The sequence below is a fragment of the Maribacter stanieri genome (assembly GCF_900112245.1).
Classification (GTDB): Bacteria; Bacteroidota; Bacteroidia; order Flavobacteriales; family Flavobacteriaceae; genus Maribacter; species Maribacter stanieri.
Map to the genome: position 1 here is coordinate 4,144 of NZ_FOYX01000006.1, position 57,671 is coordinate 61,814.

Here is a 57,671-nt window from a genome sequence, read left to right on the forward strand (position 1 = left end):
GGTTGCACTTGGCGTAACGGTAACCGATCCGTTCGTAGATGTTATGTTCTGTATTTCATTCGTGTCGCTTTTGTCGCCATCTGCTGTATCGGATGCGGCAATAGCTGTAGCCACTTCGGTATCAAGTGCGAAGGTTGCCAAGGAAACGTCCTGGTTATTTCCCCCTTCGATACCAATGGTAAGGACATCTCCCGTAAGAATCGATCCCGCAATATTTTGTTCATCAGTGTCAACCAATCCGCTTCCTGCAAGCTCATCGATAGCAGCTTGTGTTGTAATTGCAGCTAAACCAGAAGTGGTATTGTCGTAATCTACTTCACTTGCATTTTGGTCATCATCACCACCTCCTCCAGGTGGGAAATCTGCCCATTCTACATCTCCGGCAATGGTTGTGATTAAAACTTGGTCTTCGGTAAGTACTCCGGGTGCTGGCTCAATTTTTAAAGGGGTTACGGCTTCATCTTCAATGGCGAATTCACCAATATTATTCATGGTAACATCACCTCCTACAGCAACAGGTGTTGGTTCACTTGCGGCATTACCTACAAAGATAAATCCGTCAGCTAAGGTTGAAGTTGTTGTTATTGTACTTAAGTCAACATCATTGCCTCCTGTAATGGCTAAAGTGTTACCAGTTAACGAAAGGGTTTGATTATCTGTATTAACTGTTCCTGCAGGTATGTCTATCCATGCTACAACACCAGTTGTGCTTGTGGTTAAAATTTGAGTGTTAGCAGGTGCTACTGCGGCAGGTGCAATATCATCGGTTAAAATAGTCCCATCTAAAATGTCTGCCGTTCTTACGGCATTATTTGCAATTTTTGCAGTTGTTACGGAATTGTTGGCTAATTCAGCAGTGTCTATACCACCTGCTTCAACATCAATTGTGTACGGGTTAGCATCAGTGCCATCGCCATTTCGAACAAGAGTACCGTCTGTAGCATCTAAAATTTCGTTTCCTATTATTGCATCAACCTCTACAGCAGCTGCAGGCAAGGTTATGGTTCCACCATTTGTCAAACTTATTTCGTTTGTAGCCGGATTAATACTTATTTGCTGTAAATAGGTAGATAAATCATATGTATTGGGGTCATTTTCTATACTTAAAATATTACCTGTAAGGTTTAGTTGCTGGTCATCTGAACCAACTAAAGCAGCTAGGTCTATTGTAGATACACCTGCTGTGGTAGATCTAGAAATTGTTAAGGTGTTGTCTAGTTTATTAAAAGTAAGATCGTAAAGTTCATTAGAATCTTGCCATTGTACAATTCCGTTCTCGTCGGTAGTTAATACTTGTCCTGGTAAAAAGTTAGCAATATCGGCAGGTGCAATGCTACCATCTCTAATTTCTTCGGTTCCAACAGAATTTTGTCTAAGCTCACTAGAACCAACAGATTCTGCCGCTAATTTATCTTGGGTTAAAGAGTTATCTTGAATATCATCTGGTCCAATACCACCATCAATAATATTGTCTCCTAAAATACTGTTTTTGGCAACTTCTAAGTTATAACCGCCCGCAGATTCGGTAATTTCTATGGTACTTCTACCGTTAATAATAGGGTCGTTGGTAATGGTAAAGTTTACCGCATCACATAGGTTTATCCATTGGGTACCGTCATAGTAATTAATACACTCGGTGTCGGTATTGTAGACCATACCACCACGTTGTGGGGTGATAGCTTCCATTTCTAAAGTAGATACACGAGTAATGACCAAAACCTTAGAGGTACTTTCTAGCTCTAAAACCGAGGTAGGGTCTATATTTTGAGGGTTATCACCTATTTTAATTTGTCCGAATACGGTAGATACGGTTAGTATAGTAAAAAAAATAAATAAAATTATTGCTTTCATACTTAGTGTCTTATGACGAGAAAATAGTGATAAACAAAAATAGAATTATCTTCTTAATACCCTTTATTTATAAGTTGAAATAGTATGGTAATGGGTTAAAGAACATCAATCTTCGTTCAATGGGTTTAAAATTGGCGTCTAAATTAACCAAACGGTAGATGCATATTTTACTGTAGTCATTGAAGAAATTAACAAAAGTTTATTGGCGGGTTTTTTTTTATAAAGATTACAAATCTTTTCTTTATCTTTTGAATATCCTATGAACAGGGAATTTTCAGAATAAATACACACTAAATGACCAAAAAATTACTTTTTTTACTAGTATTATTTACAGCGGTATCAGGCTTTTCACAAGATGATACAAGACGACCTTTAAGCGGGTCGGTAATTTACATGAATATTGGCGTGCCCAATGAGAATGTAATTAATTCAACTTCTGAGCGAGCTACTATAACTAATGATCAAGGGCTATTTAGAATTAATGTAAAAGTTGGTGATGAACTTGTTTTTACAGCAGTTAACTATAATATTAAAGTTGTGACGGTTACTGAAGAAATTCTAGCTAATAATCGCCTAGTAGTAGAAGTAAACGAAAAGGTGACCGAGCTAGACGAGGTGGTAATTACCCCAGAACAACAAGAGCGTTTTTTAGCAATGAAGAACGAAGAATTTAAACAGCACGAATATGAAATTGATCGTAGTACTGAGGTAGAGAACATAGCCATGTCACAAACAGACAGGGGAATGCAAGACGGATTAAATTTCGTCAATATTTTTAGGGCTATTTTTAAATCTCAAGATGAAACTGTCGAAGAGGGACCAAAATTAAAGGTAAGTGAAGTGTTACGTCAAGTTTATGACGATTCCTTTTTTGTGGTAGATCTACAAATACCTCAAGATAAAATAAATGAGTTTCTATACTATTGTGATGCCAGAATGCCTGCACAAACGTTGCTTAGAAAAGAGAACGAATTTCAGTTGATAGACGCGTTGGTTAATCATAGTAAAACTTTTCTTAAAGAATTAAATGAGGAGTAGACTCCTTATATTTTTTCTCTTTTCCAGCGTCTATGTATTCGCACAGTTAGGTGAACCTAAAAGGTTAGAGGGTAAGGTGTATAGTGATGACGGAGACGTTGCCGCTACCCATGTTCTTAACCTAACTTCTCAAAGAGCAACCATTACAGATGAGAATGGTTTTTTTACCATACCTGTACAGATGCTGGATACCTTAGAGTTTTCTGCCATACAATACAAGAAGAAGATTGTAGTGGTCAGTACGGCAATTTTAGATAGCAAGTTTATATCTGTTGGGTTAGAAGATGCTTTAACGGAATTAGATGAAGTTACCGTAACACCCTATAGTCTTAGTGGTAATCTGTTAGCTGATCTTTCCACCTTAGATTTAGATCCAATTGTTACCGCATCTACTTTAGGTTTACCCAATGCATATGTAAAAATACCAACGAAAGCTGAGCGGGAGCTTAGTGCTGCAACAGCTAGCCCAGGTATGAGTTTTGATCCCTTAATAAATGCAATTACGGGGCGTACCAAAATGCTTAAAAAACGGGTAGAGCGAAATAAACTCTATGATAGAACAGAGCGTGTAAGAGAATTTTACGAGGATAGTGTTTATCTAAAACAGCTATTGATTCCCATAGATAAAATAGACGATTTTCTATATTATTGCGAAGTTGACCCCAGGTTTCAGCAAGTTGTAGATACCCATAGCGAATTGGAAATATGGGAATACCTCCGCCAAAAAAGCCTGCTATATAGAGAAAATAATTCTTTAGATTAGGGGCATTATCTTTGGCATATGGTTTGCAAAGACATTATAAAACAATACAAAATGAAGATTGTAAAATCGCTGTTCTTATTAATTATACTGCCACTATTTGCATTTGCTGGAGCACATAAATTTTACATTAGTGTTACCAATGTAGATTATTCGCAGAAAGATGAAGCTGTGCAGATTATTACGCGAGTATTTATAGATGATATGAATACGGTACTTAAAGAACGCTACGGATTTCCTGCTAAATTAGGCTCTGATCAGGAATCTGATTTGGATAAAGAATATCTAGAAAAGTATTTGAGAACCAAGTTTTTGGTAGAGATTAATGGTGAAACGGTAAAGTATGATTTTATAGGGAGCAAATATGACTCAGATATGGTTCTATGTTATCTAGAAGTTCCTAATATACCGCTTAAAGACCTAAAGCAGATTGCTATAGAAAATGAGGTGCTGACAGATATATATGATGATCAGCAAAATGTGGTTCATATGAATATAAATGGGAAGAAAAAGAGCCATGTTCTAGTAAAATCGCGTCCTAAAGGAATGTTAAATTTGTAACATATATTAAGATATCCCTATAAAAACTTTAATTTTCGCACACTAAATAACTAAGTAATGATAAGAGTAAAGTACGCATTTGCGTCTATTTTATTCCTTTTTGCCGCTGTAACTTTTGCACAAGAGCCGGTAACTAAAGAAAAGGAACCTGGGCATGAAAACCAGAGTAAGTTTAAACAATTATACGAAGAATTTGCAACCCCCAATACCTACAGGTCTGCATCTGGAGCACCGGGTCCTGATTATTATCAGCAGCAGGCAGATTATGTAATGGACATTCGTTTAGATGATAAGAATGCCAAGATATTTGGAGAAGAAACAATTACTTACACCAATAATTCACCAGATGACCTAGAGTATCTTTGGGTGCAATTAGATCAGAATATTAGAACCAAAGATTCAAAAGCAGCCTTAAAGAATGGTAGTGGTATTCCACTTGGTGATTCACCAGAGAAATTTGTTGGTAATTACATGACCGAGTCTTTCGATGGCGGTTTTAATATCGATTACGTAAAAGATAATTCAGGTAAAGCATTACCCTTTACAGTGAACTTCACCATGATGCGTGTAGATTTACCTACCCCGCTTAAAAGTGGAGATAAATTTTCTTTTGACATTAAATGGAACTACAACATTCCTGATCACACCGTAAACAGAGCTAGATCTGGTTATGAGTTTTTTGAGGAAGATGGAAACAGAGCTTATGTAATTGCTCAATTCTTTCCAAGAATGGCAGTTTATAATGATGTAGAAGGATGGCAGAACCACCAATTTTGGGGCAATGGAGAATTTGCACTTCCATTTGGTGACTATGAAGTGAACATAACTGTACCTGCAGATCATATTTTAGATGGTACAGGAGTACTTCAAAATAGAAAAGAAGTATATACAAAAGAAATGATGAGTCGTTATGAGCAGGCTAAAAAGTCTTATGACAAACCTGTTATCATTGTAACACAAGCGGAAGCTGAAGCGGCTGAAAAAGGATTTTCCGACAAGACAAAAACATGGAAGCTAAAGGCAGAAAATGTTCGTGATTTCGGATTTGCTACATCAAGAAAGTTCATTTGGGACATGCAAGCGGTTAAGTTAGGAAACAGAGATGTTATGGCTGTTTCTATGTACCCTAAAGAAGGTAACCCATTATGGGAAGAATATTCTACAAAAGCAGTAGCGCACACATTAAAGTCGTACTCGTCTCATACATTCGATTACCCTTATCCAAAGGCAATATCTGTACATGCTAAAAATCAGGGTATGGAATATCCTATGATTTGTTGGAACTACGGTAGACCAAATAAAGATGGTAGCTATTCTGATAGAACTAAATACGGAATGATCAGTGTAATTATTCACGAAGTAGGTCACAACTTTTTTCCAATGATCGTAAACTCAGATGAGCGTCAATGGGGATGGATGGATGAAGGTTTAGATACTTTTATGCAGTATATGGCAGAGCAAGAATTTGGAGAAGCATACCCAACTGCAATAGCACCAAATGATAAGTACCCGTCTAGAAGAGGTGATCCTGCGAAGATCGTACCTTACATGAGTGGTGATCAAAGTACTATTTCACCAATTATGTCCAATCCAGAAAATGTATTTCAGTTAGGACCAAATGCATACGGAAAACCAGCAACGGCATTGAATATTTTGAGAGAAACCGTTATGGGACGTGAGTTGTTTGATCATGCTTTTAAAACATATTCTCACCGTTGGAAGTTTAAACACCCGACACCAGAAGATTTCTTTAGAACTATGGAAGATGCCTCTGCCGTAGATTTAGATTGGTACTGGAGAGGTTGGTTCTATACCACTGACTATGTAGATTTGGCTGTAAAGGATATTAAAAAATACTATGTAAGCGATACCCCTAACAAAAAAATGAAAGCTTATTTGGCAGAACGTGGTATACCAGAGTCTAATTTAAGACCAATGGTTTATTTAGAGGAATATGACGATGCTGGTATGGTAGCTCCTGAACTAAAAGATAACTTACCATCAGAATCTTCTAAAACTTTAAAAGAATTTATGATGGATAACATGACTGCGGCAGAAAGAGCGGCGGTTAAAGAACCAAAGTATTTTTACGAAGTAACGTTTAATAGCCCAGGTGGTTTACCAATGCCGTTGATCGTAGAGTATACGTATGCAGATGGATCGGTTAAAAATGTAACCTATCCTCCAGAAATTTGGAGAAAGAACAGTAAAGAAGTAAGTATGGTTATTTCTTCTACTACTGAGCTAACGGGAGTTAATATTGATCCTAAAATGGAAACGGCAGATATTGATACCACAAACAATAGCTGGCCAAAGAAAGAGCAAGAGAGCGATTTCGATAAAATGAAAGAAGGAATTAAAGGAAAATAATTAACAAAATAATTATTTAAAAAAGCCTCGTAGTTATACGAGGCTTTTTTAATTTCGATACTAAACTTGTTTATATTTGTAGTATGATTGCTATGTATTCATTATTTATTAGTGGCGCAGAAATTTTCTTCATTATGTTTATCGTAGTGATGGTATTTGGTGCCGACAAAATTCCTGATATTGCCAAGGGATTGGGTAAAGGTATGCGTCAACTAAAAGATGCTACCGAAGATATTAAACAAGAAATTCAAAAGAGTGCCGATAAGCAGGGCATTGATACTAGTTTCGTTACCGATATAAAAAAAGATATCGATGATATGAAAAAGGACATTAGTTCTGGCTTAGGTAATGATGTTAAAAAGCAAATTAGCGACGTTAGTAAGAACATCAATGATGTAACCGGCAGTATCAAGAGAAAGTAATCTTCTATGTTAGATAAGATTTTACAATGGGATCGAGATGCCTTTGTCTATCTTAACAGTCTTGGTATAGAGCAATATGATACCTTTTGGTCAACGGTAACCAAATTTCCACCTTGGATTCCCTTATTTGCCCTTATCATAATTCTATTTTTTATTAAGTTTCCGAAACGAGAGGCAATAGCGATGATTTTGACCCTATTGGTCATGGTTTTTTTTGTGGGTACAGTAACAGATTTGACTAAAAATGTGGTTGCCAGGCTAAGACCAAATAATGATGAAGACTTAAATACTTTAATTCGTATTCTAAGAAGTCCGTCAGGGTTCAGCTTTTTCTCAGGTCACGCCTCCTCTTCCTTTTCGGTAATAACTTTAACGGTACTTTTTTTAAGACGTAAATTTAAATGGGTGTACTTATTTTATATCTGGCCAGTATTATTTGCAATGAGTAGAGTGTACGTGGGTGTACATTTTCCTATCGATTTAATTGTAGGTGCGTTGGTAGGTATAGTATCGGCTTGGCTATTTTATAGACTGTATGGGGTGCTTATTTCACCCTACTTAAAGTCAGTCCATCGCGTATAGGCAACAAAACTGTTTCTAATAAAGGGTGTTCACTTAGTTTTTTATTGTAGTCTAAGAGTACCTTTGTGGTAACATCTTTAGGGTCTAAGGGTTCTACCACTTTACCAGACCACAGCACATTATCGGAAAGTATTACGGAACCCGATTTTGTTTTGGGTAAAACAGCTTCTAAAAAATTATCGTACTGCTTTTTCTCTGCATCTATAAAAATAAGATCAAAAGTAATATCAAGCTTCGGTATAATATCTAAAGCGTTACCTACATGCTGTATAATTTGTGTACCATAATCGCTACGGTCAAAATAGGTACGTTGTATTTGGGCTAGTTCTGCATTTACATCAATTGTATGTAATTGTCCGTTTTTCTGTAAACCTTCCGCTAGGCATAAGGCAGAATAACCGGTATAGGTGCCAATTTCAAGAATATTAAGAGGATTGATCAATTTAGACAATAAACTTAATACACGCCCTTGAAAATGCCCGGTAAGCATTCGTGGCTGTATTACTTTTAAATGAGTTTCACGCGTAAGTTCTTGTAGTAACTTAGGTTCTTCTTGTGAGTGGTCTGCTAAATAGCTTTCTAAAAGTGGCGATAGAAAATGCATGCGTTTCTTTTTGCAAAAATAGGGTTTTAAGCCTTAATTTAATGGACTCAAAATAGGGAAGAGATGAAAACTGAAATAACGATTAGGGAAGCGGTAGATAGCGATTTGCCCGTCTTATTGAAATATGAGCAAGGCGTGGTCAAGGCAGAACGCCCTTTTGACCCTACCATTAAAGATGCTGATGTCACCTATTATGATTTAGGTGCACTAATGGAAAACCCTAGGGCCATTGTAATGGTTGCCTGTGATGGAGATAAAATAGTAGCTACGGGTTATGCCCTAGAAAAACCTGCCAGGCATTATTTAGATCATGAGACTTTTGCTTATTTAGGTTTTATGTATACAGATCCCGATTATAGGGGTATGGGCATAAATGGAAAAATTGTTAGTAGTTTAAAAGATTGGTGTACTGCGTCTGGATTAACGGAAATACGATTACATGTATACAGCGAAAACGAACCCGCAATAAGAGCCTATGAGAAAGTAGGGTTTAAAAGGCATATGATAGAAATGCGTTTAAGAATAGAATCTTAAATGTCAATTATTGTTTAGAGCTTATTAAATTATAGGCTTATGATTACTTTTATATAAAATTAGTTATGGAATTTAAAAATACGTTAGAGTTTGCACAGTCTTTAGATGCAAAGGACAACTTAAAAACATATAGAGATGAGTTTATTTTTCCTAAAATCAACGGGAAAGAAGTCATCTATTTTACGGGGAATTCTCTGGGATTGCAGCCAAAAAGAACCAAGTCATTTGTAGACGAGGTTATGAAAGACTGGGGAGAACTAGCCGTTGAGGGTCATTTTTATGCTGAAAAACCATGGTGGGATTATCATGAGCGTTTGGCAGAACCTTTAGCTAAAGTTGTAGGAGCCTTACCAGAAGAGGTTTCAGTGATGAATACCTTGACCGTGAATCTTCATTTATTGATGGTTTCCTTTTACAACCCAACAAAGAAGAGATTTAAGATTCTGTGTGAAGAAAAGGCTTTTCCCAGCGATCAGTATATGTTTCAAAGTCAGGTTCGCTTTCATGGGTTAGACCCAGAAGAAACCATTGTTGAGATTAAGAAACGTGATGGGGAACATCATTGGAGAACAGAAGATATACTTGCAAAAATAGAAGAGTTAGGTGATGAACTAGCGCTTGTATTAATTGGCGGTGTAAATTATTACAACGGTCAGGTAATGGATATGGAAGCTATAACCAAAGCGGGAAAAGCTGTTGGTGCCAACGTTGGATGGGATTTGGCACATGCTGTAGGTAATGTAGAATTGAAATTACATGATTGGGATGCAGATTTTGCCTCATGGTGTAGTTATAAGTACATGAACAGTGGTCCAGGAAATGCATCTGGTATTTACGTGAATAAAAAACACTTGAACAAAAAGGATATTCAACGATTTGAAGGTTGGTGGGGAACAAAAAAAGAAACTAGATTTCTTATGAAGCCAGAATTTGAACCTATGGAGAATGCAGATGCATGGCAAATAAGTAATGTTCCAATACTTTCTGTAGCACCTTATTTAGCATCGCTTACTATGTTTGAAGAAGTAGGTATGGCCAGGTTGATAGCAAAGCGAAATCAGATAGTCGCTTATTTAGAATATATTTTGCATGAAATAGATAAAGAGGTAGATAGTTCTTTTGAGATTATAACTCCTGAAGATAGAGGGTGTCAGTTATCTGTATTCTTACACGGACAAGGGAAATCTCTTTTTAATTATTTAATGGAAAATGGTGTAATAACTGATTGGCGCGAACCTAATGTAATTAGATTGGCACCAGCTCCGTTCTATTCTACCTATGAGGATATGTACCGTTTTGGGCAAATTTTAAAAGCTGGAGTTCTAGCAAATTAAATACTTTAATTTGCTAACCAACAATCATATGTAGATGAGATCATTACGTTTAATATTGGGTAATGCTAGGTATTTTGGTCCCTCTTGGGTATTTGCCAGTATTAACATACTTTTCGGCACATGGGCAATATATATACCAACGGTTAAAGATGCTTTAAACATCAGTAAATCCGAATTAGGAATTGCTATTTTCTTTTTGGCCTTAGGAGTTTTTACAATTTTTCCGTTTGCTTCAGCAATAATAAATAAGTTTGGTGTTGGAAAAACTACTTTTTACGGAGTATTGTTAAGTTGCATAACGGCAATGTTGCCGTTATTGGCACCTAACTATTATATTCTCATGGGAGCTTTATTTCTATTTGGGGCAACTAATGGTGTTACAGATATTTCTATGAATACCTTGGTGACCGAGATAGAGAAAAAGGACAAGGTGAAGTTCATGGCGGCATCACATGGTTTTTTCAGTCTTGGGGGAGTTTTGGCAGGTTTGGGTAGTTTCTTAATTGGTCCGTTATCAAATCCCGTATTACACATGTCTATTGCTGTTTTATTGGTTTTAGTTGTCAATTTTAGATTTAGAAGCCAGTATTTCTCTGAAATTGCGGAAGAAATTGAAAACGAACCTTTTAGTTTTGGTTTGCTAAAACCATTACTGCTTTTAGGACTTATATCTTTTGTAGCAATGGGTAGTGAGGGTGCCATTGTAGATTGGAGCGGACTTTATTTAAAGGAAATTACTTTGGCTCCAGAAGCTTTATGGGGATTAGGATTTTTAGGATTTCAAGTAACCATGACTTTAGGTAGATTTTTAGGAGATGGTATCAGTGACAAAATTGGATCTATTAAAATAGTAGCTATTGGTGCCATTTTAGCTATTATAGGATATTTTCTAGTTCTTACAGGAAATACCTATTTCAGCATACTAGGTTTTGCGTTAAATGGATTGGGTTTTTCTGTAATGGTGCCCGAAGTATTTAGAATAGGAGGGAACGTAAAGGGAATAGATTCTTCTAAAGGTATAGCGTTCATTGCAGGAGCAGGCTACACCGGTTTTTTATGTGCACCCCCCATACTGGGATTCTTGGCAGAAAATTACAGTCTTACCCGAAGTTTTGTAGTGCTGCTTGCATGCGGATTTCTTATTCTTTTATTTACACTTTTATTGAAGCGAAAAAAAGCTTAGGCCTTAGCCAGGTTACATTAGTTTTTAATATTACTTCTAACTTTAAACTCGTTGCTGGGGTCTTGTACTTTTTCAATAAAATCTAACATCTCATCTGTTAGTAATAGTTGGTTTTGAGCATTCCAATAACTTTGGTCGTAAGGGTAATTAATTTTAAATAAGTCCTTAGAAGTACTAACGTTTTTCTTAACATCAAAATCACCTTCGTTATCTGAAGTAGTTAAAATAAAAGATATATCGTAAAATGAGGTAAATGACTTTTCATCATCTGTCAATTCAACCTTCACATCGTATTTTGCTGAGGTTATATAGTATTTACTTGTGTTAGAGGATTTGGAGAGCGAAATTTCTTTGTCAAATGATACCGTCCTGAATTTTATTTTTTTACCACTTTCTTGAAAAGGCTTATTTTTTAACACAACGGACATTTTAAACTGTTCCATCGCATAGTTTTCTGTATTAATAATATAATGACCCGAAAAATCCTCATTTTCAATTGTTGGTTTAGATTGAAAATTTATATTAATTTTTTTACCATTATCAAAAGTAGATTCGGTTAAATCAAAATTATCTCCAGTAGCATTTACAGGTATTAGGTTCATAAATAAACTATGGAACGATTCAAAAATAAAGTAGACATCATTTTCGTCCTTAACTAAACCAACTTTACGCATATTGGTCAGTTCCACTTTGAAATCTTTTTTATCGGGGTCAATTTCATTTGTATACAAAAGTGTTCTTCTTTCCAGTTTACCCTGTATATCTTGAATACGGGTAATTTCGCCATTATATCTTAGAACACCTCTAAGCAAAAATATCTCTTTATATGGATAAATTGGGTAGTTAGACTTCACCGAATCTCCAACTTTTTGCCACAAGGTTTTTTCATTAGTTACGGTTACTTCGTTAAGCTCTAATACACTTTTGTTGAGGAAGATAGTATCTTTGATCTTTTTAAATGTTGTGTAAAGTTTATCATAACCAGCTCTGTAAAAAGTAATGGAATCTGAAGATGATGAAAACTGAAAGCGACCATCGGCATTGGTCATGGTGTGGTCTTTGCCATTGTAAATACCAACGAATTCTAAAGGAGAATTGTCTGCATTATCTAAAACAATTGCAGTTTTACTATTTTGAGAATACCCGAATAGAGAAAATAAGAATAGCGCAAATACTGGTAATTTCATATGTTGGTTGAAGTGGTAATATATACTTCAAAATCTATACCACACTATTTAACTTCAACTCCTGTAAAGTATAATGAGAAATCAGCATCAGGTCTTTTGTGCATCATGCCAATGTTTAAACCTTTCAGTTTTTTATAATCTTCCCAACTAGTAGTCATATTAGGTTCAGATTGATTCTCTTTTCTATATACCCATTCTTTAATAATAAAATCGTCACCAAAATAGTAGTCATAGGCATCGCCAGGGGTGTAACCTCCGTCATTATCGTATACCGTTGTTAATTTGTGCATAGTAGTTTTGCTGATAGGCGCTTCAACACCCTCGGTATGTTTATAGGTAAAACTTTTTTGATCCCAAACCAATTGGTAAGGAGCCAGTAACCAAAATTTATCATTTACAAACCCTCCGTCTGTTGCCACCATGGTGCTGTCAACAGATTTTCTGTTATATGAGATAGTATCTTGCCTGGTCATCATTGTAACGTCATTAGACTTTGTATTCCATAACCAAGTGCGTTCAAAATGCTCGGTATCTCTATCTACGTTGAAAGTGAACTTAATACTTTGCAAATCATTCCAATTATCAAAGCCATTTGCATTGGCTATTTTTTCAAGAACCGTCAATTCCTTATCTTCGGCAACAGAAATTTTAGGTTCTTTTTTGTCGGTTTTACAACCTGTAAATACACTTGAAATAAGAATAGAAAGAATAATTAATTTTTTCATTTTTAGCAGATTTTCAAGTAAATATATCAATTACAGTATCTTTAACCTACTTTTATTTTTTGTAAACAATATACCAAAGTGACATTTCTTAAAAAGCTATGTTTTATTATTATTGGAAACCAATTCAGTGAAAAATCGGTTTCTGATAGTGTACATGAAAAATACACTGATTTAGAATTAATAGAACAGATTGTTTCTAAGAATGATTCTATGCTCTTTGGTGTGCTATATGATAGATATTCTAAACTAGTTTATAATAAGTGCTTGGGGTTCGCAAAATCTAATAAAGAGGCAGAAGATTTAACCCAAGATATATTTCTAATGCTTTTCGTGAAACTGGGTTCTTTCAAAGGAACATCTAAGTTTTCTACTTGGCTTTATTCTTTTACGTATAACTTCTGTGTTAATTATGTAAATAGAAATAAGGAAAGAAAGATCAATGATAATTCAGTAAAATTTGACAATCAAGAAGATGTGCCAATAGATGTTACCGATAATTTGCTTTTACAGATGCAGGTGGATAAACTTAAAAAAGCTTTGGAGCTTTTAGACCCAGAAGATAAATCTATTTTGTTGTTAAAGTATCAAGACGGGGCATCGATTAAAGAGTTAGAAGATATATTAGATTTAAAATCTAGCGCTATAAAAATGAGGCTCAAAAGAGCAAAGGTAAAAGTTACGGAAATTTATAAAACCCTACCTTAAATGTTAGAACAGGACAAAAATCCATTTAAAAACTTACAAGGAGATCTTAAGGATGTTCCTCCAGAACTACGTAAAAAAGTTATGGAAGATGTTGCTACGGCTAAGTTAATTATGGAATTGACAGGTCTGTTTACAGGTAGTTTTGCCGCTATCATAGAAGGGATGTTAAAAACGAAATCGAAACCGAATAAAATTTAAAGTAGAAAAAGCTATATATGGAAACAGTTGATAAGTGGAAAGAACTCACCTTTGATTCATTAAGTAATATATTTAAGGATATTGCATCTGCATTACCTGGGATATTTGGAGCGTTTATCGTTATTATATTTGGTTGGATAATCATTAAGGTAACAACCTTTGTCTTAAAGAGAATTTTCAAAGCGATAAAATTAGATACCGTTTCTGAAAAAATCAATGAGGCTAAACTTTTTGGAGATGCCGATATCAAGATAGATTTACCCAAAATAATCATCACCTTTATTAAAGTACTTCTTTGGTTGGTATTTATAATCGTTGCTTCTGACATAATGGGACTAACCATTATATCTACCGAAATTGCAAATCTGTTGCGTTATTTGCCTGTATTGCTTTCTGCAATGGTGATTTTAATGCTAGGTCTATTTTTGGCTAAAACAATCAAGGAAGCTATTATTAAAGTATTTGGTTCAATTGGTCTTGGCGGTGGTAAGCTATTAGGTAATGTTTTATTTTACCTAATTATCATTTTTGTAAGTATTACAGCATTGAACCAAGCGGGTATAGATACTCAGATAATCACTAATAATTTCACTATTGTATTGGGGGCATTCTTACTGGCTATTGCATTGGCACTAGGTTTAGGGTCTAGAGAGATTGTGGGTGATTTATTAAGAACCTTTTATTCTAGAAAAATTTACGAAGTAGGGGATAAAGTTAAAATTGGAGATTTACAAGGTACGGTAATAGGTATTGATAATATTTCAATGATTTTAAAAACCAAATCTGGTAAAGTAGTGATACCTATAAAAAAGGTTGTAGAGAAAACAGTTACAGTAGAAGAACAATCCTAATACATAATTAACGTTGTTCATTTAATAGAAACAGGATTGACAATAATTCATAGCGTTAATGCAGCATCTGTTTATGAATTAATTCATTAATTTTGTTAGAGATAATTAAACTTAAAATATGAGTGCTAAAAAAGGAAAAATTCAGGAAGCCATAGATGAGAAAATGCTGGAGGAAAGAAAGGTGTTCCTATGGGGTATGGTTGATGACGATTCTGCAAAACATGTAATTGATAGGTTATTATATCTAGATATGCAGAATGATAAAGAAATTCAACTTTACATAAATAGTCCTGGTGGTTATGTTACTTCTGGTTTTGCTATGTATGATACTATAAAATCTTTGAAGAGTCCGGTTTCTACAATTTGTACCGGTTTGGCTGCATCAATGGGTTCTATCTTGTTATCTGTAGGTAAAAAGGGTAGAAGGTTTATACAACCACATGCTCAGGTAATGATTCACCAACCAAGTGGTGGGGCAAGAGGTCAGGCTTCAAATATTGAAATACAGGCTAGAGAAATTATAAAAACCAAAGAATTAAGTGCCCAGATATTAGCAGATAACTGTGGTCAAGATTTTGAAAAAGTTTTAAAAGATTTTGATAGAGATTACTGGATGAATGCAGAAGAATCTATTAAATATGGTATCGTTGACGGTATTATGGAATAGATTACTAATAGCAATAAAATTAAAAAGTCCTTTACGATAAAATGTAAAGGACTTTTTTTATGGTTGATTGATTATTTTACTTAGATGCTAGAACTCCTTTTTTAATTTGTAGAATTGGGAATTCTGTTCTTCTATTCAATTCTAATTCCTCTGGGGTACAATCTTCTTTACTTGTACATTTATTAATAGGTATACGTTTACCAAAACCTTTATAAGAAACAATTCTGTCTTTTGAAATGCCATTTTCAATAAGGTATTCATAAGTAGATTTTGCCCTTCTTTCAGAAAGGTCATCATTGTATGCGTGACTTCCTACCGGATCTGTATGTGCTTCAAGTTTAATAATCATATCTGGGTAGGTATTGTTCATTACACGAACAACCTTATCTAACTCTCTCGCTGCGTCTGGTCTAATATCACTTTTATTGAAATCGAAATATATTTTATTGAGTCCGGCTAATAATTTTAAGTCAAGAACAGGTTCAAGAACGATATCTTGACGCATTATCTTTTGAGCTTTAGGTGTAGCCGAGGTATTAAAAAATACGTTTTTATGTGGGTGTGTTTTTCTTACAGCCTCAATCATGTAGGCAGTTTTTCTATTAACAGGAAATCTATAATACCCATTTTCATCTGTAGTAGTCTGTGCTACTAAAGTATTTGTGACTTGATCGTATAATGTAACTTTAACACTGTCTAGCATTTGGTTGTTTATACCATCTACAACATAGCCTTCAACATCTAGCGCAGGAGTAAATTTAAATTTGTAGATATCATCACTACCCATACCACCTTCTCTGTTAGAGCTAACATAACCATCTAGTCCGTTAGGCAGACCATAATAAGCAAAATCGTCACTTGAACTATTTATAGGTGTCCCTAAATTAATGATGTCAATAACTTCACCATCTTCATTAGAAATAGTAGAGAACACATCTAATTGACCAAAACCAACATGCCCATCAGAACTAAAGAACAGTTTTCCTTCTTCGTTTATGAACGGAAACATTTCATTTCCTTCGGTATTTACAATTGGTCCGGCATTAATTGGTTCCTGTACACCACCACGTTCATGAATTTCAGCATAATAAATATCAGTACCACCATAACCGCCAGGGCGATCAGATGTAAAGTACAAGCGTGTTCTGGCTAAATTTACTGACGGATGCCCAGTAGAGTAGTAATCACTATTAATTCTAAGATTACTATTCTCTTCCCATTTATCATCCACCAGTTTAGCAGAATATATTTTTAAGTTTATTTCGTTAGAAGCGCCGTAACCTTCCTTTTTGTCATAGAAGTTATTACGGGTAAAGTACATGATAGTATCGTTTTTATAATCTGTAGAAAATGCTACCGAACTTTCATGAAATTTAGTATTGATATTACCTTTTACGCGTTTTGGTTCAGATAATGGGTTATCTTCTTGAACGGCAAAAAGGTCTAGCCAAGGTTCATCATTCCATCCATAACTTTCACCGGTTACGACATCTCTTCTAGAAGAGCCGAAGTACAAGTTTCCCATAAATCTATAAGTACCAAAATCACTATCGGTAGAATTGAAAGCTACGGGTTCAACTTCATATCGTTGTCTACTATTAAATACTACAGATGCAAGGTTGCCATCTTTTAGAAAGCGTTTTACACGAGAATCGTTCTTATTGTATTTTTTATATTTTTTCAACCAAATTTCAGACTCATCTAAATCTCCGTTGGCATATAAAGCCATGGCGTATTTAAAGTAATAATCTGTTGGTAGTGTAGCATTATTAATAACCGCACTAAAATGTGGAATAGATTTTTTATAGTCGCGTATAAGTAAATAACACTCCGCTAATTGCTGGTGAGCATACTCTGAGTTGAAATCGGTTTTAACCATTTTTTCATACTCTTCAATAGCTAATGAATATGAGAATTTGCTAAAATAATAATCAGCTTTTTTTTGCGATGCAATCTGTGCTATTGAAAATTGACCTACTAAAAAGAGTAGCATCAATAGCAGAAAATTTTTATAATTTTTCATCCTATAGATTTTAAATTATTAGAAATATCTAGGAGATTTAACAGGTCCTAACACCTTTTTTGTAAGTTCATATATTAATATAATTTCATGTGTACCACCTGTGTAAGGTCTTACGGCAGAGGTAGGTAAATCATAAGCATAACCAACTCTAAAATCCCTAGAAACTTGATAGTCCATCATTGCTCCAAAGTTAGAAGCGTCGTTCACTCGGTAAGAAGTACCTACCCAAAATTTATCGTTGAATAAAAAGTTAATAGTAAAGTCATATGTTGCCGGAGCACCATTGGTAAATTTTGTAATAATGGTAGGTTTGAAAATAGTAGTTTCAGATAAGTCAAAAACTAAACCACCAATAGCGTAGTAACTATTACGCTCTATAGCTTCAAATTCTCCATCGTTTAAATCTGTATTTAATATTCTTGGAGAAGAAAGACCTGCATACCATCTATTAGAACCAATGTAAAAACCTGCACCAAAATTTGGGTTTATACTATTGAAATTAGCATTGAAAAACTGATCGTTAGGATCAGGGTTTTCTAAGTTATAACTTGTGAAACCACCCTTTAAACCAAAGCGCATTTTAACTTGTTGGCTAACCGGAACGGTATATGAGAAATCTCCATAAAAGTAGTTGGTATTTTCAAAACCTAAACGGTCATTAATATATGAAACGCCTATACCTACTTTCTCGTTTTTTAAAGGTGAATGTATAGATAGTGTACTGGTTCTAGGATTACCTTCAAGACCTGCCCACTGATTTCTATGTAGAATAGTCGCGTTCAGCGTTTCTCTACTACCTGCATACGCTGGGTTTACCGAAATAGTGTTGTACATATATTGTGTAAACTGAGGTAACTGCTGTGCGCTTACAAAAGCACCTGTAAAAAATAGAATGGCTAAAAGTAGATTAGCTTTTTTCATGGTTGTGTTTGGGTTTAGCTTTTTGGGCTAGTATGTTAATGTATAAGTAGGTTATCTTATTATTTACAAACTTAATTGCTCTTTTGAAGGATATGAAAAATAACGGCTGACACCCCATATTATTCGTTCTGAAACAGCATTTTCGTTCAATTGATGTGTTTTTCGGACGAACTAAATTGAGAATCTAAAAGACTTGTGTATAGTAGTTTATGTCAAAAAAAATGCTGGTAGAGAAGAAAAAAAACCTCACCATATTTATGATGAGGCATTTTCAATTATATATTTCAATTTTAATTAGTACCTAGGTAGATATACCCATTAAATGGTTCTAAAATAGTACCTGTATTTTTATCGGTAGCAGTAATAATATAATAATATGTACCTGTTGGCAACATACCAGATTGTCCAAAAGAACCATCGGGAGATTCACCGCCCCAGTCATTTTGATAATCTTGAACCTCAGCAATTTTAGTACCCCAACGGTTAAAAATCATAACATCAAAACTAAAGGCACAATACTCTACACCTTTTATTTCAAAGAAATCATTAACACCATCGCCATTCGCTGTAACTGCTTTAGAGATAATAATATCACCTCTTCCGCATGGTACACATTCTGTATCTACAATTACGGTAAAGTCAACATAGTACTTACAAGTGCCTTCGGTAGAACTGTAGGCAATTTTATACTCGCCAGGCTCATGGTTCATAGGGTCAAAATAGTTTTGCTCTAATACTACATCGCCTTCAAGAATCATAAATGTACCATTGCGATCAAAATCGACAGGTAAATAATTTAACAAGTCAATTCGCTCTTCTTCAATACAAATATTAATAGTAATTTCTTGTAATTGTGGTTGAAGAACAAATATGATCTGTTCAAAAGAAGCTGTGTTTCCACAAGAGTCAGTTACGTTCCAAGACCTAATAATCATGTAATCATCAGAATCATCTGCTTGTTGTCTTTCTTCATTAAATACAACATCAAAATTACCACACCCACCTGTAAATAACATTTCTGGAACCTCAGGTATATCATCACCACAAATAATGGTAATCTCACTCTCGTAAGGCTGACTCATAATTGGTCCTGTAGGTTCTACAGTAATTACTTGTGTATGTTCTGTAGTATTACCGGCACAATCAGTAGCGGTCCATGTTCTGGTTACCGTATAACCAAGAGCGCAGTTTTCATCATTTGTAATTGTTTCTTCAAAAGTTACTTCAATATCCGGCTCACAAGAATCAGATGCCGTCAGTGTAGCAGCATCTGGCACCATATTACATTCTACCGTCATATCTTGTGGTAGCGCCTCTGTAAATGTCGGTGCAACTGTATCTTCTATGGTTATTACTTGAGTATGTGTACGTACATTACCAACACAATCAGTAATAGTCCATGTTCTAGTAATCGTATATTCTGTTGCACATTCATCATCTTGACCTTGAATCAATTCTTCTAAATCAACTGTAATGGCACAAGTGCTATCTGAAGTAATTACAAAAGCATCAGGAATTGAATCACAAGCCTCCATAGTTTCATCTATTGGCCAACCTTCATTACCATCATTATCGATAATGGTTACGGTAGCAATATTGTCTGATAAAATACCTACGATAGGACTTGATATGTTCTCAAGAATTACATTGAACGTTTCTGAATCTTCAATAATAATATCATCAATAATCGGAATAACGATTGTCTGAGTATTAGAATTTGTGCCGCCAAACGTCAAGGTTTGTGTATTACGAGGAACACCAGTGTAATCGCTCCCTTCTATTGTAGAGCCATCTATAGTATAGTATTCTACAGTAAATTCATCTTGAACTTGAGCATTTAGTACCACATTAAGAGTAACGGTACCAGCGTCTTCATTTACCTCGATCGAAGTAGTATCAAACTGCACACCATATAATGACGGGTCACTATCGTTATCAATAATGTTTACCGTTGCCGTATCATTTGCAAGAATACCAACAATAGGAGTAGAGATGTTCTCCAAAATTACTTGGAAATCTTCTGTGTACTCAATTAATACATCATCGATAATCGGAATAACGATTGTCTGTGTATTGGAATTTGTTCCACCAAATGTCAAAGTCTGCGTATTTTGAGGAACACCGGTATAATCACTACCTTCTATGGTAGTACCGTCAACCGTATAATATTCTACCGTAAACTCATCTTGAACTTGCGCATTAAGAACAACATCAAGAGAAACTGTACCCGAATCTTCGTTTACATCAATTGAAGTAAAATCAAATTGTACTCCGTAAAGTGATGGATCGCTATCATTATCAATAATGTTTACCGTTGCCGTATCATTTGCAAGAATACCAACAATAGGAGAAGAAATATTTTCCAAAATTACTTGGAAGTTCTCTGTATACTCAATTAACACATCATCTATAATAGGAATAACTATTGTCTGCGTATTGGAATTTGTTCCACCAAATGTCAAAGTCTGCGTATTTTGAAGAATACCGGTATAATCACTACCTTCTAAAGTAGTTACATCAACCGTATAATATTCTACCGTAAACTCATCTTGAACTTGCGCGTTAAGGACAACATCAAGAGAAACCGTACCTGCATCTTCGTTTACATCAACTGAAGTAACATCAAAAGCAACACCGTAAACCGATGGGTCAGCATCGTTATCGATAATGTTTACCGTTGCCGTATCATTGGCAAGAATACCAACAATAGGAGAAGAAATATTTTCAAGAATTACTTCAAAATTCTCGGTAAATTCAATCAAGACATCATCAATAATTGGAATAACTATAGTTTGTGTATTGGAATTTGTTCCGCCAAATGTCAAAGTCTGTGTGTTTTGAGGAACACCGGTATAGTCACTACCTTCTATAGTAGTACCATCAACGGTATAATATTCTACCGTAAACTCATCTTGAACTTGCGCATTTAGAACTACATCAAGAGAAACAGTACCTGCATCTTCATTAACGTCAACAGAAGTAACATCAAACTGAACACCATACAGTGATGGGTCACTATCGTTATCTGTAATATTAATTACCCCTTGATTGTCATTAATGGCAATTAAAGTAGTAGACAGGTTAGAAAGATCCACAAATAGACTTTCAGTAAATTCTATTAGAGAATCATCAATTATACTTATCGTAATAGGGTGTATTTCACCATCTGTACCGGCAAATGTTAACTGACCTGAATTAGTGGAATAATCACCAGGTGCTATTGCAGAATCATTAGTAGTCGTATAATCTAAAGTGAATCCGCCTTGTACGTTTCCGGTCAATAAAACATTGATAGTTGCCGTACCCGCAGCTTCATCAACAGTAATATCATCATTTTCAAATGAAATACCAGTAACACCAGGTATGTTATCATTATCTGTGATATTGATATTACCTTGGTTATCGTTTATGGCAATTAACGTGGTAGACAGGTTAGATAGGTCTACAAACAATCTTTCCGTTGCTTCAATAACATTATCATCTATGATTGTAACTGTAACGGGATGAATTTCCCCATCTGTACCAGCAAAAGTCAGTTGACCTGCATCGGTAGTATAATCGCTAGGTTGAACAGCAGTATCATCATTGGTGGTATAGTCTAAAGTGAATCCGCCTTGAACATTACCAGTTAATAATACATTTATTGTAGCTGTACCTGCAGCTTCATCAACGGTTATATCATCATTTTCGAATGAAATACCGGAAACACCAGGTATGTTATCATTATCCGTGATATTGATATTACCTTGATTATCGTTAATACCTATTAATGTGGTAGATAAATTTGATAAGTTAACCAAAAGCGCTTCAGTCGCTTCGATAAAATTATCATCGATAATGGTAACCGTAATAGGTTGCAATTCTCCATCGGTTCCAGCGAAGGTCAATTGACCTGAGTTGCCAGTATAATCGCCTGGAGCTATTGCAGAACCATCTGCTGTAGCAAAATCTACAGTAAATCCGCCAGGTACATTACCGGTTAATTGAACATTAATAGTTGCTGTACCCGCAGCTTCATCAACAGTTATATTATCATTTTCAAACGCTATACCTGTTGTGCCAGGTATATTGTCATTATCTGTGATATTGATATTACCTTGATTATCATTAATGGCAATCAATGTTGTAGACAAGTTAGAAAGATCTATAAATAGTCGTTCTGTTGTTTCAATTAAATTATCATCAATAATACTTACCGTAATTGGATGAATTTCACCATCTGTACCATTAAATGTTAACTGACCTATACTTGTGGTGTAATCTCCTGGTTGTACAGCAGTATCATCAGTAGAAGTATAATCAAGGGTAAATCCGCTTTGAACATTTCCGGTTAGTAAAACATTTATTGTGGCCGTACCTGCAGCTTCATCTACAATGATATTATCATTTTCAAATGAAATTCCGGTTGTACCAGGTATGTTGTCATTATCGGTAATATTGATATTACCTTGATTGTCGTTTATCGCTATTAACGTAGTCGACAAGTTTGATAAATCTATAAATAGTCTTTCAGTAGCTTCAATACTATTATCATCTATAATGGATACGGTTATAGGTTGTAATTCTCCATCTGTACCAGCGAAAGTCAGTTGCCCTATATTGGTGGTATAATCACCTGGTTGAACCGCAGAATCATCAGTTGTCGTATAATCTAAGGTGAACCCACCTTGAACGTTTCCGGTTAGCAATACATTAATAGTTGCAGTACCCGCTGCCTCATCAACAGTGATGTCATCATTTTGGAATGAGATACCTGTTGTACCCGGTATGTTATCATTATCGGTGATATTGATATTGCCTTGGTTATCGTTGATAACGATTAAGGTTGTAGATAGGTTAGAGATGTCTATAAATAAACGCTCGGTAGCTTCAATACTATTATCATCTATAATTGTAACGGTGATAGGTTGTAGCTCACCATCATTACCATTGAAAGTTAATTGTCCGCTAATAGGCGTGTAATCCCCAGGATGTACCGCTGTATCATCACTAGTAGTATAATCTAAAGTGAATCCACCAGGAACATTACCAGTTAATTGAACATTGATAGTTGCTGTGCCTGCTGCTTCGTCTACCGTAATATTATCATTTTCGAAAGCAATACCCGTTGTGCCCGGTATGTTATCGTTATCGGTGATATTAACGTTTGCTTGATTATCGTTTATGCTAATCAATGTGGTTGAAAGGTTAGAAAGATTTACGAATAATCTCTCTATAGTCTCAATTGCGCTATCGTCAATAATTGTGACGGTAATAGGTTGTAATTCACCATCTGTACCAGCAAAAGTCAATTGACCTGCACTAGTTGTATAATCACTTGGTTGAAGAGCTGTATCATCACTAGTAGTATAATCTAAGGTGAAACCACCTTGTACATCACCGGTCAATAATACATTAACCGTTACAGTCCCCGCTGCCTCATCTACGGTAATATCATCATTTTGGAAAGTTATACCCGTACCTGCAACATTATCATTATCTGTAATATTGATGTTCCCTTGAGTGTCATTAATGGCAATCAAAGTAGTTGATAGGTTAGATAGATTAACAAACAACCTTTCCGTAGCTTCAATAACAGAATCATCAATTATTAATACGGTCACAGGGTGAATTTCTCCATCATTTCCAGCGAAAGTCAATTGACCAGACGTTGAGGTATAATCCCCAGGCTGTATAGCAGTATCGTCATCAGTAGCATAATCTAACGTAAATCCGCCTTGTACGTTCCCAGTCAGTAATACATTGATAGTGGCCGTACCTGCTGCTTCATCTACTGTAATATCATCATTTTCAAATGAAATACCTGTTGTACCTGGTATATTATCATTATCGTTGATGTTGATGTTTCCTTGATTGTCGTTAATGGTAATCAATGAAGTGGATAGGTTAGAAAGATTTACAAATAATCTTTCTGTAGCCTCTATAATGGTATCATCATTAATAGTAACGGTTACAGGTTGTACTTCGCCATCAGTACCTGCGAAAGTTAATTGACCGGTATTACTAATATAATCACCAGGTTCAATTGCAGAATCGTCTGCTGTAGCGTAGTCTAATGTGAATCCGCCTTGAACATTTCCAGTTAGTAGAACATTTATAGTAGCTGTACCATCTGCTTCATTAATGGTAATATCATCGTTTTGGAAAGAGATACCTGTACCCGCCAAGCTATCATTATCTGTGATATTGATATTCCCTTGATTGTCGTTAATAGCAATCAAAATAGTTGATAGATTAGAAAGGTCAACAAATAAACCTTCGGTTACCTCAATAATACTATCATCTATAATTGAAACAGTTATAGGGAGTATTTCTCCGTCAGTACCTACAAAGGTTAATTGACCATTGTTTGAAGTATAATCATCTGGTTGAATTGCAGTATTGTCAGAAGTTGCAAAGTCTAAAGTGAATCCGCCTTGAACATTACCGGTTAGCAAAACATTTATTGTAGCTGTACCTTCTGCCTCGTCAATAGTAATATTATCATTTTGGAACGATATACCAGTTGTTCCCGGTATGTTATCATTGTCATTAATAGTACCTGTAGCAGTATTTGTTGGTTGCGCATCAAAGAAACCAACGTTTATATTAGACTGTATATTAGACAAGGTAATAGTAAAATCTTCTACTGGTTCAATTATATTATCATCAATAATTGGCACATCTATGTTTACAGAATTGGTAGTGCTGTCGAAAGTTACTGTACCTGTAAAAGTAGTATAATCTCCAGGTTCAATTGCAGTGCCATTAGCCGTTGCATAGTCTACGGTTACCGTTTCTCCTGGTGCAATGTTACCGGTGAACGTAGCTACAAATCTAGCGTAGGTATCAGTACCTTCGGTAACAATAACATTATCGTCAGCAAAAGATACACCCGTACTACCTGAAACATTATCGTTATCGGTAATAGTCGCTACTCCCTCATTGTCATTAATGGAAGGAGTATTGGTTCCACTTGATAATTGTACTAATAACTGCTCTGTAGTTTCTATTAAGTTATCATCATTAATAGTTATAGTAACTAGTCTGATTTCATTATTTGTTCCTGAAAAAGAAACAGTGTTTGAAGTAGAAACGTAATCGCCTGGTTGTATAGCCGTATCATCTGCAGTAGTATAATTTAAGGTAAAACCACCAGAAACAGAACCTGTATGGGTTATTTCAAGAACGGCAGTGCCAGCGTCTTCATTAACAGTAACATCATTGATACTAATACCAATTGGATTGCCATTTTCACTTACATAAATATACTGAGTATGGCTTGTGCTATTACCTGCGCAATCATTCGTTGTCCAATTTCTAACTATAGTATATGAAGTACTTGTATTATCACCAATATATGTTTCGTTGAAAATAACTGTTGAATTAGAATCACAATTATCATTTGCAGAAAGTATTGGCGCTACAGGAATATTATCATGAGCTGCATATGAATCTTGCGGTAGAGACTCATTAAAAGTTGGCGCTTTATCATCTTCTATAGTGATTACTTGAGTGAAAGTAGAACTTACCCTACCACAAGCATCTGTAAATGTCCAAGTATTGGTATATGTACCCTCTGTAGTACAAGCTCCAGATTGTACAAAGCTACCAGCTGTTTTATTCAATGTGAAATTACAAGAAGCCGATGCAGGAACTAAAGAATTTGCATTATTTAGCCCAGCGATATCATCACAAGAAATTGTTCTATCTAAGGCATTTGGTGCAGTAGACCAATTTACCTGTGGTGGTTGCTGCACATCAATTACCGTTGGTGTATGTGTACCGATACCACAAGAATCTGTAGAGGAAGAGCTATTGGTAGTAATAGTATCTCCATTGGTAACACCACTATAAGTTGCAGTCGCTTGTAATTCAAAACTTGCTGTACAAGCTGTCTCTAAAAAATAACATGCCTCAATAATTTCTATATCAAAATCAATATCATAATTTTCACCCATATTGGTAAAACCATCTTGAGCTGTAAAGGTTAAGGTTCTAGTAGTTGGGTCATATGAATGTGTTACACCAGAAGGTAATGTTCCAACCCCAGAGAAATCAGCTTCAATTGGTAAAATAGTAGTTATTTCAAGGTCTTGAATATCATCGTTACCAGTATTGGAAACATTTAAAGTTAATGGTACAATATCACCAGCATTAAAAGGACCAGTAGTATTTGCATTTAAACTTAAGGCACCTAAACTTGGGTAGTAGACATCAACGCTCATACCCATTAAATAAAGACCGTAAGATTCTTGATCCGTTGTAATTTTAAAACGGGCAAAAGTTTGATCGTTATCTATATATCTATTAGCTGTATTTGCTAAAGGAAACACAGTAGCATCAAAACCTAAGGTATTGGTACTGGCAGCATTTCTATCCACATAATTTAATCCATCTATGGTAATTCGGCTATTGAAGAAGTTATCTTCATCCCTTAATGTAGTAGAAAGTTTAGACCAATTGTTGCTAGCGTCGTAAATTAATAGCTGATCACCAGTAAGGTCGCGGTCACCTTCTAAAGCACCTAACATTACATTAGCATTAATATTCCCGTTTGGTATAGTCTCGAAACCGCTAAAGTTAAACTCGGTTTCACCAGCACCATCAGAAGCAAAAGTATGTACATACCCATCGTATAATGTAATGTTCTTAGGGTCTAATGAAACATTTTCATAGACAAAAACAATTTGCCATCCACCGGAAGTACCAGTTACATTTGCAATACCATGAGAGCGTAAATCTCTCTCAGTAGCTTTTACGTTACCAACTTGGTAAGAACCAAAAGGAGTTGAAAGCGCATTGATATCATCAGTAATATCTTTAATACAAACGTATGGGTCATTTTGGAAATGATCATTACGACCTCTATAGATAACCTCATCTGCAGAAACTGTTGTGTATGAAGATTGACCAGGCAACATCAATTTTACTTGATTATAGTTCCAAGTCGGCTCTGTAGCACCACCACCTGTTGTGCCGTCATATTCCTTATCAGCGGCTGCCCAATATAAATATGCTTTCTTAATATTTAAACAACTTAAAGAAGGCTCTGGGTTGGCTAAATTTGAATTGGTAGAGTTGAACGTAGTTGGATCGGAATCAATATCAACAAACACATTGTTATTGAAATCATGGTTACCAGCTTCACCGTTATAATTACCCGTTGCGTTTCTAGAAAGTACATTGTTGGCAATCATGGTGAAATCTCCATTGATACTACCAGAATAACGAATTTCAAAATCCTTTTTAAGGTTAGTATCATTTACAAAGATGTTTACAACAGCTTCGTCTTCAGAACCATTGGAATCAACTATTTTATATCTAAACGAGTCGTTTCCGTTGAATGAAGGACTAGGTTGATATTCAAAATAATCATCTGTAGCATCAGTAGGAGTTCCATTATTTCTAAGAGTTACCGTACCGTTTATTGGGTTGTTAACTATCTGTAAAGGATTAGTCGATGCTGGTCCGTCAAAACCATAATCATCGTTTGCAAGAACAGTAATATTTGCAGAAGCCTGATTTTGGAATACTACAAAAGAGTCATCTACAGCTGTTGGTAGGTGATTAATATCGGTAATATTTCCTAATGCAGTTGGGTTAGATGCCGTAATTAAATTTGGAGAAATTGAAGTTATGGTAATACGTAATGATTCATTTCCTTCAATTATAGCATCTTGAATAATATTTACAGGAACCTGTAATACTTCTCCTGTTGTACCTGAAAAGTTTAGAGTACCAGTTTGAGATGCAACTGAGTAATCGCTACCCGCTGTTGTGGTATTATCTGTAATTTCATATGAAGCTGTAAATCCGCCATTTATAGGATTACCGGTATAGGTAGCTTCAAAATTTGCAGTAACATTAAATTCATCTTCTGTAAAACCTGTAACAGCAATACTACCAGAATCATCATTGGTTATAATTCCAATAGCATCGGTATTCGTAATGTTTATTTCAGGAATGGAAGGGTTGGCAATTACAATGCTTAAATTCTCATTATTTTCAATGAAATCATCACCAATAATATTTATTTGCACTGAACGTACTTCGTTATCTACACCTGTAAAATTCAATACTCCAGTAGCAGAAGCTACCGTGTAATCGATACCTTCAGAAGTTGTAATATCTACAATTGAATAGTCCACCGTAAAACCACCAGTTACCCTATCACCGCTATAAGTAACATCAAAATTAATTGCATTGGTTTGCTCTACAATAGTAAATCCGGTAACAGAAAGAGAACCGCCATCATCATCTGTAATGATTCCAGTTGCTTGGTTGTTCAATAAGTTGATGCCTACAGAAGAACGTATGGCCACAAGATTTACAAAGAAATCTTCTTCATTTTCAATGGTGTTGTCACTAATAATAGGAACAACAATATTTCCTGTCTTAATAGCATTGGTAAAAGTCAATGTTTGTACAGTTGGGCTAGGTGTAAAATCTGTTGCATTTGCAGCAGTACCATTATTTACAAAGTAATCTACCTCAATAGTTTCACCAGTGTCAATATCGCCATTAAATTCAACTACGAATGTTGCATTAACATTGTCCTCTGGATCTCCTTCACTTAAAGTAACAGTAGCGTTCTGAAAATCAATTCCGCTAGTTGGGGTGTTGTCATTATCGGTAATTGTACCAGTACCTGTTGGGTCTACTATATTTATTAGCGTAGTAGATAGGTTTGATAATTGAATATTTAAGTCTTCTGTTGCTTCAATAAAAGTATCTTCTAAAATATTAACGGAAACCGATTGCTGGCTACCATTTGTAGTACCAGCTGGAAAAGTTAATTGACCAGTTGACAAAGCAATATTGTAATCTTTGCCAGATGTGGCAGTACCATCTGTTATGCTATAATCTACAGTGAAACTAGACTGTACTTCATTTCCATTATAAGTGATTAAGAAATTTGTACTGCCAGCAGACTCATTTACAGAGAAGTCAGAAGCACTTAAACCTGTTGTAGCGGTTTTAATATCATTATCTGTAATAGTACCAATTGCGGTAGCATCAACTAGATTAATTAATGTTGTTGAAAGGTTGGATAATTGAAAGTTGAGATTTTCATTGCTTTCAATTATGCTATCATCCACTATATTAAGACTAACATTTTGCTGATCTCCAGTAGTAGTTCCGGCAGGAAAGGTTATTTGACCAGATAGGGTAGGAGCTCCGCTAAAATCTGTACTAGCATTTGCAGTACCATCAGTAATATTATAGTCTACCGTAAATGAGTTTTGTAAATCAGCACCATTATAGGTTATTACAAAATTAGTAGTACCAATAGCTTCATCAACTGTAAAATCAGCAACCGATAAACCTGTTGTAGCGGTTTTAGTATCATTATCTATAATAGTACCAATACCGTTAGGATCTACTAAGTTGATAAGTGTCGTTGAAAGATTGGATAATTCAATATTTAAGGTTTCACTACCTTCTATGATAAGGTCGTCAATGATGTCTACGTTTACCAATTGAGTGGCACCATTAGTAGTTCCGTTAGGAAATGTTACTTGTCCAGTAAGAACCGCATTATAATCAGTACCGGAGATTGCAGTTCCGTTAGTAATTGTATAGTCAACAGTAAAACCGGTTTTTACATTACCTCCATTATAGCTAATAATAAAATTAGACGACGCAGTAGATTCGTTGAAATTAATATCTGCAACAGATAGTCCTGTAGTAGGGCTAGTGTCATTATCTATTATTGTACCTGTGGCATCGGCATCTACAATACTTAAAAGACTATTTGAAATATTTGATATCTGCACTGTTAAGCTTTCATCACCTTCAATAACCGTATCATCTGTAATAGCCAATAATATAGGTCGTGTATCGCCATTTGCAGTACCTGCAGGGAAAGTTACCTGACCGGTAAGGTTTACATTATAATCTGAAGTTGAGGTAGTGGTAACATCAGTTATGATATAATCTACCGTAAAGGCATTTTGAACAGTAGGTCCTGTATACGTCAACACAAAATTTACCGTACCAATATTTTCGTTTACAGAAAAATCGGCAATGGATACTCCGTCACCTGCTGTAGGTAAATTTATATTTGTTATTGTACCTGTTGCTGTATCCGTTATGTTACCGGCATTGGTAGAACCATTGGTCATACCTAGGGTAAAAGTCTCATCTCCTTCAATAATAGAGTCGTCAAGTGCAGGTATTAAAATACTTGTGTTTAATGTATTACTTGGAACCGTAAAGCTAGATAAAGCTGTATAGTCAGTAGGTAGGGTAGTAATATCAGTATACAATAAATCAAAAGTTACCACCTCATTCACTGCATGTGAAAGTGTAACGGCAAAATCTAAGTCTGTTCCTTCTGCGGTAGATGCATCTGCAATTGCCACATTGGGTCTAATAAAAAGATCCACTTCGTTAGTATAAGTATATGGAGTACATAAGTTTTCACTATCAAATGCACCGAAACGATATTGGTTTCCACTATCTGTACTAGAAATAGTAGTCAAAACTAAAGCAGTAGTATTTGCACCTGAGTATATTCCTCCATTTGAAATAGCAGTCCAAGTAGTACCATTATCCGCACTAACTTCCCATTGGTAAGTAAGTCCAGTTCCATTAACGGCTGTTGTATATGTTACGGTGTCGCCTAAATTTGCAACTTTATCAGTTGGTTGTAATGTTATACTAACTGTTTGAAAAGCCGTAGTTACTTTACTATCTGTACCAGTATAGCCACCTTGACCAATAACTAGTCCAGTTGAATTAACAGATAAAGGAGAAGTGCCTAAGTATCCGTCATCATCTGGATCAGAATGACCAGCTTCTACAGCATCAGGACATCCATCGTTATCAGAATCGGAATCTAAACTATCTATGATTGTATCTCTGTCAGAATCTCCACTACCTTCGTTAATATCTGTAATTCCATCATTATCATCATCCTCATCTACTAAATCGTTAACTCCGTCAAAATCGGTATCTAAATCATCATCTGTAATGGTAATTTCCCCTTCATTAGCAACAAAAACAATGTTTTGAGGAACAAAGTTGGTCATTGCATTCGCATCTGGTGAGTAAGACGGCACCACCGTGAAATATTCAGTAGACTCAATAACGGTATCATCTATTATACTAAAATTACGTTGAAAATTTTGACCGTTAGAACCGTTGAAATTTAAGAATCCTGTATTAGAGTCATAATCTGAAGGTTGGGTTGCCGTATGGTCTGCAGTAGCATAATTAATTCTAAAATTGTCTTGAACCTCACCACTTAGAGTAAAAACTATTCTAGCATTACCTACCGATTCTAATTCTGTTGTATTACTTAAATTAATAGTAGCGACATCATTGTCGTGAATACGTAATGCAGAATTTTCAGTATTGATACTCACCCTAGATGGTGTAGCACCATATTTTGTAGTTTCTGCAGCATTTCTTGATTTAACGCCCCAAAATTCTTCAGATGGTTCAACTATAGTATTGTCAATAGTAGGTATAGGAATAATTATTTCTGTACCTGCAATAGAACCTGTCGGGAAAGTAACTGTGGTATTGAACGAATTAAAATCTGATCCATCACTAGCTGAACTTGTGGAACCAGGATTGGTTTCAATCGAAAAGTCTACATTATAGGCATCTTCAATACCAACATATTGTTGACCACCAGAATTAATACCATTAGACAAGGTTAAGGCATACTGTATTTCTCCACCTTCTGTAATATCATAATTGCTACCAATAACATAGGCAACATCGGTATCTATAACTGTACCTATACCCGTAGCATCTGAAAATGAATATGTACTAGATGGATCACTTAACGTAAGAGTAAACTCTTGTTGAGTTGCTTCTACCCAATCATCATTCAATGCTGCAACGGTAAAAGTAGAGGTTGTATTGAAAAAGAAATCGAGGGTTATCGAAGTAGCTCCAGAATAATCAGCAGCTATTGCAGTACCATCTGTATAGATTACGTCAAATGTATAGTTACCTAAAAGCGGACTGCTAGAAGTAACTGTAAATGTCATATTAGACCCTTCGTTCGCACTTGCGTCAGAAATAGAAAAGGTCTGTGCCAATACATCTGTAGATCCAAAAAAGAACCACATGACAAATAACAACATTGTCGATTTTATGAAAGTAGAATTCTTCATTATTGATTCTTTGTATTAGTTGAAAATGTACTGTTTGAAATATTTGAATATCGATTAACTATCTTCTGTTGAGAAAAGTCAATGTTGGCTGAAAACATGTTTTTTACAATAGTAGAGGTAAGGTCAATTTGGGAACCACTGTTTTCTTTCTTACACGGATTAATTATATGATTGATTCCAAAACAAAATGAGGATGTCTCATACAATCTATATATAGGATATGTAGCTTTTTGATTTCTGTATTGGGGGAGAATACTTTTAGAAGTGTAAATTGACTTCATATTAATGGTTAAGTTTAATTCTTTATTTTATTACTTAACCTTACTTAAAATGAATGCAATTTTTTGCAAAGCATTATCGATTAGCAGGTTAAGAAAAATTTTTTGAACAGATTTGGGATCTAATTCGAATACAAAATTAGCGCCTATCTGTCCAAAATCTAAATTTTATAGTCCACACGATGTTATTCGTCGATGAACATACAGTGGCAAAATAACGCTGATATATTTCGGATATTTAATTCTTGTTGTGAAGTAAGGTAAACCTGTGGTGGTTTCTTTGTAGTCCTTTTCTTAGGTTATTAATATCGTATTTATTGGATATAGTTAAAGTAAAATATAACTTATTGATTATCAGTTATATATAAATATATAGTTGTTAGTTTATTGCTATTGTAATTACAAATTATAGATTAAATACTTTTTCTGAAATTGTTGTAGACTGTTAAAATAGTTGTCAAAGAGGTGGAAATTAATGTAATTGCACTTTATCGGTAAAATCAGCGTATACAACGTATAACCGTGGTTTTATACAATAAATAAAGACACAATTCTCTTTCAATTGCTTGTAGAATTTGGGTGAAAATAAGAACATCTATTCTTTCCTACAAAAAGGTGTTTTAATAGATGAAAAATTTTATAAAATGTGCTGTTTATTTAAGTGAGTATAGAAAAGTTTTAATCACTTTTTTGCATTTAATTTTATTTACAAAATGTTTTAAAAAGCATCCAAATTTTCAATTATTGAGGCAGCTCTTTTTTGAATTTCTGCTAGTTTGTTTCCGTCCATTTTATTTAATAACGCCATCATCATATTCATGCGTTGATTGTCTTTAAAATGCTCTTTTTTATCTGCTAAAAAATTCCAATAAAGTGAATTAAAGGGACATGCGTTTTCACCAATTTTTTTAGTATGGCTATAATGACAATTACCGCAGTAGCTACTCATTTTATTAATATAATTTGCGCTACTAACATAGGGTTTTGTAGCAACGATTCCACCATCTGCAAATTGGCTCATTCCTCTTGTGTTGGTAATTTCTACCCATTCAATAGCATCAATGTATACACCTAAATACCATTTGTCTACTTCATCTGGGTCAATTTGTGTCAATAAAGCAAAATTACCAATGACCATAAGTCGCTGAATGTGGTGGGCATAGCTAGAATCTAAACTTTGACCAATTGCTTTTTGTAAACAATTCATTTTGGTTTCGCCTGTCCAAAAGAAATTTGGTAATTTATTTTTATTATTTAACTTATTTAAGTGTTGATAGTCAGGCATTTCTTTCCAGTAAATACCACGCATATATTCTCGCCAGCCCAAAATTTGCCGTACAAATCCTTCTACTTGCGATATTTCAATTTCTTTAGAATTTTCATAATAATGGTCTAAAACTGTATCTATTACTTCTTTGGGAGATATGATTTTGGTATTCATGGCAAATGATAATCGCGAGTGAAATAGGAATTTTTCATCGTCATGCATTGCATCTTGGTAATCGCCAAAATAAGGTAAGAGTTCATTACAGAAATAATCCAAAGTACTTATGCATTCTTTATTAGTTACTGGCCAGGCAAATGTTCTTGGATTAATAACCCCAATTGTTTCTACGTTACTTTTAGTAAGCTCTTGGATAATGTCTTCAACATTTTTAATAAATTCTTTTTCATGCGGAATACTAGGTTGACCTTTCCATTTGTTTCGGTTACTTTTATCATAATTCCATTTACCACCTTCAGGTTGATCACTATTCATCATTATTCCATGCTTTTTACGCATCATACGATAAAAGCTCTCCATAACCATTTGTTTTTTACCTTGGTAAAATTCTTTCAGTTCAAATCTTGTAGTATAAAAATGTTCCGTATCATAATGCGAAGATGTTACCTGTAGTGAACTACAAATTTGTTGAAGTTGCTGATCAAGCCTAAATTCATCTGGCAACTGATATTCAAAATTTTTAGCATTATTTTCTTCAATAACTTTTGAAATAATTTTGTCTAGCTGTTGTAGGTTATTTTTATCGTTGAGAGTATAGTATATAAATTGATGCCCTTTTGCAGACATGTCATCTTTAAAATTACGCATTGCTAAAAAGAACGCAACTACTTTTTGTATATGGTGTTTTACATAGTCGGTTTCTTGACGCATTTCTGCCATCAAGTATATAATTTCATCATCTACAGAGTTAAACCAAGAATGATTTTGATTTAATTGATCACCTAAAATTAAACGTACAGTTTTCATATGTTTTTACTATTATAGATTTAAAATAAGGTGTTTTGTAGCCACATACGTTGGTATGTTCCAGAGGCATCGTATCGTTCTGCTTGTAGTTTAATATTAAATTTTCTATCTCTGGGATCATTACCGACACCACTATTGTAAATCCAATTTCCCCAGTTACTATGTACATCATAATCAATCAACATACTTTCAAAATAGGCGGCTCCTATACGCCAATCTTGTTCAAGTTCTTTAGACCAGTAACTGGCAACATTTTGTCTACCTCTATTACTCATCCATCCCGTTTGTAAAAGCTCTCTCATATTGGCATTTACAAACGACTCTTTAGTTGTACCATTTATCCAATTGTTTCTATGTGATGAGTCTGTTTTCCAGGAGTATGATTTTTGTAATATACCGTCAATATGAAATATAGAATCTTGGTATTTTAGGGATACATATTTGAAATAATCACGCCAGATAAGCTCAAAAATCAACCAATAAGTATTTTGATTTTTGGTTATTTCCTTTTCAAATTTTTTCACTTCCCAGTAAATCGTTCTAGGTGATATACTACCGTTAGCTAACCAAGCAGATAGTTTAGAACTATAATCGGCACCAATTAATCCGTTTCTTGTTTTCTTATAAAAAGCTAGTTTTTTTGTTTCCCAAAAATAATCTTGAATACGCGCTAAAGCTTCTAGCTCTCCACCTTTAAAAGGGAATGCTGATTTTTGGTGAGGCAAAATTTCTTCAAAGCCTAAATCTTTTAATGTTGGCATGGTATTTTCAAAGCCTATGAGATTTTCTTGAGGCATTTTTGAAGAGATATTTTTTAAAGGTCTTACAGAACAATGTGCCTCGCATTTTTTTCGGAAATTTGTAAAAATATACGGTATAGAATTGAAGTCGTGATAGGGGATGTCGTTAGGATGAAATAGAAACTGGTCGTAAACTTCAGTGAATTTAATAGTAGATGATAATTTAGATTTTACATTATTGAGGATAACTTGTTCATCTCTGGTCCATTCTTTTTGTAAAAAAACAGTATCAATATTTTGAGTTTCAATGAGGTTTGGTAAAAAATCAGCTGATGTGCCGTAATATATGTATAATGGAATGTTGATTTTTGCTAGTTCTTCCTGTAACTGTGTAACAGTTTCTAGTAAAAATTTGGCTCTATATTTTTCGGTTCTTTTAAATCCGAATTCATCTCTTTCAAAAAACACAGACTCAAAACAATAAAATGCAATAGCTTTAGTACCTTTCATAGCTTCTACAATAGAAGAATTGTCTTGCACTCTTAAATCGTTTCTAAACCAAATTAAATTATTCATCAGTTTTATTTTTGAGTTTGTTGCGTCTACATTTTTCACCACAATATTTTACTTCGTCCCAATTACGCTCCCATTTTTTTCGCCATGCAAATGGTTTCTTGCAAGTAATGCATATTTTGGTAGCTATATTTACTTTTTTATGGGCCACTTACAATATAGTTTTAGTTGGTTCATTAGGCTTGGCATACCCAAATCTGCCTAAAAGAGCAGGTAATGCATAAGCGTCCAAACCATTAACCGCAACACCGCTTGTTTTGTCTAATTGTAACCAGCCATCTTCTTTAAGAATATTATCTGGCAAATAAATATGCTCAATGGCTCCAATAATAAGAAGACAGCCATTCTCTTTTATTTCATATTGATTAACATAGCTACACCCTAATTTAATAGCACTTTCCTTTACGTAAGGAGCTAGAAAGTTATCTAAATATGATTCTGTTAAATTGGTTTTAGAAAATTCTGAGATATCAACTTCGTAACTAGCGGATGTATGATGGGCATCTTCAATGATATCTTTATTAATTTGATTAACTGTGAAAAACCCTGTTTCCTTAAAATTGGAATAGGTGTTCCTTTTTACCGTTAAAGGTCTAAGGATAAAACCTAACATTGGCGGTGTACTACCTATATGAACAACAGAATTAAAAATGGCTAAATTAGAATTGCCTGTGTTCGATTTAGACCCTAAAAGATTTGCAGATTTGTAACCCGTACAACTATTAATTAAATGAGCTCTATACCTACTAGGCATATTATGTAGGTCCTCTATATTAAAATGTTTCAATTAAAATTATTTTTTGTCTAACAAAAATATTAAAAAATTAAACAAAAAATGAACTTCATTAAGAAAATGATTTGCTTAGTTTATAATAGTAATAACAGAAATTAGGGCATAATTTCATATTTTTAACGTTCACTTAATGTTGGCTTAAAGCCTTAAACATGACCCAAGAAAAAAAGAACATTGCCATAATTGGCTCAGGCTTGGTTGGATCCTTGCTTGCTATTTACTTGAAAAAATACGGACATCAAATAACGGTTTTCGATAGGCGACCCGATATTAGAAATATTGAATTCTCAGGTAGGTCAATTAATCTTGCGATGAGTAATAGAGGTTGGAATGCGCTAAGGGAAGTGGGTATAGAAGAAGAAATTAAAAAAATTGCCATACCGTTAGATAAACGTGCCATGCATGTTATAGGCAAGCCGGAATATCATCAAAAATATGGTAAGGATGGTGAGGCAATTTGGTCTATTTCTCGTGGTGTTCTAAATAAGCTCATGATAGATTTGGCAGAAAAGAACGGTGTAGAATTTCGTTTCGAGGAAAAAGTCTGGGATATTGATTTACCGGGAGCCAAGGTGTTTACAGGTGATAGTGAAAGAGGGGAGTGGACAGAATATCCGTTTGATTTAGTATTTGGATGTGATGGAGCTTTTTCAAGGGTAAGGCACAAAATGCAACGTCGTAGTAGGTTTGATTATTCTCAAGATTTTATTGATGTAGGTTATAAGGAATTAACAATACCGGCTAACGAAGATGGTTCTCATAAATTAGATAAACATTCTTTTCATATTTGGCCACGAGGTAAGTTTATGTTTATAGCTATGCCCAATTTAGATGGCAGTTTTACATGTACTTTATTTATGCCTTTTGAAGGTGATATTTCTTTTGAAAGTATTGATACTAAAAAAGATGCGGTTCATTTTTTCAATACTTACTTTCCAAATGTTAAGGATGAAATAGAAAATTTGACCGAAGACTTTTTTAAGAACCCTACAAGCGCCTTGGTAACGATGAAATGCTATCCATGGACATATTGGGATAAAGTTGCTCTTGTGGGCGATTCAGCACACGCGGTAGTACCTTTCTATGGGCAAGGAATGAATGCCGGGTTCGAAGATATTTTTGTGCTAGATGAAATAATAAAGAAATATGGTGATGATTGGGGACGTATTTTTTCAACTTATCAAGAAGTGCGTAAGCCAAACGCCGATGCAATTGCAGAATTAAGCTATCGCAATTTTATTGAAATGAGTAGTAAAACGGCAGATGCTAATTTTTTACTTCAAAAGAAAATAGAAAAACACTTTTCTGCTAAGTACCCAGAAAAATGGGTGCCAGCATATAGTAGGGTTACTTTTTCAAATAGACCTTATGCCGAAGCTCTAGCAGAAGGAGATGCTCAAGAAGAGATTATGAAAGAAGTTATGAAAATCCCAAATATAGCTGAGAAATGGGATAGTGAAGAAGTTGAAAAGATGATGCTTAAACTAATAGGTAACTAATTCTTCAACTTCATTTCGCTCATGCGCATTGGCATGTTATCAATACGGTTAAAAAGTGCTACTAAATTTATAGGATATGCTGCTTTTAACTTTATACCGCCATCCTTTCCAATTAATATGTAGCCATCATAAGAAATAGGTAATGCGTCTGGGGTTTTAAGATTGATGGAGTTATTAGAAGTGTTTACAAATTTTCCATTCACATAAATAAATACAATTATATCTCTTTCTTCAAATTCGATATTGCTTTGTTTGATTTCTTTTAGGGCAGAGTTCACTTCTTCAGAATTAATATTGTCGTTATAAAGAATAATGATTCTATTTTTCCAAGTGTAGTCGGCAATATCTTGTGCAGAAGAGTAGAAACCTTGCATCATAATTAATAGAAGAATAATTTTTAAAGAGTTCATCATTATCAATATAAACAAAAAAAGCCATCTTTTTAAAGATGGCTTTTTCTAATATATTCAATGTTTACTACTATAATTTAGAAAACATTTTTTGCATTTTTTCACTTTCTTCTTCAGCTAAAGTAGGATCAACTAAGATACGACCACTGTGCTCATCTGTAATAATCTTCTTTCTTGAAGCTATTTCAACCTGAACCTGAGGTGGAATAGTAAAGAAAGATCCACCAGAAGCACCTCTTTCAATTGGCACAACAGCTAAACCATTCTTAACATTGTTACGAATACGTGCATATGCCTTTACTAAACGCTCTTCAATTTTATCCTGAAATTTAATTGACTCTTCAAGTAAAGCTTTTTCCTCTTTTTCTGTTTCAGCAAGAATAGCGTTTAATTCACTTTTCTTATGCTTAAGGTGTGCTTCACGCTCAGACAAACGTTCTTTAGTTTCAGAAATAACAGCTTTCTTCTGATCAATTTGAGCTTTAAATTCTTTTATATTCTTTTCAGCCAATTGAATTTCTAATTCTTGAAACTCTAATTCTTTACTGATAGAATTGAATTCTCTACTGTTACGAACATTCTTTTGTTGCTCGCCGTATTTTTTAATTAAAGTCTTTGCTTCTTCAATAAGGTTTTTCTTAGCACCGATTTCAAAGTTTATATTCTCTAAATCAGATTTAAGTTTATCCATTCTCGTTTTTAGGCCAAGGACTTCATCTTCCAAATCTTCTACTTCTAAAGGTAGTTCACCACGAACATTCCTTATTTCATCAACCCTAGAATCAATTAATTGCAAATCATATAATGCTCTTAACTTTGCTTCTACAGATGAATCTTCTTTTTTTGCCATATTAAAAATAATTGATGGGATTTGTTATACTTTCCGATAAATGGATTGCAAAATTAGGAATTTTTTTCGTAAGATAATCAACTAAAAGGTTTTTTGTAAACTGCTCAGTTTCAAAGTGTCCAATATCTGCCAAAACTATTTGGTTTTCAGCCTCGTAAAACTGATGGTATTTAAGGTCTGCAGTAACAAAAACGTCTGCTCCGGCAGCTTTTGCCGCTCCAATGGCAAAAGACCCACTACCACCCAACACAGCTACCTTTTTAATAGGTTTATTTAAAAAATTAGAATGCCTTACTAGTTTAGCGTTCATTTTAAGCTTTAAACTGGTTAGAAATTCAGTTTCTGTAACTTTATTTTCTAATTCTCCAATCATACCAATACCAATATATGGGTTGGTATTTTCTATAGATTGAATATCGAAAGCGACCTCTTCATATGGATGTGAACTCTGTAATGATTTAATAATTGCAGATTCATTGTTCTTTCCAAAAACACATGTTAGCATTGTTTCCCTTTCTATATGGTTTGTTCCAATAGAACCTTTCGTAGGGTTTGCATTTTCATTTGCTCTGTAACTACCATTGCCTTCTACAGAAAAACTACATTCGGAATAGTTGCCTATTTCTCCTGCACCAGCTTTAAATAGCGCATTTTTAACATCTTCTAAACTATCTGTAGGCACGTAGGTTGTTAGTTTTTTTATAGTGCTTTTTTGCGGAATTAATATTTTGGTGTTTGTAAGACCAAGCATTTCACTAATTTTTGCATTTACCCCATGTCTAGCATTATCTAGAGCGGTATGGTTAGAGTAGATAGCAATATCATTTTTAATAGCTTTTATAACGACACGTTCCACATAATTTTTTCCTGTAATTTTTTTCAATCCGCCGAAAACAATCGGGTGAAAGCTTACAATTAAGTTGCAATTTTTAGCAATGGCTTCGTCAATGACATTTTCTAATGTGTCTAAGGTTACAAGTACGCCGCTAACCTTTGTATTGGCGTTACCAACTAGCAAACCTACATTGTCAAAATCTTCGGCAAAGGCTAAAGGAGCAAAGTCTTCTAAAATTTGGGTGATGTCTTTTACAGTCATTTTATTGGAATAATAAGATTTTCAAAGATAAATTATTATAATTTCGTTCTGATGCAGGTATTACGAAAACTTCTTTTTCCTATTTCATTAATCTACGGGTTAATAGTATATCTCAGAAATCGATTGTATGATTTAGGAATTTTTTCTTCAAAATCATTTTCAACGAAAACTATTTGTGTAGGTAATTTAAGTGTTGGAGGTACGGGTAAAACTCCAATGATAGAACTACTGGTAAAATCTCTTTCAGACACTTATAAAGTTGCTATTTTAAGTAGAGGTTATAAAAGAAAATCGGAAGGGTTTCTACTTTCAACATCATCTACAAGTGTTGAGGATATGGGTGATGAGCCTTTTCAGATGAAAAGTAAATTTCCTAAAGTTCATGTTGCCGTAGATGCTAATAGAAGAAATGGTATAACAGAACTTGAACAAAAAATTAAACCTGATGTTATTCTGTTAGATGATGCTTTTCAACATAGAAAAGTAAAACCAGATTTTACCATATTATTAACTGCATATGGAGAGTTATATATGGAAGATTGGTATTTGCCTACTGGTAACTTACGGGATACAAAAGGCGAAGCTAAAAGAGCTAATATTATTGTGGTGACTAAATGCCCTTCAGATATTTCTAAATTAGAGAGGGATAGCATTCGGGTTAAAATTAATCCGAAGTCTCATCAAAAAGTATTGTTTAGTTATTTGGCATATAATAAAGAATTAAAAGGCGCTGAAGCTTCGTTAGATTCTCTTAAAGGGAAAATGGTTACGCTGGTAACAGGTATAGCAAATCCTGCACCATTGGAGAAATTTTTACTTTCAGAAGGACTCAAATTTGAACATTTGAAATTTAAAGATCATCATTTTTTTACAGCGGAAGAACTTGAAGTTTTAAAAGAAAAAGAATGCATCCTTACCACTGAAAAAGATTATGTACGTTTAAAAGATAAGATTACAAAGTTGCACTATATTGAAGTGAAACATGAATTTTTAGAAGATGGGATGGAGCTGTTGAATACAGACTTGCAACAGTTTATGATAAAGGTTTCTTAGTTCTTTTGTCAAAAATATTTTCACCTATTTTTTGATAAAATACTTCTGGTTTAAATGGTTTAGTAACCACATCGTCACACCCAGCGGCATAAAAACTCTCTAAACTATCATCTAATGAAATTGCTGTTAATGCAATAATTGGAGTGTCTTGATTAAATTTTCTAATCTCAATAGTGGCTTCTTCACCGCTTATCCCTGGCATATGAATATCCATAAGAATTGCATCATATACATTCTCTTGGGCTAAGGTGATTGCTTCATGTCCGTTGTTGGCAATATCAGAGGTCATGTCTCTTTTAGAAAGCATCTTTTTGGTGATAACCTGATTAATCTTATTGTCTTCAACGATTAACAAGTGAAGATTTTTAAAATCATAATCTTTAGGTGTAATTTCAAAAGTAACATCTTCAGAAATATCCTCTAAACTCTTCATTTTAATTTCAAAGAAGAAAGAGCTACCTACATCTAAGTTACTTTCCAGTTCAATTTTACTATTGAACAATCCTAAAAGACTTTTTACAATGGTTAGTCCTAAGCCGGTTCCGCCATATTCCCTATTAATTTGAATAGAGCCTTGTTCAAAACCTTCAAAAATACTTTTCTGTTTTTCCTTAGAAATACCAATGCCATTGTCATTAACTTCAAAATAGATAGTTACCTCATCTTGAACTTTGTTCAATAATTTAGCAATAACTTTTACTTCTCCACCCTTGGTAAATTTGATAGAGTTACCTATTAAGTTCATGAAAACTTGAGAAAGTTTTAATGGATCGCTCAGTAAATGTCCAGGTATATCTGAATCATACTCTAAGGTTAATTTTGTGTTGTTAGACTTTGCACTTTGACTTAAAGAATTAATAACTTCATTGATAACCTTATTAAGGTTGAACTCCATATTAAGAGGTTCTAACTTATTGGCGTCAATTTTATTAATATGAAGAATATCGTTAATGAAATTAAGAAGGTAATCTCCAGAAAATTTCAAAGCTTTTAAATGCTCTTTTTGATGTTCCTCTGGATTTTCCTCTAATAAGAGGTGGGTAAGGCCAGTAACAGCATATAACGGAGTTCTAAGTTCGTGACTAACCGTTGAAAGAAAGTTTGTCTTTGCTTCCATAGCTTGTACGGCACCATCTCGCGCAATCTGTAATTCTTTATTTTTAGTCTGTAATAAGTCGTTTGTCTTTAACTTAATTTGATTGTTTCTGTATAAGGTAACAGCTAAAAGAGATATTATTATTAAAAATGCAGAAGTTAAAATGGCAGTAAGTTCAGACCTATTTTGAGACTCTGTCAGTTCTTCTATTTTCTTTTCTTGGCGTGCTATTTCTTCAGTTTTGTAATCATCTCTAATCTTGTCTGCCGTTTTAGCTTCAATTTTATTCTTATCGATATTAAAAATTGAATCTTTTAACTGAACTAAATTTTGACTGTTTACAAGAGATTTTTGATATAATCCTAGTCTTTCATATACAGAAGATAAAAGTGTATTAGAATTTTTGATGTCTTTTAAAAATCCGTTATCGGTGGCAAGGCTTAATGCATTCTCTCCATTTTTTGCAGCTTCAGGTAAATTGTCAATTTTTAAATTGAGTTCTGCTAATGTTAAGTATGCTTGTGTAGTAAGGTATTCCTTTTCGTAAAGATCGGTGTTTACAATAAGGGAATTTAAATTTTTTGTGGCGCTATCGTATTTTTCTAAGCTGAGGTATACTTTAGCCTCGGTCAATAATAAATTATTATAAAAATTACGATCGTTATTAAGTTGTTTTGCTTCGTTAAGCATAAACAATGACTGAAAATTTCTATTACTTCTGTGTAAAAGAATCGCTTCAATATACTTATGCATTCCGTCACCATAGGGGTAAGCAACATCTTTTAATAAAACACTTGCGCGATCCCAATAGAATTCGGTGTCACCTTCTTTGTCTATTTTTAAATAGACAAGGGCAAGTTCATGTAAGCTATCTATAAGTCCTTTTATGTCTTCACCCTTCTCAGCTTCATTCGCTGCCGTATTTAAGGTTTCTAATGCCAGATCTATTTTATCTTGATTTTTAAACTTTCTAGCTTGATCAAAATAAGGTTGAATGTCTGTTTGAGGAATTGGATCTTGTGAAAATACAGCGGTTGTAGTCGCCAAAATTACAATGGGGACTAGTAAGATTTTAAATACTTTATTTAAAAAAAAGATCTTCAAATATAATTTTTAATACTAATGAAGTTAATTAAATCTATAATTCTGCTGCTATATCCGGTTTCGTTATCGTACCAACCAATAATTTTAACCATTTTTCCTATGACTGAAGTCATTAATGAATCAAACGTACAAGAATAACAACTATTGTTTATATCTATAGAAACTATTGGGTCACTTGTATAATGAACAATATTTTTAAATTCGTTTTTTGATGCTTTTTCAAATGTAGAGTTTATTTCATCAATACTTGTAGCCCTTTTTACATTTAAGGTTATGTCTGTTAATGATCCATTAGGTACAGGTACACGTATACCACAACCTCCAATAGTATCTGCCAATTCTGGAAAAATTTTGGTAAGTGCTTTTGCGGCACCTGTGGTTGTAGGTACAATAGATTGCGATGCGGCACGGGCTCTTCTTAAGTCTCTATGCGGTTGGTCATGCAAGCTTTGATCCGTAGTATAGGAATGTATAGTTGTAATATAAGCTTGTTCAATACCGCAAAGATCATTGATAATCTTAATCATTGGAGCAGCATTGTTAGTGGTACAAGATGCGTTTGAAATGATATCATCAGATTTTGTCAACGTATTTTCATTGATGCCAAAAACAATCATTTTTATATCATCTTCTGCAGGTGGGACAGAAAGAATTACTTTTTTAGCTCCATTTTTGATATGAAAGGCCAAGGTTTCTTTGTCCTTGAATTTACCGGTACACTCCACAACCAAATCAACCGCTGCAGATCCCCATTTTATTTCAGAAGGATGAGATTCGTTAAATAATATAATAGGTGTATCATTAACAATAATATGCTTTTCATCGCAAGAAATGGTGTGAGGTGAAGTACCATGAATACTATCGTATTTTAATAAGTGAGATAGGGTTCTGGTATCTGCCAAATCATTTATGGCAACAACATTTAAATTTTCCTGTTCTTGCATTAGGCGAAATAGGGTTCTGCCTATTCTTCCAAAACCATTGATGCCTATGTTTAGTTTTTGCATTGGTTATAGTAGCATATAAATAATTATACTAATGGTTCTATGAAATTAAGAACTAGTAACCATTAGTGTTTAATTCAATAAAATAAGAGTGTTTTCTTGAAACTATAGAATGTGCTTGTGTGCTTTGTAAGAAGATCTAACTAGTGCACCACTTTCTACATGTCTAAAGCCCATTTCAAGACCTATATCCTCATATTTTTTAAATTGTTCTGGTGTTATGAACTCTTTAACCGGTAAATGCTTTTTAGATGGCTGTAAGTATTGACCAATAGTAACAACGTCAACATCAACCTTGCGAAGGTCTGCTAAAGTAGTTATTACTTCGTCTTCATGTTCTCCCAAACCTAGCATGATACCAGATTTAGTTCTATTGATACCTTGTTTTTTTAAGTAATTAAGAGCTTCTAAACTACGCTCATATTTTGCTTGAATACGAACCTCCCTAGTAAGTCTTTTTACAGTTTCCATGTTATGTGAAACAACTTCTGGTGAAACTGCTATAATTCTATCCAAATGCTTCTCTATACCTTGAAAATCTGGTATTAAGGTTTCCAAGGTTGTTGTAGGGTTCATTCTTCGAATAGCCTTAACGGTTTCTGCCCATATAATAGAGCCCATGTCTTTAAGGTCATCTCTGTCAACTGAAGTAACTACAGCATGCTTAATGCCCATAATTTTTATAGATCTTGCTACTTTTTCAGGTTCTGCCCAATCCACATTTTCTGGTCTGCCAGTTTTAACGCCGCAAAAACCACATGATCTGGTACATACATTACCTAATATCATAAATGTTGCGGTACCTTCTCCCCAGCATTCACCCATATTTGGACAACTACCACTGGTGCAAATAGTATGCAGGTCGTACTTGTCAACCAAGCCTCTAAGTTGAGTGTATTTTTTACCGGTAGGTAATTTTACCCTTAACCATTTCGGTTTACCTTTTGGTGGAGCTACATTTTCTTTTAAAACTGTTGACATGCTTTAATTTTAATACAAATATACAAACTAATAAAGTGAGGATAAAGCAGAATTACATACTGCACAAATGAGTTTGAATTATAAGATTTTTTAGTGTTGGGGAAGCTATTTATTTTCTAGCCTTAATAATTTCGGAAAGTAATTTTTTTGCCCTTAATAATTTAACCTTAACGCTGTTAATAGGTTCGTTTAAATTGGTAGCTATATCGGCATAGCTCAATTCATTAAAATACCTCAGATTAATAACAGCTTGGTAATGCGGTTTTAATTTTTTGATATCTCTAAGAAGATCTGCTAAGTTTTGCTCTTGAATTAATTGATCTTCCATAGAAGGGGAAACATCTAGCGCACTTGAAATGGCTTCAGAATTACTTCTGGAATCTAGTAGGCTTTTTTTACGTTTTCTAACTAAATCAATATGGATATTCTTAGAAATGGCAATTAACCAAGTTTTAAAAACATACGAATCATTGTAGGTGTGTATTTTATCAAATGCCTTTGAAAATGTCTGTATGGTTATATCTTCAGAATCATTTTCATTTTCAGTACGTTTTAGTTGAAAACCGTAAACATCGTTCCAGAACATATCTAATAAACGACTAAAGGCAATTTGGTTGCCCTCTTTCGCTTTTAAAATAGTTTCGTCTAAAGTGTCTGTGTTGTTCAAATACTGGTTTTGGTATGCGTTAGGTTAAGATAAAGAATTTTTATCTATTCTGTAATGGAATCTTTCTTGCAATCTTGTTCGCTAGGTAATTTACCGCACATTCCACATGCTTGTCCATCTTGATTTAAAAAAGGACTTTGACTAGCGCAAGTTCCCGCAAACTCTCCATCTTTTTTAGACCATATTTTTATGGCAATACCTGCAAAAGCCAATGCTAACAATCCAATGGTTAATAATACTAGTTTCATATTAAAAATTTATGCAAAGATAAAAAATAAAGCCCCAAAAATGGGGCTTTAAGAATACTTTATGTGTGAAAGCTTAGTAAGCTATATTCGCAACTATATTTTCTACACTTGGCGCATGATTGCCACCTTTTTGTTCTATTGTAATATAACCTACGGCATTTTCAGCATATGGTAATGCTAATAATTTTTGCTGATCACCAGCTTCTTCGATAATACCTAGGTTAATCATTTTACCATTAACTTCTGCCCACATTTGAAAACATTGACTTTCAGGAATGTGAGGTAATTTGCTAACGTTAATATAAGATAACTTCTTTACAGGGTTAATGTAAGCAACAGCTTTTAAATCTTTTGCCTTCTGGTTACCCTTAACATTATACTTTTTGGTTTGAGGATTGTTTAGAACGATAAACTGATTACGTACATCTTCTAATTGTTCTTTCATGTTTTCTTCTAGCAATTTTATTTTATTGCTAACAACACTGTTCTCTTCTTGTAAATTCTGATTTTGATTCCAGAAGAAAGTAGAGATGCCAATAAATAGTATAGCTGTGATACTGGCAGCAATGGCATAACTGTAAAATCTTTTTCTGCCTTTACGTTCTGCTTTTATTCTTGAGTTTATTTTATCCTTTAAACCTTGTGGAGCTTCAATAGCGTGTAATTTTGCAAATACCTCTAAATTGTCTTGCAATTCGGCATAAGTTTCTCTTACCTCAGGGTACATGGCAATGTAGCGTTCTACTTGCATGCTCTCCATATCTGTTGTAGTTCCTAGTAGGTACTGTTCCAATAAATCAGAATCAAGGAAAATTTTTATTTTGTCTTTCATAATACAACATTTAAAATCATGGCAATTAAGGCAGGACCATATATTTTGCCTAATTCGCGCAATCCAATCTTTAGTCTAGATTTAATAGTTCCTAAAGGTATATCCAACTCATCACTTGCCTCTTGTTGGGTCATTCCTTGAAAGAAAAGAGCTTCTAAAACAATTTGATATTTATCTTCAATTTTGTCTAGATGTTCTCTTACATCCATTAACTCTGGCCTTGTACTTTCTACGCCTAAAGTATATACGTCAGAAACATCTATTTGGATTTCTTTATCTGATTTTGTGTTAACACTTCTTAACTTATCTATAGCTGTGTTACGTGTAATTCTAAAGAGCCATGTAAAAAGTTTGGCTTTTTTTGGATCGTAAGTATCTGCTTTCTTCCAAATTTTTACAAAAGATTCTTGAACGACATCTTGGGCTAGTTCAGGATCACGTACGACTTTATTGGCGACACCCAGTAGGGTGTCGGCATAATTATCGTACAAAAGGGAAATCGCTTTTTCGTTTCGCTCTTGTAATAATTCAACAATATGATTTTCTAATAAAGTGCTCATAATTTAAAAGATGTACAATTTTTTATATAATGGACATCCAAATACTAAGATTGAACCGTATATGCTTAAACGCTAAATTATAAAATTGATTGTTAACGATGCGTTTTCTAAAAATATATATTGAATAAGTGGTCGGCTGGTAACTGCCCACTTTGTTTTTGGTTGGTTTGGTTTGGTAATAACCCTTGTGATTTATTTCACAGGGGTTATTTTATTAAGTTCACCTCCGGACTAATTTCAATATCAAAAGTCCTTTTAACCTCTTTGATGATTTTTGCGGCAAGGTCTAATATGTCTTTTCCAGTAGCCTTGTCATAATTAACAAGTACTAACGCTTGATTTTTGTGAACTCCGGCATCACCAAATCGTTTTCCTTTAAATCCACATTGCTCAATTAACCAGCCTGCCGGTATTTTATAAAAATCATCAGACATTTTATAAAAAGGGGCGTCAGGATTTTTAGCGATAAATGCCTCGAATATTTCAGTTGAAACTATAGGGTTCTTAAAAAAACTACCACTATTGCCTAATATTTTTGGATCAGGTAATTTGCTTTTGCGTATTGCAATAACAGCATTAGAAATATCTTTAATAGTAGGGTGTATAATCGATTCTTTTTCTAGCTGGTTTTCAATAGCGCCGTATCCCGAATTTATTTTGTGTACGTTTTTGGTAAATGAAAAAGTTACCGAGGTAATTACAAATTTATCTTTACCCTCATTTTTAAAGAAAGAATCTCTATAACCAAATTTGCATTCTTCTTTAGTAAGTGTAACCAAGTGTTGATCTATAATTCTAACAGCTTCACAACTTACAAAGCAATCTTTAAGCTCAACACCATAAGCACCTATGTTTTGAATAGGAGCGGTACCGGTATTGCCAGGAATAAGCGACATGTTTTCTAGTCCTCCAAAATTATTATCAATTGCCCACATAACCATTTCATGCCAGTTTTCACCAGCCATTACCTTAATCTGTACAGTATTAGGTGATTCTGAAATAATTTGCTTTCCTTTTAGGTTTACATGAATAAATAGAGCATCAATACTATCTGTAAGCAGCATATTACTACCGCCGCCAATAATTATTTTACGGGGATAATCTGGGTTGCTTAAAATTTGTTGTAATTCTTCAATAGTGGTAATTTCAACAAAGTATCTTGCTGTAGCATCAATACCGAAAGTATTGTATTTTTTTAATGAAAAGTATTCAAGAACAACCATTAACCCTTGTAGCTTTTTAGTGCCTCTTTTAAAATACGAACAGCTCTTTTTAAGCTTTTCTGATCAAGTACATAGGCAATTCTAATTTGGTTTTTACCTAAGCCTTCTGTTGCATAAAAACCTGCTGCAGGTGCAACCATAACAGTTTCATTGTCCATATTAAATTCTTCAAGTAGCCATTGTGCAAAATGGTCTGCATCCTTAATGGGTAATTCGGCAATACAATAGAATGCTCCTTGAGGTTTAGCAATTTTAATACCTTCAATTTTTTCTAACTCTGCTATTAGTATATTTCTTCTTGCTACATATTCAGTTTTTACATCGGCAAAATAGCTGTCTGGTGTTTCTAAAGCCGCCTCACTTGCTATCTGCGCATATGTTGGAGGAGAAAGTCTTGCCTGGGCAAATTTCATAGCCGTTGCAATAAAATCTTTGTTTTTAGAAACAAGGTAACCTATTCTAGCGCCACACATACTGTATCTTTTAGAGACAGAATCTATAACGATAGCATGTTCCTCTAATCCTTCTTCTTTTAAAATAGAAGTGTGGGTTTTATCATCATAGGTGAATTCTCTATACACTTCATCGGCAACTAGAAAAATATTGTGTTTTTTTACTAATGCCGCTAATTTTTCAATTTCTTCCTTACTATATAAATATCCCGTTGGGTTACCTGGGTTACATATTAAAATAGCCTTAGTTCTAGGTGTGATTAACTTTTCAAATTCCTCTATAGGAGGTAGCGCAAAATTATCTTCCAATTTTGAAACTACAGGTACAACAGTTACACCACAAGCAGTTGCAAATCCGTTATAATTTGCATAAAATGGTTCAGGTATAATAATTTCATCGTTAGTATCAGCAATAGTGTTCATTGCAAAAGATAATGCTTCAGATCCTCCTGTAGTTACAATAAGGTCTGTAGCACTAACACGTATATCATATTTTTCATAATACTTCGCAATTTTGGTTCTAAATTCTTCAGAACCTTCCGTACGGCTGTATTCTAAAACACTAAGGTTGTTATTCTTTACGGCATCTAACGCTTGTTGTGGCGTTTTTATATCTGGTTGTCCAATATTAAGGTGAATAACATTAATTCCTCTCTTTTTTGCATTTTCTGCGAAGGGAACTAATTTTCTTATAGGTGATTGGGGCATGGAAAGGCCCTTGTTTGAAACAGATGGCATATTAAATTTATTTTACACAAAAGTGATAAATGATAATGGTTCTTACAATATAATTAGGTTTTATTTGATTTTTCACAACAAGTTAAAATTAGGTATTGTATTCAATAATTATGTATCTTATAAGAGGTTAACTAATTCATACAGATTATGTTACGAAAATATACCTTTCTTTCTTTTCTTTTAGTGTGCTGTTTTTCCTTCTCGGGATTGGCGCAAACCTATAAGCTGCCTGCTGGCAAGAAATTTCATAAAGTGAAATTTCAGTTGATAAATAATTTAATTGTTATACCTATAGAAGTAAATGGGTCAGAATTGTCTTTTGTTCTTGATTCTGGTGTAGGGACCCCAATACTGTTCAATTTAGCCGATCAAGATTCTATTCAATTAAACAATGTAACGGAGATAACTATAAATGGATTAGGGGAAGGAGATCCCATAAATGCTCTTAAATCAACCGGTAATTTTGTTCAATTAGGGAATGCTAAGAACACTTCGCAAAACATTTATGTAGTAATGGATGCAGGTATTAATTTCTCGCCAAGTTTAGGCATTCCTGTTCATGGTATTATTGGTTATGATTTGTTTAGAGATTTTGTAGTGGATATTAACTACATAAATAAGACAATTAAATTTTATGACCCCAATCTTTATAGATATAGAACATCAAAGAATACAAGGGTAGTTGATATGTCGGTTATTAGAAGAAAGGCGTATTTAGATGCTTTTGTTATGATTAATAAAACGGATGAAATTCCTGTAAAAATGTTATTGGATACTGGCAGTAGTGATGCTGTTTGGCTGTTTGAAGATGAGAGAATACAATTACCCGAAAAACACTATGAAGATTTTTTAGGACAAGGTCTTGCTGGAAATATATATGGTAAGAGAACCAAAATAAATCATTTAAAAATTGCAGATTTTATATTAAGCGATGCAAAAGCGGCTTTTCCGGATATGGAAACATTTACTACTATTACAGATTTTGGAGGAAGAAACGGTAGTCTGGGTGGTGAGGTTATTAAGCGATTTAATATTGCATTTGATTATACCAATAAGAAATTAATACTGACGAAGAATTCTAATTTTGATAAACTGTTTCAATATAACATTAGCGGAATTGATTTGCAGCATGCGGGCATGAGATATGTTTCAGAAAGAATAGCCGATGCAAATGGAGTAGTCCATAAGGATGCAAAATCTTATGGTAATGTGCAAATAGTATTACAAGGGGCGACAAGGTTAAGCCTTGTGCCAGAGATAATAGTATCGGGTATTCGTCAAGGCAGTCCGGCACATTCGGCAGGTTTAAGAGAGGGCGATGTAATATTGGCAGTAAATGGAAAACGTATTCATAGATATAAATTGCAAGAAATTATGCATATGCTCAATTTTAAAAAGGATAAGAAAATAAAAGTATTAGTAGAGAGGTATGATAATGACTTGCTGTTCAGTTTTGTTTTAAAACCCTTGTTCGATTAACAATGAAATATAAAAAAAGCCCAACTTTTCAGTTGAGCTTTTTAATTTTATAAAGAGTTTTCTTTATTTGGTGCCAGTGGCAGCCTTAACTTCTCCTTTAATCTTTAAAACCTTTGTAGGAGTATCAGCGTTAGATATTACCGTAATTGCTTTACGAATAGGGCCAACTCTGTTTGTGTCATATTTAACTTGAATTTCACCTGTTTTACCTGGTAAAATTGGATCTTCTGGCTTTTTAGGAATTGTACAACCACAGCTAGAACTAACTTTGCTTATAATAAGTGGTGCGGTACCAGTGTTTGTAAATTCAAAAACTCTTACACCGTCTGATCCTTTAGCGATTTCGCCATAGTCAACAGTTTCTGATTTAAACTCTATTTTTGCAGCGGTATCTTGCGCTGTTAAGCTAAATCCAAGTAAGCCAATAAATAATACAAGTACTATTTTTTTCATCATTTTTAATTTTGGGTGGATTTCAAAATTAAATCTTTTCAGATCAACCTCAAAATCCTTTTGTTATACTCTAACGTTACTTATTTTTGTTTCGTATTTATATTTAGGTAAAATTCAGCTGAAATGACCGTTAGAATGTCAATTCGGCTTTATTTTTAAATAACCCAATTTATTATTATTCAAAAACTGTTCCAAATATGGAAATTCCATCAAAATATAATCCGCAGTCCACAGAATCTCATTGGTATGAGTATTGGATGAAAAACGGATATTTTCATTCTGTTCCCGATGAAAGGGAGCCTTATAGTATTGTAATACCACCGCCGAACGTAACGGGTATTCTGCATATGGGTCATATGTTAAACAATACTATACAAGATGTGTTGATAAGAAGAGCGCGTCTTTTAGGTAAAAATGCTTGTTGGGTACCTGGTACTGATCATGCATCAATTGCTACAGAAGCAAAAGTAGTAGCAAAACTTAAAGAGCAAGGTATCAACAAAAATGACCTTACTCGTGATGAATTCTTGAAGCATGCTTGGGATTGGACGCACGAATATGGCGGTATTATTTTAGAGCAATTAAAGAAGCTTGGTTGTTCATGTGATTGGGACCGTACTGCGTTCACCATGGATAAAGAAAGATATGACAGTGTAATTAAAGTCTTTATCGACTTATATAATAAAGGACTAATTTATCGTGGTTACCGCATGGTAAACTGGGATCCAGAGGCGCAAACTACCTTGTCAGATGAAGAAGTAATCTATGAGGAGAAACAAGGTCTTTTGTATTATTTGGCATATGCTATAGAAGGATCTGACGAAAAAGTCACTATTGCAACAACAAGACCTGAAACAATTTTAGGGGATACTGCTATTTGTATAAACCCAAATGATGAGCGTTTTGCACATTTAAAAGGTAAAAAAGTAATTGTACCTATTTGTAATAGAGTAATTCCAATTATCGAAGATGAGTATGTAGATATGGAATTTGGTACAGGTTGTCTAAAGGTGACACCTGCACATGACATAAATGACAAAGCTTTAGGTGAAAGACATAATTTAGAGACTATAGATATCTTTAATGATGATGCTAGCTTAAATAGTTTCGGTATGCATTATGAGGGTAAAGACCGCTTTGTGGTTAGAAAAGAAATATCAAAAGAATTAGAAGAAAAGGGTTTCTTGGTAAAAACAGAAACTCATATTAACAAAGTAGGTACTTCAGAGAGAACTAAGGCAGTTATAGAGCCAAAGTTATCAGACCAGTGGTTCCTTAAAATGGAAGACTTGGCTAAGCCAGCATTAGAAGCTGTTTTAGAAAGTGGAGATGTTAAGTTGCATCCAAAGAAATTTGATAATACATACCGTCATTGGATGGAGAATGTTCGTGATTGGAATATTTCTAGACAATTATGGTGGGGTCAACAAATACCGGCATTTTATTTTGGTGATGGTCAAGAAGATTTCGTTGTTGCGGCAAATTTGGTAGATGCATTAAAACTTGCTAAAGAGAAATCTGGAAATTCAAGCTTACAAGAAAGTGATCTAAGACAAGATGCAGATGTGTTAGATACATGGTTTTCATCATGGTTATGGCCAATGAGTGTTTTTGGTGGTATAATGGAACCAGATAATGAAGAGATAAATTATTATTATCCAACCAACGACTTGGTAACAGGTCCGGATATTCTTTTCTTTTGGGTTGCTAGAATGATTGTTGCTGGATATGAGTTTAGGGGAGAGAAACCTTTTGAAAATGTTTATTTCACCGGTTTGGTAAGAGATAAGCAGCGTAGAAAAATGTCTAAATCTTTAGGTAATTCACCAGATGCGTTGAAGCTTATTGAAGATTATGGCGCTGATGGGGTTCGTGTAGGTTTATTATTAAGTTCCGCTGCAGGTAATGATTTAATGTTTGATGAAGACTTATGTCAGCAAGGAAAGAACTTTGCCAATAAAATTTGGAATGGTTTCCGATTGATAAAAGGATGGGATATTGCTGATATTTCACAACCTGAAGCATCAAAACTTGGTTTGGAATGGTATGAATCTAAATTGAATAAAACGCTTTTAGAAATTGAAGATCACTTCGGTAAATTTAGAATTTCAGATGCGTTGATGTCTATTTATAAATTGGTTTGGGATGATTACAGTTCTTCATTATTAGAGATAATTAAACCAGCGTACCAACAACCGATAGATAAAACAACATTTGATAAAGTAATTCAGTTGTTTGAACAAAATTTAAAATTACTGCACCCTTTCATGCCATTTTTAACGGAAGAAGTATGGCAACATATTTCTGAAAGAAGTGACAGCGAGGCATTGGTGATTTCTAAATGGCCAACTGTTGGTAAAATAGATGAAGAGTTAATTGAACAATTCGATTTTGCAGCTGAGGTTATAGCGGGAGTTAGAACTATTAGGAAAAATAAAAATATTCCAATGAAAGAGTCCTTGGAATTGTCCGTATTAAATACCGAAAAAGCTAGTGACCGTTGGGATGTTGTAATTTCTAAGCTCACTAATATTTCTGAAATTAGTTATATTAAAGAGCAGTTAGAAGGAGCATTGACCTTTCGTGTAAAAAGTAACGAATATTTTGTGCCTATGGAAGGTGCAATTGATGTTGAGGCAGAGATTCTTAAAATCAACGAAGAGTTGAAGTATACTAAAGGGTTTTTAACATCTGTTCAAAAGAAACTCTCTAATGAAAGATTTGTTAGTAATGCACCTGAAAAAGTTATCGCTATAGAACGCCAAAAACTTGCAGATGCAGAAGCTAAAATTGAAACTTTAGAAAAGAGTTTGGCTAGTCTTAGCTAAAATTTTTAGTAAATATATTATATAAGCCTCATTCCTAATTTATTGGGAATGAGGCTTTTTGAGTTGTTAAAATTATTCTAGTGACTCAACGTTTTTTGTATTTTTAGAAAAGAACAAAAATTTCTAAGAAAATGAAATCACTAAGAAAAGAAGATATTAAACAAGAGGTGTTCGATTTATACGATGCTTATGCGCATAATAAACTAGAGCGAAGAGATTTTGTACAGAAGCTATCTATGTATGCCGTGGGCGGTATTACAGTACCTTCATTGATGAGTTTTTTGATGCCGGACTATGAAAGCACTTTTTTAGTAGATAAGAATAACCCAGATTTAGACTCAAGCTTTATAGCCTATAATTCTACTAAAGGTGGTGGTGAAATAAAAGCACTGTTGTCTAAACCTAAATCAGCAATTGATAAACTGCCTGGGATTGTGGTAGTTCATGAAAACAGAGGGTTGAACCCGTATGTTGAAGATACAGCGAGAAGGGCAGCTTTAGCAGGCTTCATTACTATCGCTCCAGATGCGTTGAGTCCTTTAGGCGGGTATCCTGGTAATGATGATAAAGGGCGAGAAATGCAACGTACTAGAGATCGAAATGAAATGTTAGAAGATTTCATTGCGGCATTTGAGTATTTAAAGTCGCACAAAGATTGCAATGGTAAAATAGGAGTAGTGGGATTTTGTTTTGGCGGATGGATATCTAACATGATGGCGGTAAAAGTACCAGACTTAGGGGCATCTGTACCTTTTTATGGAGGGCAGCCTACCGAGGGGATAGAAAAAATTAATGCTCCATTAATGTTGCAATATGCCGGTTTAGATGAACGTGTTAATGCAGGGTGGCCAGCTTATGAGAAAGCTTTGAATGCACTAGGTAAAGAAAACGTAGCTTATTTTTACCCGAATGTAAATCATGGTTTTCATAATACGTCAACACCAAGATATGATGAACCTGCCGCAGAATTGGCATGGTCACGGACTATTGAGTTTTTTAAAGAAAAATTGATTTAAGTTATTGACTATGAGTACCCATTAAGGGGTGTTTTTAAGATATGTTTCAGAATTTGAGCTAGTAATCCATTGATTTGAGTTAAGCTTAAAGGGGTGATTCTCTTAATTTTGGAATATAAACAATCTAAAAAACACACATTATGAGAAGTCTATTATGGTTAGTAGCAGTTATTTGTATAATTATATGGTTATTAGGAATGTTAGGAATTGTTCCTGGACTAGCAACCGGTAGTTTGGTACATATTTTATTGGTAATAGCGGTTATCGTTATTTTGTACAATATTATATCAGGAAAAAAGGTATTGTAAGTCGAAACTTCCAAACCATATTTTCAAAAAATATAGAACCCTTGATTGATTTCAAGGGTTTTTTTGTGCTTTAAAAATGAATTTATTAATAGTACCTTTAGTATTATGATTAGACCTTTTGTACTAGCGGAAACGAACTGGGAGCATTTAAAAGATGAGCAAATTGATTTAGCAATATTGCCATGGGGTGCAACTGAAGCTCATAACTATCATTTACCATATGGTACAGATAATTATCAAGCTCAACATATGGTTGAATCGGCAGCCGGTTTATCTTGGGAAAAAGGTAAAAAAGTAATGGTATTGCCAACAATACCTTATGGTGTTAATACGGGACAAAAAGATATCTATTTGGATATGAACTTAAACCCATCTACACAACTGGCTATTTTAAAGGATTTGGTAGAAGTATTAAATAGACAAGGTATTTATAAACTATTGTTATTCAATGGTCATGGAGGCAACAATTTTAAACCAATTGTTCGTGAGTTGGGTTTATTGTTTCCTAA

Annotated in this window: 43 protein-coding genes and 1 pseudogene (1 of these 44 running past the window's edge); 20 read left to right on the forward strand and 24 right to left on the reverse strand. The window is 34.3% G+C overall.

Annotated features, from left to right (window positions below; all coding sequences use genetic code 11):
- Window positions 1-1,851, reverse strand: a pseudogene (locus BM296_RS18670) (hypothetical protein); the annotation flags it as partial.
- A 294-nt stretch (window positions 1,852-2,145) separates the two neighbouring features.
- On the opposite strand from BM296_RS18670, the gene BM296_RS18675 reads away from it, so the two are divergent.
- From BM296_RS18675 to BM296_RS18700, 6 genes are all read left to right on the forward strand, one after another.
- Window positions 2,146-2,889 (forward strand): BamP family beta-assembly machinery protein, encoded by a 744-nt coding sequence (locus tag BM296_RS18675; RefSeq protein WP_091905616.1) that lies wholly within the window; start codon window positions 2,146-2,148, stop codon window positions 2,887-2,889.
- Window positions 2,879-3,652: a BamP family beta-assembly machinery protein gene (locus BM296_RS18680; RefSeq protein ID WP_245787054.1), complete on the forward strand. Its 774-nt coding sequence runs from the start codon at window positions 2,879-2,881 to the stop codon at window positions 3,650-3,652. Before BM296_RS18675 ends, BM296_RS18680 begins: the two co-directional genes overlap by 11 nt.
- Window positions 3,653-3,703: 51 nt before the next feature.
- The gene (locus BM296_RS18685) at window positions 3,704-4,210 is read left to right on the forward strand and encodes a DUF6702 family protein (RefSeq protein ID WP_091905619.1); all 507 of its coding nucleotides are present in this window, start codon (window positions 3,704-3,706) and stop codon (window positions 4,208-4,210) included.
- Between the two features lie 57 nt (window positions 4,211-4,267).
- Window positions 4,268-6,580, forward strand: a complete 2,313-nt coding sequence (locus BM296_RS18690) for a M1 family metallopeptidase (RefSeq protein WP_091905622.1) — start codon at window positions 4,268-4,270, stop codon at window positions 6,578-6,580.
- A gap of 92 nt (window positions 6,581-6,672) precedes the next feature.
- On the forward strand, window positions 6,673-7,002 hold the full coding sequence (locus tag BM296_RS18695) for a Sec-independent protein translocase subunit TatA/TatB (protein ID WP_231500576.1): 330 nt from the start codon (window positions 6,673-6,675) through the stop codon (window positions 7,000-7,002).
- 6 nt (window positions 7,003-7,008) lie between these two features.
- The gene (locus BM296_RS18700; RefSeq protein ID WP_091905623.1) at window positions 7,009-7,584 is read left to right on the forward strand and encodes a phosphatase PAP2 family protein; all 576 of its coding nucleotides are present in this window, start codon (window positions 7,009-7,011) and stop codon (window positions 7,582-7,584) included.
- Here the strand turns inward: BM296_RS18700 and BM296_RS18705 are convergent.
- Window positions 7,547-8,188 (reverse strand): O-methyltransferase, encoded by a 642-nt coding sequence (locus BM296_RS18705; protein ID WP_091905626.1) that lies wholly within the window; start codon window positions 8,186-8,188, stop codon window positions 7,547-7,549. The genes BM296_RS18700 and BM296_RS18705 overlap by 38 nt on opposite strands.
- Before the next feature lie 63 nt (window positions 8,189-8,251).
- On the opposite strand from BM296_RS18705, the gene BM296_RS18710 reads away from it, so the two are divergent.
- From BM296_RS18710 to BM296_RS18720, 3 genes are all read left to right on the forward strand, one after another.
- Window positions 8,252-8,722: a GNAT family N-acetyltransferase gene (locus BM296_RS18710; RefSeq protein ID WP_091905629.1), complete on the forward strand. Its 471-nt coding sequence runs from the start codon at window positions 8,252-8,254 to the stop codon at window positions 8,720-8,722.
- A gap of 65 nt (window positions 8,723-8,787) precedes the next feature.
- Window positions 8,788-10,056: a kynureninase gene (gene kynU / locus BM296_RS18715; RefSeq protein ID WP_091905632.1), complete on the forward strand. Its 1,269-nt coding sequence runs from the start codon at window positions 8,788-8,790 to the stop codon at window positions 10,054-10,056.
- Window positions 10,057-10,090: 34 nt separating this feature from the next.
- Window positions 10,091-11,239, forward strand: coding sequence for an MFS transporter (locus tag BM296_RS18720; RefSeq protein WP_091905635.1), 1,149 nt, complete (start codon window positions 10,091-10,093; stop codon window positions 11,237-11,239).
- Window positions 11,240-11,256: 17 nt separating this feature from the next.
- Here BM296_RS18720 and BM296_RS18725 read toward each other — a convergent pair whose 3' ends face one another.
- Window positions 11,257-12,426: a peptidase associated/transthyretin-like domain-containing protein gene (locus BM296_RS18725; RefSeq protein WP_091905639.1), complete on the reverse strand. Its 1,170-nt coding sequence runs from the start codon at window positions 12,424-12,426 to the stop codon at window positions 11,257-11,259.
- A 44-nt stretch (window positions 12,427-12,470) separates the two neighbouring features.
- Window positions 12,471-13,151 (reverse strand): hypothetical protein, encoded by a 681-nt coding sequence (locus BM296_RS18730; RefSeq protein ID WP_091905642.1) that lies wholly within the window; start codon window positions 13,149-13,151, stop codon window positions 12,471-12,473.
- 78 nt (window positions 13,152-13,229) lie between these two features.
- On the opposite strand from BM296_RS18730, the gene BM296_RS18735 reads away from it, so the two are divergent.
- From BM296_RS18735 to BM296_RS18750, 4 genes are all read left to right on the forward strand, one after another.
- The gene (locus tag BM296_RS18735; protein WP_245787055.1) at window positions 13,230-13,856 is read left to right on the forward strand and encodes an RNA polymerase sigma factor; all 627 of its coding nucleotides are present in this window, start codon (window positions 13,230-13,232) and stop codon (window positions 13,854-13,856) included.
- The gene (locus BM296_RS18740) at window positions 13,857-14,054 is read left to right on the forward strand and encodes a hypothetical protein (protein ID WP_091905646.1); all 198 of its coding nucleotides are present in this window, start codon (window positions 13,857-13,859) and stop codon (window positions 14,052-14,054) included.
- Between the two features lie 17 nt (window positions 14,055-14,071).
- Window positions 14,072-14,905 (forward strand): mechanosensitive ion channel family protein, encoded by an 834-nt coding sequence (locus tag BM296_RS18745; RefSeq protein WP_091905649.1) that lies wholly within the window; start codon window positions 14,072-14,074, stop codon window positions 14,903-14,905.
- 118 nt (window positions 14,906-15,023) lie between these two features.
- Window positions 15,024-15,572 carry a ClpP family protease gene (locus tag BM296_RS18750; RefSeq protein ID WP_027067928.1) on the forward strand — a complete coding sequence of 183 codons (549 nt, stop codon included), beginning with the start codon at window positions 15,024-15,026 and terminating at the stop codon, window positions 15,570-15,572.
- A 76-nt stretch (window positions 15,573-15,648) separates the two neighbouring features.
- Here the strand turns inward: BM296_RS18750 and BM296_RS18755 are convergent, their stop codons facing one another.
- From BM296_RS18755 to BM296_RS18785, 7 genes are all read right to left on the reverse strand, one after another.
- Window positions 15,649-17,595, reverse strand: a complete 1,947-nt coding sequence (locus BM296_RS18755; protein WP_091905652.1) for an OmpA family protein — start codon at window positions 17,593-17,595, stop codon at window positions 15,649-15,651.
- 18 nt (window positions 17,596-17,613) lie between these two features.
- A complete protein-coding gene (locus tag BM296_RS18760; protein ID WP_091905655.1) occupies window positions 17,614-18,516 on the reverse strand; it encodes a PorP/SprF family type IX secretion system membrane protein in 903 nt (300 codons plus the stop codon).
- Window positions 18,517-18,806: 290 nt separating this feature from the next.
- Entirely contained in the window at window positions 18,807-32,630 is a 13,824-nt protein-coding gene (locus tag BM296_RS18765; protein ID WP_091905658.1) for a Calx-beta domain-containing protein, read from the reverse strand.
- Window positions 32,631-33,626: 996 nt separating this feature from the next.
- On the reverse strand, window positions 33,627-35,159 hold the full coding sequence (locus BM296_RS18770; protein ID WP_091905661.1) for a cryptochrome/photolyase family protein: 1,533 nt from the start codon (window positions 35,157-35,159) through the stop codon (window positions 33,627-33,629).
- Between the two features lie 20 nt (window positions 35,160-35,179).
- Complete coding sequence (locus BM296_RS18775; protein WP_091905664.1) at window positions 35,180-36,475, reverse strand: DASH family cryptochrome; 1,296 nt, start codon at window positions 36,473-36,475, stop codon at window positions 35,180-35,182.
- The gene (locus tag BM296_RS18780) at window positions 36,468-36,623 is read right to left on the reverse strand and encodes a DUF2256 domain-containing protein (protein WP_091905666.1); all 156 of its coding nucleotides are present in this window, start codon (window positions 36,621-36,623) and stop codon (window positions 36,468-36,470) included. The genes BM296_RS18775 and BM296_RS18780 overlap by 8 nt, the downstream gene beginning before the upstream one ends.
- Complete coding sequence (locus tag BM296_RS18785) at window positions 36,624-37,259, reverse strand: flavin reductase family protein (RefSeq protein ID WP_245787056.1); 636 nt, start codon at window positions 37,257-37,259, stop codon at window positions 36,624-36,626. It abuts the gene before it with no gap.
- A gap of 158 nt (window positions 37,260-37,417) precedes the next feature.
- Here BM296_RS18785 and BM296_RS18790 point away from each other — a divergent pair, with 158 nt between their 5' ends.
- Complete coding sequence (locus tag BM296_RS18790) at window positions 37,418-38,764, forward strand: FAD-dependent oxidoreductase (RefSeq protein ID WP_091905670.1); 1,347 nt, start codon at window positions 37,418-37,420, stop codon at window positions 38,762-38,764.
- Here the strand turns inward: BM296_RS18790 and BM296_RS18795 are convergent.
- The 3 genes from BM296_RS18795 to BM296_RS18805 all read right to left on the reverse strand — a co-directional run bounded on the left by BM296_RS18795 (window position 38,761) and on the right by BM296_RS18805 (window position 41,120).
- Window positions 38,761-39,177 carry a DUF4174 domain-containing protein gene (locus tag BM296_RS18795; protein ID WP_091905673.1) on the reverse strand — a complete coding sequence of 139 codons (417 nt, stop codon included), beginning with the start codon at window positions 39,175-39,177 and terminating at the stop codon, window positions 38,761-38,763. The genes BM296_RS18790 and BM296_RS18795 overlap by 4 nt on opposite strands.
- A gap of 67 nt (window positions 39,178-39,244) precedes the next feature.
- Complete coding sequence (locus BM296_RS18800; RefSeq protein WP_027067919.1) at window positions 39,245-40,024, reverse strand: zinc ribbon domain-containing protein; 780 nt, start codon at window positions 40,022-40,024, stop codon at window positions 39,245-39,247.
- A gap of 1 nt (window position 40,025) precedes the next feature.
- A complete protein-coding gene (locus tag BM296_RS18805) occupies window positions 40,026-41,120 on the reverse strand; it encodes a Nif3-like dinuclear metal center hexameric protein (protein WP_091905676.1) in 1,095 nt (364 codons plus the stop codon).
- A gap of 51 nt (window positions 41,121-41,171) precedes the next feature.
- Here BM296_RS18805 and lpxK point away from each other — a divergent pair, with 51 nt between their 5' ends.
- Entirely contained in the window at window positions 41,172-42,173 is a 1,002-nt protein-coding gene (lpxK, locus tag BM296_RS18810; protein ID WP_091905679.1) for a tetraacyldisaccharide 4'-kinase, read from the forward strand.
- Here the strand turns inward: lpxK and BM296_RS18815 are convergent.
- The 9 genes from BM296_RS18815 to BM296_RS18855 all read right to left on the reverse strand — a co-directional run bounded on the left by BM296_RS18815 (window position 42,154) and on the right by BM296_RS18855 (window position 51,078).
- Window positions 42,154-44,373: a hybrid sensor histidine kinase/response regulator gene (locus BM296_RS18815; protein WP_317041593.1), complete on the reverse strand. Its 2,220-nt coding sequence runs from the start codon at window positions 44,371-44,373 to the stop codon at window positions 42,154-42,156. The two genes, lpxK and BM296_RS18815, sit on opposite strands and share 20 nt — an antisense overlap.
- Window positions 44,370-45,380, reverse strand: coding sequence for a type I glyceraldehyde-3-phosphate dehydrogenase (gap, locus tag BM296_RS18820; protein ID WP_091905682.1), 1,011 nt, complete (start codon window positions 45,378-45,380; stop codon window positions 44,370-44,372). Before gap ends, BM296_RS18815 begins: the two co-directional genes overlap by 4 nt.
- A 102-nt stretch (window positions 45,381-45,482) precedes the next feature.
- Window positions 45,483-46,358, reverse strand: a complete 876-nt coding sequence (lipA, locus tag BM296_RS18825; RefSeq protein ID WP_027067914.1) for a lipoyl synthase — start codon at window positions 46,356-46,358, stop codon at window positions 45,483-45,485.
- Between the two features lie 109 nt (window positions 46,359-46,467).
- On the reverse strand, window positions 46,468-47,025 hold the full coding sequence (locus tag BM296_RS18830) for an RNA polymerase sigma factor (RefSeq protein WP_027067913.1): 558 nt from the start codon (window positions 47,023-47,025) through the stop codon (window positions 46,468-46,470).
- Between the two features lie 44 nt (window positions 47,026-47,069).
- Window positions 47,070-47,273: a hypothetical protein gene (locus tag BM296_RS18835; RefSeq protein ID WP_027067912.1), complete on the reverse strand. Its 204-nt coding sequence runs from the start codon at window positions 47,271-47,273 to the stop codon at window positions 47,070-47,072.
- A gap of 73 nt (window positions 47,274-47,346) precedes the next feature.
- Window positions 47,347-48,105: an anti-sigma factor domain-containing protein gene (locus BM296_RS18840; protein WP_027067911.1), complete on the reverse strand. Its 759-nt coding sequence runs from the start codon at window positions 48,103-48,105 to the stop codon at window positions 47,347-47,349.
- Window positions 48,102-48,665 (reverse strand): RNA polymerase sigma factor, encoded by a 564-nt coding sequence (locus tag BM296_RS18845; RefSeq protein WP_027067910.1) that lies wholly within the window; start codon window positions 48,663-48,665, stop codon window positions 48,102-48,104. Before BM296_RS18845 ends, BM296_RS18840 begins: the two co-directional genes overlap by 4 nt.
- Window positions 48,666-48,871: 206 nt before the next feature.
- Window positions 48,872-49,888 (reverse strand): UDP-N-acetylmuramate dehydrogenase, encoded by a 1,017-nt coding sequence (gene murB, locus BM296_RS18850; RefSeq protein WP_091905684.1) that lies wholly within the window; start codon window positions 49,886-49,888, stop codon window positions 48,872-48,874.
- Entirely contained in the window at window positions 49,888-51,078 is a 1,191-nt protein-coding gene (locus BM296_RS18855) for a pyridoxal phosphate-dependent aminotransferase (protein WP_027067908.1), read from the reverse strand. The genes murB and BM296_RS18855 overlap by 1 nt, the downstream gene beginning before the upstream one ends.
- Before the next feature lie 147 nt (window positions 51,079-51,225).
- Here BM296_RS18855 and BM296_RS18860 point away from each other — a divergent pair, with 147 nt between their 5' ends.
- The gene (locus BM296_RS18860; RefSeq protein WP_091905687.1) at window positions 51,226-52,557 is read left to right on the forward strand and encodes an aspartyl protease family protein; all 1,332 of its coding nucleotides are present in this window, start codon (window positions 51,226-51,228) and stop codon (window positions 52,555-52,557) included.
- Between the two features lie 63 nt (window positions 52,558-52,620).
- On the opposite strand, the gene BM296_RS18865 is transcribed toward BM296_RS18860, so the two are convergent.
- Window positions 52,621-53,013, reverse strand: a complete 393-nt coding sequence (locus BM296_RS18865; protein WP_091905690.1) for a DUF1573 domain-containing protein — start codon at window positions 53,011-53,013, stop codon at window positions 52,621-52,623.
- Between the two features lie 194 nt (window positions 53,014-53,207).
- On the opposite strand from BM296_RS18865, the gene BM296_RS18870 reads away from it, so the two are divergent.
- The 4 genes from BM296_RS18870 to BM296_RS18880 form a co-directional block, all read left to right on the forward strand.
- Complete coding sequence (locus tag BM296_RS18870) at window positions 53,208-55,838, forward strand: valine--tRNA ligase (RefSeq protein ID WP_091905693.1); 2,631 nt, start codon at window positions 53,208-53,210, stop codon at window positions 55,836-55,838.
- Window positions 55,839-55,969: 131 nt separating this feature from the next.
- The gene (locus BM296_RS18875) at window positions 55,970-56,854 is read left to right on the forward strand and encodes a dienelactone hydrolase family protein (RefSeq protein WP_091905696.1); all 885 of its coding nucleotides are present in this window, start codon (window positions 55,970-55,972) and stop codon (window positions 56,852-56,854) included.
- 140 nt (window positions 56,855-56,994) lie between these two features.
- Entirely contained in the window at window positions 56,995-57,162 is a 168-nt protein-coding gene (locus BM296_RS19330) for a lmo0937 family membrane protein (RefSeq protein ID WP_027067903.1), read from the forward strand.
- A gap of 105 nt (window positions 57,163-57,267) precedes the next feature.
- Window positions 57,268-57,671: the 5' portion of a creatininase family protein gene (locus BM296_RS18880; protein WP_091905699.1), read on the forward strand. The gene runs 361 nt beyond the window's last position; the window shows 404 of its 765 coding nt (coding positions 1-404); its start codon is at window positions 57,268-57,270; its stop codon lies beyond the right edge, outside the window.

Coding starts and splice junctions, on each gene's coding strand:
- BM296_RS18675 (WP_091905616.1), top strand. CDS start 2,146: ATGACCAAAAAATTACTTTTTTTACTAGTATTATTTACAGCGGTATCA.
- BM296_RS18680 (WP_245787054.1), top strand. CDS start 2,879: ATGAGGAGTAGACTCCTTATATTTTTTCTCTTTTCCAGCGTCTATGTA.
- BM296_RS18685 (WP_091905619.1), top strand. CDS start 3,704: ATGAAGATTGTAAAATCGCTGTTCTTATTAATTATACTGCCACTATTT.
- BM296_RS18690 (WP_091905622.1), top strand. CDS start 4,268: ATGATAAGAGTAAAGTACGCATTTGCGTCTATTTTATTCCTTTTTGCC.
- BM296_RS18695 (WP_231500576.1), top strand. CDS start 6,673: ATGTATTCATTATTTATTAGTGGCGCAGAAATTTTCTTCATTATGTTT.
- BM296_RS18700 (WP_091905623.1), top strand. CDS start 7,009: ATGTTAGATAAGATTTTACAATGGGATCGAGATGCCTTTGTCTATCTT.
- BM296_RS18705 (WP_091905626.1), bottom strand. CDS start 8,188: ATGCATTTTCTATCGCCACTTTTAGAAAGCTATTTAGCAGACCACTCA.
- BM296_RS18710 (WP_091905629.1), top strand. CDS start 8,252: ATGAAAACTGAAATAACGATTAGGGAAGCGGTAGATAGCGATTTGCCC.
- kynU (WP_091905632.1), top strand. CDS start 8,788: ATGGAATTTAAAAATACGTTAGAGTTTGCACAGTCTTTAGATGCAAAG.
- BM296_RS18720 (WP_091905635.1), top strand. CDS start 10,091: ATGAGATCATTACGTTTAATATTGGGTAATGCTAGGTATTTTGGTCCC.
- BM296_RS18725 (WP_091905639.1), bottom strand. CDS start 12,426: ATGAAATTACCAGTATTTGCGCTATTCTTATTTTCTCTATTCGGGTAT.
- BM296_RS18730 (WP_091905642.1), bottom strand. CDS start 13,151: ATGAAAAAATTAATTATTCTTTCTATTCTTATTTCAAGTGTATTTACA.
- BM296_RS18740 (WP_091905646.1), top strand. CDS start 13,857: ATGTTAGAACAGGACAAAAATCCATTTAAAAACTTACAAGGAGATCTT.
- BM296_RS18745 (WP_091905649.1), top strand. CDS start 14,072: ATGGAAACAGTTGATAAGTGGAAAGAACTCACCTTTGATTCATTAAGT.
- BM296_RS18750 (WP_027067928.1), top strand. CDS start 15,024: ATGAGTGCTAAAAAAGGAAAAATTCAGGAAGCCATAGATGAGAAAATG.
- BM296_RS18755 (WP_091905652.1), bottom strand. CDS start 17,595: ATGAAAAATTATAAAAATTTTCTGCTATTGATGCTACTCTTTTTAGTA.
- BM296_RS18760 (WP_091905655.1), bottom strand. CDS start 18,516: ATGAAAAAAGCTAATCTACTTTTAGCCATTCTATTTTTTACAGGTGCT.
- BM296_RS18765 (WP_091905658.1), bottom strand. CDS start 32,630: ATGAAGAATTCTACTTTCATAAAATCGACAATGTTGTTATTTGTCATG.
- BM296_RS18770 (WP_091905661.1), bottom strand. CDS start 35,159: ATGAAAACTGTACGTTTAATTTTAGGTGATCAATTAAATCAAAATCAT.
- BM296_RS18775 (WP_091905664.1), bottom strand. CDS start 36,475: ATGAATAATTTAATTTGGTTTAGAAACGATTTAAGAGTGCAAGACAAT.
- BM296_RS18790 (WP_091905670.1), top strand. CDS start 37,418: ATGACCCAAGAAAAAAAGAACATTGCCATAATTGGCTCAGGCTTGGTT.
- BM296_RS18795 (WP_091905673.1), bottom strand. CDS start 39,177: ATGATGAACTCTTTAAAAATTATTCTTCTATTAATTATGATGCAAGGT.
- BM296_RS18800 (WP_027067919.1), bottom strand. CDS start 40,024: ATGGCAAAAAAAGAAGATTCATCTGTAGAAGCAAAGTTAAGAGCATTA.
- BM296_RS18805 (WP_091905676.1), bottom strand. CDS start 41,120: ATGACTGTAAAAGACATCACCCAAATTTTAGAAGACTTTGCTCCTTTA.
- lpxK (WP_091905679.1), top strand. CDS start 41,172: ATGCAGGTATTACGAAAACTTCTTTTTCCTATTTCATTAATCTACGGG.
- gap (WP_091905682.1), bottom strand. CDS start 45,380: ATGCAAAAACTAAACATAGGCATCAATGGTTTTGGAAGAATAGGCAGA.
- lipA (WP_027067914.1), bottom strand. CDS start 46,358: ATGTCAACAGTTTTAAAAGAAAATGTAGCTCCACCAAAAGGTAAACCG.
- BM296_RS18835 (WP_027067912.1), bottom strand. CDS start 47,273: ATGAAACTAGTATTATTAACCATTGGATTGTTAGCATTGGCTTTTGCA.
- BM296_RS18840 (WP_027067911.1), bottom strand. CDS start 48,105: ATGAAAGACAAAATAAAAATTTTCCTTGATTCTGATTTATTGGAACAG.
- BM296_RS18845 (WP_027067910.1), bottom strand. CDS start 48,665: ATGAGCACTTTATTAGAAAATCATATTGTTGAATTATTACAAGAGCGA.
- murB (WP_091905684.1), bottom strand. CDS start 49,888: ATGGTTGTTCTTGAATACTTTTCATTAAAAAAATACAATACTTTCGGT.
- BM296_RS18855 (WP_027067908.1), bottom strand. CDS start 51,078: ATGCCATCTGTTTCAAACAAGGGCCTTTCCATGCCCCAATCACCTATA.
- BM296_RS18860 (WP_091905687.1), top strand. CDS start 51,226: ATGTTACGAAAATATACCTTTCTTTCTTTTCTTTTAGTGTGCTGTTTT.
- BM296_RS18865 (WP_091905690.1), bottom strand. CDS start 53,013: ATGATGAAAAAAATAGTACTTGTATTATTTATTGGCTTACTTGGATTT.
- BM296_RS18870 (WP_091905693.1), top strand. CDS start 53,208: ATGGAAATTCCATCAAAATATAATCCGCAGTCCACAGAATCTCATTGG.
- BM296_RS18875 (WP_091905696.1), top strand. CDS start 55,970: ATGAAATCACTAAGAAAAGAAGATATTAAACAAGAGGTGTTCGATTTA.
- BM296_RS19330 (WP_027067903.1), top strand. CDS start 56,995: ATGAGAAGTCTATTATGGTTAGTAGCAGTTATTTGTATAATTATATGG.